The sequence below is a fragment of the Turicibacter sp. T129 genome (genome assembly GCF_025594975.1).
Taxonomy (GTDB): Bacteria; Bacillota_I; Bacilli_A; order MOL361; family Turicibacteraceae; genus Turicibacter; species Turicibacter bilis.
This window is the reverse complement of the sequence record NZ_JAMQUU010000041.1, coordinates 1-56,979: the sequence shown is the minus strand read 5'-3', so window position 1 is coordinate 56,979 and position 56,979 is coordinate 1. Positions and strand designations below refer to the sequence as shown.

Sequence of the window (56,979 nt, the reverse complement as noted above, 5' to 3'; positions counted from 1 at the left end):
TTAGAATTTAGGAGGGTTAGTTGTGGATTTTATTGAGATTTTAAAGGTAATCTTCTTAGGAATTGTTGAGGGGATTACGGAGTGGCTACCTGTAAGTAGTACAGGACATATGATTTTAGTCGATGAGTTTATTAAATTAAATATGACACCTGAGTTTATGGAAATGTTCTTCGTTGTTATTCAACTTGGAGCGATTATGGCGGTTGTTTGTTTATTTTGGGATAAGTTATTCCCATTTGAGTTTAAAGGTGGATTTAAAGTTAAAAACGATACGATGAATTTATGGTTCAAGATTGTTGTCGCTTGTTTACCAGCTGCTGTTATTGGTTTATTATTTGATGATTGGTTAGACGAGCATTTTTATAATTATCAAACAGTTGCGTTAATGTTAATTATTTATGGAATTCTATTTATTATTGTTGAAAATTATAATAAAGGGCGCCGTTCAGTGATTAATGATTTATCGCAAATTACGTATAAGTTTGCTTTAATGGTTGGAGTATTTCAGTTATTAGCGTTAATTCCGGGAACATCTCGTTCAGGAGCAACAATTATTGGAGCTATTTTAATTGGGGCATCACGTTATGTGGCTTCAGAATTTACTTTCTTCTTAGCGATCCCCGTGATGTTGGGAGCAAGTTTATTAAAAATATTAAAGTTTGGATTTGTTTTTACATCAGCAGAAGCTATCATATTAGGAACAGGAACGTTAGTAGCATTCTTCGTTTCAATCTTAGCGATTAAGTTCTTAATGGGATACATCAAGAAACATGACTTTAAAGTATTCGGTTGGTATCGCATTGTATTAGGAATTATCGTTCTTGCGTATTTCTGGTTCATGGCTGCTTAATTTCATTAAAAAAATCATAGTATGTTAGTACTATGATTTTTTTATTGCCTATTTTTTAATCGACAAATTTTAAGTCATTTATCATCTATGATAAATAGGAGATGAAACGGGGTGATTGTTTATGAATTTTATTTTGGAGTTTTTAATTGATATGTGTTTTGAGATGATTCAGTCTAATCAGATTAGTCGTCCAATTCGATGGGTGATTTTTCTTTTGGTTGCCGCACTTTATTTAATATTAATCGTTGCGCTACTCTATCTAATGATGAAAATTTCTAATCTGTGGATAAGTGTTTTTGTATTCGTTATTGTAATTTTAATAATGATTCAACTAGTTCGTCTCTTTTTAAAATTATATAAATCAAACCTAAAATCTTAAGAATTTCTTCATAACTTTTCCTACATTTTCTTAAAAATTAATTGAACTTATTATGATTAATTTCTTTACTGGAGTCATAGGATGCGGTATCTTCATTTGTTTAATTAAACTGGTATCATTAAAAAAATTATTAGTTGAAATCAATTAATACGTTTGAATATAAGAGCATCTCTAAAGGAGGTGCTTTTTATTTTGGAAGGTGAATTGATTAAAATCATTAATATGTAATAAAAACTTAATTAGTGGAAGTTATTTTTCAAATATTACTGAAATTTTTAATGTCTTAATCGATAAAGAAAAAGAAGTTCTAAAGACAATTTTAGACAGGGGACCTTGTCAGTATAAAGAATATGAGATTTACATAATCTAAACAGGAAGTATAAGTTTAGACTATTATTTTTCGTAAATATCACTAGTTAGTAGTAAAGGAGCGATACGATGAGTAAAGTATTATATATTAAAGCGAATATTAAACCAGAAGGACAATCACGTACTTTTAGGATTTCTGATGAATTTGTAGAAAGCTATAAAAAACAACATCCAAATGACGAAGTAGTCGTTTTAGACTTATATAAAGAAGGCATTGATTTTTTAAGACCAGAAGATTTAGGTGTTTTGTTTGGCCCAAAAACAGAAGAAAGTAAAAAACATCCACACTTAAAATATGCTTATCAATTTGTTGAGGCAGATAAATATATTTTTGCAGCACCAATGTGGAATTTAAGTATTCCTGCTATTTTAAAAGCTTATATTGATTATATAAGTGTGACTGGAATTACGTTTAAGTATACTGCAGAAGGCCCAGTGGGATTATGCCAAAATAAAAAAGCCATTCATATTGTGACTCGTGGTGGTGAATATAAAGACATGCCATATGAGATGGGCGATCGTTATTTAAGAACAATTTTAGGTTTCTTTGGCATTGAAGACATTCAAACATTAGCAGTAGATAATACTGATTCAAATCCTGAAGGATTAGAAGAAATATTAAGTCAAGCCATTCAACAAGCACAAGAGATTGCTGTTCAATTTTAATGATTGAAAAAAGATGAAGATTGTATTTAAAGAGTGACAATTTCAGTATTTTGGTGATGAATTCCGATTGAGTCAATATCCTTCTTCTCATAAAAACTTATTGCTAAACTAGCAGTAAAGTGTAAGAAGGAGGATAGGCTAATGGAGATTTTTGATTATTTAGTAACAGGCTCATTGTTAATGATTGTTTCAGCAATTTTTTATTTACCTGTTTATTTTATTCTGAGAAGAAAGATGATTCCCATTTTAAAACAATTAAGTTGGGCGTTGCTCGGCGGTGTTATTGGCTGTATGGCTTATGAGATTATTGTTAGATTATTCTTTACTAAACATGAATTTGAAAGTAAAGAGTTTGAAATAAAATGAAAAAATCCCTATGCCCGAAGGTCATAGGGATTTTTTCTTTATAGTGAAGCTAATTTGAGAAGAGTCCCACCTGGACTCATGTTATAGTATTTGATAGTTTTGATTTTTTATACTATTTTAATCATTAAAGAGCGCCTTCTAAGATTTTGCGACTAATTTCTAGTGTAATTTCTCCTCTTTCTCCTAATGACGTCATATGGTGTGATTCAAGTGCTGCGAGAATTGAGTCGATTTGATCCGCTCCAATTCCATAGTCACTCAATCTTGTTTTGATTCCTAAGCTTTCGAAGAATTGACGAGTTGTTTCAATGATTTGGTCAATACGATTCTCTTCGCTACCAGTCGTAATATTTAGGACACGTTCACCATATTGTAAAAGTTTTTCTCGTTTTGTCTCACGCATGATGTTCCATAAAGATGGCATAATGATTGCTAATGTTTTGGCATGATCGATGCCAAAAAGAGCTGTTAATTCATGACCAATTCGATGAGTGGCCCAGTCCTGAGGAACGCCGGCTCCAATTAAACCGTTTAATCCCATCGTTGCACACCAAACAAGATTCGCGCGTAAATCATAATCTGTTGGGTTATCGATTGTAGCACGTCCGATTTCAATTAAGGTTTTTAAAATTCCTTCAGACGTACGATCCTGGAAACGTCCTTCCGCTGGATATGTCATGTATTGTTCCATCACATGAACAAATGTATCGACGACTCCATTTGCGACTTGTGTTTCTGGTAAAGTAAATGTTAAGCTTGGGTCCACTAATGAGAATTTAGGGAAGACTAAATCATTTCCAAATCCTAATTTTCCAATCGGTGAACTAACAACTCCTCCACGATTCATCTCAGAACCTGTTGCAGCTAATGTTAAAGCTTGTTTTAAGTTAGCTGTAATGCTTCGATCACGTAATAAATCAAGTCCATCTCCCTCATAGTAACTTGCTAAGGCGATGAATTTTGTTCCATCGATAACTGATCCACCACCGACAGCTAATAAGAAATCAATCTTTTCTGCACGTACCAGATCAACTGCCTTCATTAATGTTTCGTAACGAGGGTTAGCTTCAATTCCACCGAATTCTAAAATCTCACGATTAGGTAAAGCTGCTAAAACACGATCAAGTGTTCCAAATTTTTTAACACTTCCACCGCCATATAAGACAAGGACTTTAGCATCCTTTGGCACTAAATGATTTAACTCATTAAATCGATCACGGCCAAAAATAATCTTTGTTGGATTATAAAAATTGGCTCTGTTTTAGAAAAATGTTGATATTTCACACAGAATTTGCATAACTACCTACTAAAATATCCATTATAATATTGTTAGAACATACGTTTGAGGGGTTTGATTTATGCCAAAAGCAGTTATTTTAGCACTTTTAAAGCGAGTAGCATCCATTGATTTACCAGAAATCTTAGTTGAAGTTGAAAAAGGAATTTTTAAATCCGATTTATCTAAACTTCAAACTGAGATTCAGGAAACCAGATATTCATCAGGGCAATATAAATGCCCTTTTTGTCATGACGACCATATCGTAAAGAATGGTAAAGCAAAAGGAAATCAACGGTATCTTTGTCGTAACTGCGGAAAATCATTTAGCCAACAAACTCAAACGCCAACTGCTTATTCAAAGAAAGAAACAAAAGTATGGATTGACTATATTGAATGTATGATTAAAGGATATAGCTTACGCCGTTGTGCATGGGAATGTAATATCAATCTCGCCACAGCCTTTTTTTGGCGACATAAAATTTTAGATGCTCTAAGTTCATTCATGGGAACAGGAGAAGTTGATGGATTAGTGGAAGCGGATGAATGTTATCTCCGTTATAGCTATAAAGGAAACCACTCAAAAAGTAAACGATTTACAATGCCACGTCCAGCTCGTAAACGTGGTGGAGAATCTGTTGGAAAACGTGGTTTATCGAGTGAACAAGTATGCGTCGGAACTGCTTTAGATAGAACAGGAAATATTCTCATTGGTATGATTGGAACAGGACGTGCGAAATATCATAACCTAAAACGTTTCTTTGAGGGTCATATTGCGCCCCATTCTATTCTGTGTACGGATAGTGCTCATGGATATGGTAAATTAGCTAAACAACTGGAATTAGAGCATAAAGCCATACCATCTGGAAAACACATGAAAGGTATTTATCACATCCAACATATTAATGCATTTCACAGTAATTTTAAAACTTTCTTACAAAAATTTAGAGGGGTATCGACTAAGCATCTAAATAGTTATTTAAAATGGTTCAAGTGGATTGAGCTTTTTAAGAATGAAAAAGAACTTTTAAAAATCCAGAAAGCATATATTCAATCACAAGCAACATATGCAGGTACTCTGATTGAAGAAATTCTCTCAAGAAAACCTATGTTTGTTTAGCTTAACGAGTTACCAATAGCTTGTGTTGAGTTTTTATGGTAATAAAGGTATAATACTCCTTATAAATCGAATTTTGATAGGAGAAAATTTATGAAGCTAAAAACTGTTTTTAATAAAGAATTTTCTGTAGTTTTACCGTTATTAGCATCTATACCAGCACTTATCTCTATTTTTAATCTATTATTCCCATCATTAGAAATATTAAGGTTTGAACCATCATCGCAAGAAGGGGCTTTTATCATCTTGTTCTTGCTACTACCAATTTTAGGATTGTTATATTACTTTGATTTGTATATTATTTTCCCTTGTTTAATCTATATCTTTTTTGAATCTTTAAAAAGTAAGACTCCACTATCTCGCACTTTCTGGGTAATGAATATTTTTTTGGGTATTACACTGTTAATATTTTTCGGTTTTCTGATTATTTTGGGAGATGATAGTACTCTACTTGATACAGAGAATACTTTTTACAATTTTCTTTACGGTGTACTTTTATTTTTGATGGGGATTAGTTGCTCAACAAATCTGTTTAAAAGTAAAAAACTATCTACTACTCCCATTTTGATTTTTACGTTCTCTTATTTTTTAAATGACTTGAGGTTTATGTCTTATTTTTTTTACTTTGTATTTTTTGCTGAAATATTTCTTTTTAAGCAACTTAGGGATAAACCCTATCTCAAACGTAATTCTTTAGGAAAATAAAAAGAGTTTTTCATTTTATTGAAAGACTCTTTTTTCTTAAATTTAATTATCAACACTATTTTAAAACACAGCGTAAAAATTAAACTGATTCATGAGACATCCCCCCTATTGCTTTTGAGCTTATTATAAGCACTTTAGTATGCTATAAGCAAGCTAAAGGCTTTGATTAGTTGAATTCTTACTTTAAATTTGTGTCACATGGAATGAGAAACTTAGCATCAGGTGTTAAAATCAATCCCATATGATTAAAAAAGTCGATATTTGAAAGAAAAATGACACATTAAAAAGAAGAATCTATCCAAACTAAGAGTAATTGTAATACTAGGAAGGGTTGATATGATGGCAACACATAATATGTATGTGCAAATTATTTTTGATGAAAAAACGAAGAAATTTAATTGTTATGCTGATTTAGGAGAAGTTTTAACGACATTAAATGATGGAGATGTTTTTACCATTAGTCAACAAGATACAACGAATGTCTTAGGAACGATTAAATACTCAGAAGATTGTAAGCCTTATGGATATTATTTTGTTTCGAATGATGGTCAGCTAACCATTGAATTAAATGATGGAATGTATGGATTTATTGAACGTCAACGAGAGGATGAAAATGATTGATGAAAAAAGGTCTCACCGATTGGTGAGACCTTTTAAATTTTAAAGAGGTAAATCGCGCTTAGTAAAGAGATAGGCACCAAGTGAATAAAGGAGAGTAGCGATTAGCAGTAGAATCCCAGCTTGGAAAAGACCATTCGTTTCATGGCTAGCAATCTCTTGGGCTGGGAATAAGGTTAATAAAGTGACATATTTAAGTGAGTCGAGTTTATCACTAATGTTTGAGAGCATTTGAATGAGAATAAAAAGAATTGGGATTCCAGCCCCGATTAGATAAGAGTTTTTCATTTCATTACTAATACAAGAACCAAAGAAACAGATACCACTTATCGCTAAATGAAGACAATATAATCCAATATTCATGTAAATCAGACGAGAAACATCTAAATCACCTGGGAACATCAAGTGAGAAACAATGATTTGAGCAAGCGTCATCAAGCAAATTAAAGCAGCTAAAGTTATCCACAGAACCGAAATTTGTGTCATAATAATGGTTTTTCGACTCACGGGTGTGGATAATAAGTAGGCCATTGATCCGCGATCGACGTAGCGGGCAACCAACTTATTCGCAACAATGATTTCAAAAATGAGTGGGAAGACGAGATAAATAAAGCCGTATAAATAAGATGATAAAAATTCAATAAGCGTTGAACCGGGACTCGTCATCCCAAAAGCACTCATCAGTTCAGGCATTGTTTGAGAAAATTGTTCTAGAATCGACCCAAGATTAGGGTCAAATAAACTAGTAACTACACTGGTATACATTAAAAGGACAGCAAAAATAATAATAAACACTTTATAGTTTGATTTGATTTCACGCTTAAATAACGCTAAATTCATGACTCATCCCCTCCGTAAAAATGTAAGAATAATTCTTCAAGTGTTGGTTTGGTTATATCTAAATCGATAATATCATAGCGACTTAAGGTAGCTAATAAATAGTTTAGATTATTTCGGGGTACAACTTTGATGACGTTTGATTCTACTTGTTTACATTCAAAGCCCTCATCCATAAATTGTTCCACTAGTTCTTGTGTGGCAAATGTGATTTGATAAGTTTTATGTTTAGAAGCCTTTAACGTTTGAAGTTCTTCAATTGAAATGAGACGTCCATCTTTAATCATCGCTGTTCGGTCACAGGTGCGTTCAATTTCTTCAAAAATATGAGAGGACATAAAAATCGTTTTTCCACGTTGCTTTTCTTCTAAAACTAATTCAATAAAACGATTTTGCATCAGTGGATCTAACCCGCTGCTTGGCTCATCTAAAATTAACAGTTCAGGGTCATGCATAAAGGCACAAATAATCCCGATTTTTTGCTTCATTCCTTTAGACATTTTTTTTATTTTCCCCTGTGGATTGAGCTCGAAGCGCTCCATTAATTCATACGCTTTGGTTAAATCAGTCATTCCTTTCATTTTTGCCATAAATTTAATAAATTCAAGGCCTGTTATATCATCCATGAAGGCTATTTCACCTGGAAGATAGCCAAGTGCTTGTTGAATACGGGCATGATCTCTTAAACAATCAAGTCCATTGATTTGGCAACTTCCTTGATCGGCTTGAATAAACCCCATTAAATGTCGAATCGTTGTAGATTTACCTGCTCCATTAGGGCCTAAAAATCCAAACACTTCGCCTTTCTTAACTGATAATGAGACATCAAAAATTCCGCGATTATTACCATAATCTTTCGTTAATTGTCTAATTTCGATGACATTTGTAGTCATAAAATTTCCCCCTGATAAATTCCTTATTTTTCAATATATCAGTATTATAGGAGGATTAGTCCTATCGGTCAACTATCTGCTGATAAAGAATACTAAAGATTAAAAAAGAAGGGATGTCCCTTTTTTTATGAGGTTGCAAATTTGACAATGGCTTTAGAAACTTTATCTTTTTCTTCAAAAAATGCAGCGTGTCCACTTTCAGTGAGCGAGATGAGTTTTGAATTTTGATATTGGATAGGTCATTAAATAATTGTTCATCGCGTAAAGCCATTAAAGATTTAGCAGTAGACCATCCCGCTGCTTTCAAACATAAATTAGTGAATCAGACAACTGTTTCACAGGTTGTGTATTGATAGAAGAAAAGATTACGAACTAATTGAATAAATTTAGGTCGGTTGTTCAAGCGTTGAGCAATGAATTCTTCGTATAGTCATAATTCTACTCGGTAGATTTAATCCAAGCTAGAATAGCAGCGCCTAGAAGAACAAGTTTTGAAACACTATGAGCATTATATTTTAAAACATAGTACGTCGCAATGGCTCCTCCCATAGAATGCCCCACTATCCCGCTGCCTTGATAGGTAAAACATATCAGTCTTTTTTATTTTCTACTTGAGAGGTAGAATACTTATCTGTTTATAATAGAAATTAAAAAAACAGCTTCTAATTAGAAGCTGTTTTAGAACATTATTTAAAATAAGTGATTAAGCTTGTAGACGTTCATTCACTAATTGTTGAATGATTTGTTTTAATTCATTGCTTGATTCGATATTTTCTAGTTGAGATTGAATCTCGCCTTCTTCATCATCAAAATGATTCATTTCATTATAAGTTTCAGCAATTTCTCTAACCTTATTAATATCTTCATTATGCTTAGTCGCTAACTCTTTTAATTCTTTATCTAATGACTTGATATCTTCAATACATTTGAATGATAAAACCATATCAATTGGCATAATTCCATTACTTTTAGTTCCATCTGGGTATTTCATAGTGACACTGATTTCTTCTAAATGCCCATCAACCATAAAGCTATATAAGTCTGTAAAGCTTTTGAACTTCTTATGTTTCGTTTTAATTTCCATTTGGTAAACTTCCTTTCAGTAGAGAAAATAATAAATAGCGTAAATACGTACTTTATTGTTATTATCATCCTTCATCTGATGAGATATGAGGAGATTTTTCTATCCTCTTAATTTTAAAATAAAAATACCACGTACTACGTACGTGGTACAGAGAAGACTAGAGTAGGAAAAAGTGCCCCAATCTAGCTTCGAGTTACCTGCAACTTTTTAGAATATCTAATTCGTTAGAATTTAGATATTGTTATCCTTTAGGGCAACCTTTTATTCTTCTTCTTCTGGTAATTCTACGTTGTGGTGTACTTGTTGTACATCGTCTAAGTCTTCTAAAACGTCTAATAATTTTAAGAATTTAGCTAATGCGTCACCTTCTAATTCTACTGTTGATGTTGGTAACATTGTTAATTCAGCAACTTCGAATTCAGTGATTCCCATTTCATTTAATGCTGTTTGTACGGCATGGAATTGATCTTGATCAGCGTATACTGTGATTTCTCCATCTTCTTCTTCAACGTCACGAACGTCTACGTCTGCTTCCATTAATCCTTCTAAGATTTCATCAGCAGAGTTTCCATTGAATCCGAATAATGCAGTTGCTTCGAACATGAATGCTACGGCACCACTTACACCGATTTTTCCACCATTTTTATTGAAAGCTGAACGAACTTCAGCAACTGTACGGTTTACGTTGTCTGTTAATGTATCAACGATAACGGCAGAACCATTTGGTCCATATCCTTCATAACGGATGAAATCGTAGTTCTCATCTGAACCACCTTTTGCTTTATTGATTGCGCGGTCAATGATTTCACGGTTAACCCCTGCAACTTTAGCACGGTCAATAACAGAAGCTAAGTTACGGTTTAAGGCTGGATCTGGATCACCATTTTTAGCTGCCATGTAAATTTCTTTTCCGAAACGAGCTAAAACTTTTGAACGAGCGGCATCTTTTGCAGCTTTACCGTATTTAATGTTATTCCACTTACGACCCATTGGGTATCACTCCTAATTGTAATTTTTATTAAATGACGATTGTCAGAATACTAACTATACATTTATTTATTATACTCCTCTCACTCCTATCTTTTCAAGTTTTATCCGAATTATGGACTTCTCATCCCTGAAAAATGCAATATTAGACATAAATTGACATCTTAGTGAATTAAAATATGATAATCTGAAGTTAGACTTTATAGATACGTCTATGAAAGAAAACTATTCTTTTATAAAAGTTTTTATCTAGATTAATATAAATTGTTCTGTGTATCTAAAAGAAATAATCATCATATTCAAGTTCTTTTTTTTCATATAATGTATAACTAATATTGATAATGAGTAGATTATTTTTTACTAAATGAGGTGAGGTTATGAAGATTGAAAAGTATGTTTGTCCCAAATGTGAAAATAACGGTTATGAAGTAGATGAATTTTGTGCCACAGGTAGTGGAATTTCTAAATTGTTTGATGTACAAAATCGCAGATTTACGACTATTACTTGTACGAAATGTAAGTATACAGAAATGTATAAAGGAACAACAATTGATTTAGAAAATATCTTCGATTTCTTAATTGGAGGATAATAGGAAATAAAGATATGAAGTTTATTACTTATAGGTGATATGCTTGAATAGTTTGTATTCCCTGAGCTAGTTAAAGTGAGTAATTATCTAGGCTATTTAACATTTTTTAATATGAGAAAGAGGAGGTCTAAATTTAGACCTCCTCTAATCTTATACGATTAAGCTTTTTCTGCTAATAAAGCATCAATTGTTTCTTGTAGACGTTTAACGCATCCTTTACAAGCCGTTCCTGCTTTTGTTTCTGATTGAATTTCTTGTAATGTTGTTGAACCTGATTCAATTTCTTTTTTAATATCTCCAACTGTTACATTGAAGCAGTAGCAAATTTTTTGATTTAAATCCATTATACTTCCTCCTTTTTTCTTTATGTTTCCATTTTATCTGAAGTCATGGTTTCAAACAAGCTGATTGCTTTTTAAGGTTGGATATAAAAATATAATAGAAGTTTTTTTATCTAATCAGGAGCAATGACTTAATAAGGTGATGGATTTCGTGATTTAGTTATCCACAGGTTCTATTAAAATCAAAGGAAGCTTGATTGAGAATAACTATACATTTTGAATCCTAGGGGGGATGGATTTTTATTAGACATAAGTAGGATAAATTCGTCATATACTTTAATAGATAGCGGAGGGAGGAATCAAAATGTTGATTGTGACAACAGATTCAATTCCAGGGAAAGAGATTGTTGAAGTTAAGGGACTAGTCAAAGGAAGTACGGTACGTTCTAAGCATATTGGAAAGGATATCAGTGCTTCACTTAAGACAATTGTTGGTGGAGAACTCAACGGCTATAATGAGATGCTCATCGAAGCTCGTCAAATTGCATTTGGACGAATGGCAGATGAGGCACAAAGTATTGGAGCAAATGCGATTGTAGGGGTTCGATTAATGTCATCTGCTGTCATGGCTGGAGCAGCAGAGATGGTGGCCTATGGAACAGCCGTGGTGGTGAAATAAGGTGATGACGATATGGGTAAACATGATTATTGGTGGGATATTACTTTTTTATCTGAGTGGAATTCTAGTTGTAATTGGCTTACTCATCGCAAAGGTTACAGAACGACAACGAGAACGAAAAACTGAAAAAGAAAAATTCAAAGATTATAAGGACTATTAAACGAAAACTAGAGAATCTCTCTAGTTTTTATTTTGGAGGGAAGGGAGATGAATTTGAAATTGGAATTACAACCTAAAGAAGTATTTAGTCGAATCGGATTTTCACTGGCGATTAGTTTTCTAGTAGTTAATGGGATTCAATTGGCTATAATCGCGATTTTAAAAACCATGGACTCTCCTTGGTTACAATCACAATGGCTCACTTGGATATTAATAGTGATTGGTTTTTATTTAATTGGATTTCCTTTATTTTGTTGGATGGTTAAAGATTTACCGAGTATTTCAATGGACGGTTTACAGAAACTAAAACTTTTTGATCTCATTGAATATGGATGTATAGCTTACACATTGGCATATGTCTTTAATTTATTCACCCTATTATTAATGGCAGCCATTGAATCTTTAAAAGGAAATTTTATTACAAATGTTGGAGAAAATCTCGTTGTTGGGACGTCTTCAATCGGATTATTTATTTGTGGTGTCATTTTATCCCCTATTATTGAAGAAATCCTATTTAGGAAAATTCTAATCGATAAAATCAAATTATATGGTGATAAAGTGGCTATTTTAGTTTCAGCAGTTACCTTTGGAGTGTATCACGGAAATTTATCTCAAGTTTTTTATGCCACAGCTTTAGGAGCTATTTTTGCCTATGTCACATTAAAAACTAATCGGGTTCAGTATGCTATCATTTTACATATCTTTATTAATGGGATGAGCGCCGTTATTATGCCAGCTATATTAGGTGATGGTACAGAAGTGATACGAATTGCGTTAGCCATAGGAGTCGTTTTTACGATTCTTGTTGTAGGAATTGTTGGGTTAATTAAACTGATGAAAAAAATCAATCTGAATTCAGGAACCTATTATATTCATCGCCATCGATTAGTTCAAACCATTTTTGGTAATGGAGGGATGATTGGTTACCTCGTCATTAGCTTTGTCGTAATTATTCTGACTATTATAACAACATAAAAAGGCAAAATGGAAATTCCATTTTGCCTTTTTTATAATTTAGTTATCAACCTGTTCTGACTGAGAGACTTGATCAGATAACATTAAATCTTCATTTGAATTCTCTGACTCAGACTCTTCCTCTTTTTCGGAATCAGCTGGATGATTGATTGGAGGGAGGGGGTTAAAATCTTCTGAGTCATCAATTGGTGGTTGTGGATCTTCAGATTCCTCTTTATCTTCCTCTACAGGTGGCTTAGGTTCTTCTTCAGGTTTTGATTCAGGTTGAATAGGAGTTTGAGTAGGTTCATCACTCGGTTGCTCATCTTCTGTTTGTATAGGAGGGGTTGGTTTTTGTTCCACATCGTTCGGATTATTAGGAGTTTGAGTTGGCTTTTGCTCGATTTGATTTGGTTTTGATGTATTGGATGGCTTCGGTATTTCTTGCTCATCTTAAGGAGTGACTTCTCGGATAAGTTCTTCTTCGTCAGAGTCCTCTTCTTCAACAACGGTTTCTTTGACTTGAATGGTAAAGGCATGGTCTGTATAAGTTGCATCCAATACTCGCTCGATATATTGAATAGGAACATAAATTTCATCATCAATGAGCTGAGGTGTTACCCATTTAATCGTCATTAAATTTGTTTCTTTGTCAATTTCTATGAATAAAGCCTCATTTTCGCCATTCACCTCGCTATATCCGTAGTTAAGATTTAGTTTAATTTCTTGACCTTGAATTCTGTATGTATAAGTATCTGTTTCTTCATCTAAAGTCACACTTCCTTCTAAAGTAGCCATGATGTCATCTAATGATGCAAAATCTTCATGAATATCGACAGGAATATTAATTGGCTTTAATGTTTCTTGGTTACTTGTTAAGAAAGCTGGTAAAAGCGAAAATAAAAAAATGATTGGATATTTCATAACTGAGTTCCCCCTTAACCGATTAAACGTGTTTTATAAATTAAATAATTTGGCTGCTCAGATAAATAGTAATAAGTTTCTGTATCACTAATTTCTGATTGAATCGTGGCCGAAGCTTTTTCGGTATTTTTAAAATTGTAACGAATCATTTCATCGGCTAACTCATTTAATAGTGATGTCACTTCTTCTGGTGATAATGTTTTCGGTAAGATGGCACTGAAAGTGAGTTCATTTTTAGATAGCTGTGAATCTTTAATCTCCCATTCAGTTGAGAATAATAAATCGTTAGTTAAATTCGCTGTATGGAGTGGCTCGTATTGATAAATGTAAGAACCATTTGTTTCAATGGTATAGCGATATGCTTGATCGGTGAAATCAACTGAATCTTTTGTCGTTTTTGTTGGTTTTTGTTGATAAACGTTCATGTTTAACTTGACGGCATTTGTTTGATCATATTGTTCAAGTTCTTTTAATAATTTATTGGCTAATAAAATATTATCAGCATACGAGAGCTCAGCTTGAATATCAACCTCATAGGTTTTTTCTTTTTTATGACGACGAACATCTAAGACTTCATAAGATGTGTCGATTAATTGTTCGAGTTTTAGTTCTTTATTTTTAGCTGATAAAATACCATAAATGATGGTAACCACTATTAATAGAGTCAATAAACTACCTAAAATAATAATTGGCTTCTTTGAAATATTACGCTGCATAAAACTCCTCCATTTTCATCATTTTAAAAATTCCCCAAAATAAGTGATTCAGTAATCATTTTAGATGAAAAAAAAGGAAAATACAATGAAAATAACAAAATAAGGAAACAACTTCATCACTGTTTCCCTATTTTATTGAAGTTTATTAATTCATTCAGCCGTGATGAGATGATGTTTTAAATGCTAAGTTAGTCAAATAGTACTTTATAGTAGGATAGGAAGATGAATTTAATGAAGAGACAGATTGTTAAATAAGATTAGAAATGAAGATAATTAGTAATTTAGTACCATCACATGTTCTTGACCAAAAATTTGTCCATTAAATTCGAATCCTACTTGTTTATAGAGATGGATTGCAGATTCACTTTCAATATGAACACCTAAAAAGATTTGGTGACGAGTTTTATCATTTTTGATGAGTTCAATCACTTGGTGGAGAGCTTCAGTACCAAATCCTTGATTTTGATAGTGTTGATCAATCATCAGGCGATAAATCCAATACTCATCATCGTCAGTATCAAGGCAATACATGACGAATCCTACCATCACATCCTCATGATAGATGGCTAGTGGGATACATTCAGGCTGTACCTTAGACTGGGCAATTGAAATAGCATTTGAAGTGACAAAGCTTTGTTGTTCGGGATGGACCGCTAAATCTATGCAGTCCCAGAAATTATCTTTTGAAATAGGTCTTAGTGTAATCATTTTTGCTCCCCCTTATAAACGATTATCCTTGGTATATTCATTATAATCAGGAGCGTAGGCATTTATACGGCATCGCAAAACTAGTGATAAACTTTGAGTATTTGACTCTATCTGTCATCAAAATGATGAAAAAATAAAAAACCACGTACAAAAATGTACGTGGTTAAGTATATAAAAGCTTAGAAATGAGCGTCATGCCCGAATCTAGCTTCGAGGCGCAACTGCTCTATAAAGTCTCCTACCGAACGATAGGCAATATCACCTCATCAGTGGTGGAAACCTAACTTTTAGTTAGAATGGGGGCTCCACTTTTACGCCGAGTTAAGCGCATCTCTCAGCTTTTTATGCTAAAGCTAAATATTCATCGTATGTTGTTTGTTTGTCAACGATTGAACCGTCTTCTTTGATGTCGATAATACGGTTAGCAATTGTTTGGATGAATTGGTGGTCATGTGATGCGAATAAGACGTTGCTTGTGAAGTCTTTTAATCCGTTATTAAGTGCTGTGATTGACTCAAGGTCTAAGTGGTTAGTTGGTTGATCAAGCATTAAAACGTTGGCATTTGCTAACATCATGCGTGATAACATACAACGTACTTTTTCTCCCCCTGATAAAACTGAAGCTTTTTTAAGGGCTTCTTCACCAGAGAATAACATGCGTCCTAAGAATCCACGAACGTAGCTTTCTGTTTGGTCATCAGAATATTGACGTAACCAGTCAACTAGTGATAATTCAGAACCGTTAAAGAATTCTGAGTTATCTTTTGGGAAGTAAGCAGTTTTGATTGTAACACCGAACTTGAATGTTCCACTATCTGCTTCCATTTCTCCATTTAAGATTTTGAATAAGGTTGTAACAGCAATTTCGTCTCCGATGAATGCAATTTTATCGTCTTTACGAACCATGAAGCTAACGTTATCTAACACTTTAACTCCATCCACTGTTTTTGTTAACCCTTCAACCATTAAGATATCATTTCCAACTTCACGTTCAGGTTTGAATCCAACGTATGGATAGCGACGACTTGATGGCTCTAAGTCTTCTAATTTGATTTTATCTAATAATTTTTTACGAGATGTCGCTTGTTTAGATTTAGAGGCATTAGCCGAGAAACGAGCGATGAAATCTTGTAATTCTTTAATTTGTTCTTCTTTTTTCTTGTTAGCTTCTTTAGCCATACGGTTTAATAATTGACTTGATTCGTACCAGAAGTCGTAGTTACCAACGAATAATTTGATTTTTCCAAAGTCAACATCACAGATGTGTGTACACACCTTGTTTAAGAAGTGACGGTCATGGGATACAACGATAACTGTCCCTTCAAAGTTGATTAAGAACTCTTCTAACCAGTTGATTGATTGGATATCTAAGTGGTTGGTAGGCTCATCAAGAACTAAAATATCAGGATTTCCGAATAAAGCTTGAGCTAATAAAACTTTGACCTTTTCGGCCCCTGTTAAATCTTTCATTAATTTATCGTGTAATTCAGTTGGGATTCCTAATCCTTGTAATAAAGCAGCCGCATCAGATTCAGCTTCCCATCCGTTTAATTCAGCGAATTCACCTTCAAGTTCAGCTGCACGAATTCCATCTTCCTCATTGAAGTCAGGCTTCATGTATAATGCATTTTTCTCTTCAGTGATTTGGAATAAACGTTCATTTCCGCGGATAACAGTTTCTAAAACTGGTAATTCATCATATTGATAATGATCCTGTTTTAAAACTGACATACGTAAATCTTTTGGATAACTTACGTGTCCTGTATTAGGTTCAATTTCACCTGCTAAGATTTTTAAAAAAGTAGATTTTCCAGCTCCATTTGCTCCGATAACACCGTAGCAGTTTCCAGGAGTGAATTTTAAGTTAACTTCTTCGAATAACTTTTTATCACCATATCGTAAACCGACATTAGAGACTGTAAGCATGTAACAACACCTCCGTGTAATTTATCTTGAAACATTATATCATATTTTTCATCTTTATTACATGAATGATTAGCCATGCCCATTCATTAACAGCAGTTGAGATGATCACTTGAATCTAAATGGGAAAAAATAACTCATTTTTCTTTTTTATCAATGAAAATTAAGAGATAAATTCGTTCATAATAAAGTTGATAAAAATGTTTAAATTGGGACACAGAAATAACGTAGGGGCTCGAACCAGACAATAAGAATTAATGGTTGGCTAAAAGTTAACAAATCATCCGTTAAGACGAGCAGAACTGGATGCTAATAAAGCTAATTTGGCTTGAATTAGAGCACATCCATCTATAGAATTCACATTGGGTATACATTTGTGTAGACTTAAATAGAATAGGCGTAGCGGAAGCGATAACATCATCTGACTCGTATTGCAAATGAAAAAAAATTATTGTATAATAAGTGGACACTTCGTAAAAACATACACTATCGTAAGTGATCGTTGGTTCATTTACGTTTTTTTGTGTTTAAATAGAAAGGAAGCAAAGAATGACTGAAATTACATTTAAAGATCTTGCTTTATCGCCTGCAATTTTAAAGGCAATTGAAGAAATTGGTTACGTTAAACCATCACCAATCCAAGCAGAGGCAATCCCAGTTGTATTATCTGGAAAAGATATTATCGGACAAGCACAAACAGGAACAGGAAAAACTGCTGCATTCATGTTACCAATCCTTGAGAAAATCGATCCTAAGAATCGCAACGTTCAAGCATTAGTATTATGTCCAACTCGTGAATTAGCTGTCCAAGTTCATGAAGAATCTAAAAAGTTCGCTCGCAATATGCGTGACGTTCATATTTTATCAATCTATGGAGGACAATCATACGATCCTCAAATCCGCGCGCTTAAAAAAGGTGTTCAAATCGTTGTTGGTACGCCAGGACGTGTTATGGACCACATGCGCCGTGGAACTTTAAAATTAGAAAACTTAAAAATGTTAGTTTTAGATGAAGCTGATGAAATGTTAAACATGGGATTCAAAGATGATATCGAAGAAATCTTAGAAAAAACTCCTGAATCTCGTCAAACAGTTATGTTCTCAGCGACAATGGCTCGTGAAATCATGAACATCGCTAAAACTTATCAAAAATCTCCTGAAATCGTTAAAGTTGTTTCAGAAGAATTATCAAACAAAAAAATCGACCAATACTTCGTTGAAGTAAAACGTCAAGACCGCGTTCATGCAATGATTCGTTGCATCGATATGATGGGATTAACTTCATCAATCGTGTTCACAAACACTAAACGTGAAGTTGATGAATTAGTTTCTAAATTACAAGAAGAGGGATACGTAACTGAAGGGTTACACGGAGATTTAAAACAAGCTCAACGTGACCGCGTTATGAATAGCTTCCGTCGTAAAAATGTTAATATCTTAGTAGCAACTGATATCGCGGCTCGTGGAATCGACGTAAGCAACGTTGAAGCAGTATTCAACTACGATATTCCTTTAAATGAAGAAAACTATGTACACCGTATCGGACGTACAGGTCGTGCCGGTATGACTGGATTATCAATTACATTCGTATTCGGAAAAGATATGTTCCGTATCCGTCGTATTGAAGACTATACAAAAACAAAAATGTCTAAAATGCCTATCCCAACAGTTGAGCAAATCCAAGAAAAACGTTCAAGCAACGTTATCGAAGATGTGATTGCTAACTTAGAAGGACAAGACTTTACAAAAGAAAACGAATTAATCGCTGCAATCTTAGAAAAAGGATACAGCTTAGAGCAAGTTGCTGCAGGATTATTACGTATGAACATTGGTCAAAGTACGAAAGAGTACGCACATATCGAAGAAGTGACATCAAACAATAAATCTAAAGGTATGCGTAAAAACGAAGTTCGTTTATTCGTAAACGTTGGATCTAAACAAAAAGTTAAAGCTAAAGACTTCGTTGGAATGTTAACGAAAAAATCAGATATCCCAGCTCGTGCAATCGGAGATATCGATGTTTATAAAAAATTCTCATTCATTAATGTAGATAAAGCACATGCAAATGCAATTATCCGTAAATTAAACTCTAAATTAATTAACGGTAAACCAGTTCGTGCTGAAAAAACTGCACCAGGTGCAACAGCTCCAAAAGGTAGATAATTGTAAGAATAATGTGTAAAAAAAGCCTTCATAACGTGTTATGGAGGCTTTTTCCTGTGGTATAATATTAATCGTTGTTTTAATTGCTAAATATTAGAAAATTTAATGTCTGAAGCAACTAATTCGAAAGGGAGTATGAAAGGTGTCGACAAGGTTAAAGCCTAAGTTACTATCAGTTATGAAAACTTATAATAAGGAGCAATTCGTCAAAGACGTTATTGCTGGATTGATTGTCGCAATTATTGCATTGCCACTATCAATCGCGTTGGCTATTTCTTCAGGTGTTTCCCCTGAACAGGGGCTATATACCGCTATTATTGCAGGTTTCTTTATTTCTTTACTTGGTGGAAGTCGTGTTCAAATTGGTGGACCGAGTGCAACATTTATGGTGGTTGTTTATAGTGTTGTAGCTGCTCATGGAACGGAAGGATTATTAATTACAACAATCTTAGCTGGAATTATTTTAATTTTATTTGGATTATTGAAATTAGGAAGTGTCATCAAGTATATCCCCTATCCAATTACTGTTGGATTTACGAGTGGGATTGCATTAACCATTTTTAGTTCACAAATTAAAGACTTCTTTGGGATGAATCTTGGTGCGGTCCCAACAGGATTTATTGATAAGTGGAAACTTTATTTTGCATCATTTGATCAAATACAATGGATGCCATTTATGATTGGAGCTATTGCATTAGCTATTTTAATTATTTGGCCCAAAATTAATAAGAAAATTCCCGCTTCATTAATTTCAATTATTGTGACGACGGCTCTAGTTGCTCTTTTAAAATTAGATGTTCAAACGATTGGGACCCAATACACGAATTTATCATCGTCATTCCCAATGCCGTCAATTCCACATATAACATGGAGTAAAATTGAAACTTTGTTATCACCAGCTTTCACTATCGCTTTCTTATGTTCACTTGAATCATTACTTTCAGCCGTTGTTTCAGACGGAATGATTGGAAGTAAGCATCGTTCAAATATGGAGTTAGTGGCTGAGGGTGTTGCCAATATTGCCTCTGGTTTATTTGGGGGAATGCCTGCAACAGGTGCGATTGCGCGAACAGTGGCAAATATTAAAAATGGAGGGCGTACTCCAATTGCAGGAGTTGTTCATGCCATTACATTACTATTTATTTTATTATTCTTAATGCCACTTGTAAAAATGATTCCGCTAGCGACATTAGCTGCTGTCTTAATCATGGTTTCTTATAATATGAGCGAATGGCGTATGTTTAAAAAATTATTAAGTGCACCAAAAAGTGATGTCGTTGTCTTATTATCAACGTTCTTCTTAACTGTTTTATTTGATTTAACATTAGCTATCAGTGTTGGAATGGTATTAACATCATTCTTATTTATGAAGCGTATGACGGATGTCACAGATATCCAAGGAATTGAAATGAATGATGACGATGACGATTTAGAATTATTAGATGAAGAATTAAAAGAAGCTTTATCAGATGAAATTTTAATTTATAAAATTAATGGGCCATTCTTCTTTGGAGCTGCGGATAAATTCTTAGATTCTATTCAATCGTTACAAGGACCATCAAAAGTGTTAATTATTCGCCTTCGTAACGTTCCAGTTATTGATGCGACAGCTGTTCATGCTTTAAATTTATTACATGATAACTGTCAGCGTTCAAACACGACATTAATTTTAAGTGAAGTTAATGACAGTCCTTATAAAGTCATTAAGCGTGTTGGACTGGTACGTGAAATTGGACGAGCACAAGTTTGTCGTCATTTTGATCAAGCTATTGCACGAGCAAAAGAAATTGTTAAGTTACATTAAACGATATAGTGAAAAGAGCTTCTATTCAAAAAGTGAATAGAAGCTCTTTTTTATTAAATGAAGTTTGATTAGTGATGATCATCCATAAAGAAATGACGATTTGTTGCACAGAAATCTTGAACATGCATTAATGTTTCACCAAAACGTTGGAAGTGAACAACTTCTCGTTCGCGTAAATAAGATAAAACACGAACGACTTCATCATCCGTTGCTAAATCTAGTAAATGTTCATAACCCGCACGAGCGCGTTGTTCAGCAGCCATATTTGATGTAATATCTGCTACTGGATCACCTTTCATATCAATATAAGCAGCTGTCCAAGGTGTTCCTTCAGGATCTGCTAAGAAGATACTTGTTCCACGTCCAGCATAAACACCATCTAAACCAGCTTTTTTAAGCTCATCAATACTTGCTCCATCAGTTAGTTGATAAATCATTGATGAAACAATTTCAAGATGCGCTAGTTCTTCAGTTCCGATATCCGTTAAAGTTGCAATTGATTGACCAGTTGGCATACTATAACGTTGTTGAAGATATTCCATTGAAGCAGCTAATTCACCATCAGCACCACCTAATGCATCAAAAATTGCTTTTGCCATTTTTGGATCACGTTTTTTGATATCTACTGGGAATTGCAGTCTTTTTTCATAAATCCACATAGTCTAAACTCCTCCTTATTTATTTTGCCAAGGCCAAGGTTCATCAACCCATTTGTAATGTTCAACACTTGAAGAATATCCAAAACTCACAAGGGGACCAAATTGTTGTTCATATTGCTGTTTTAGTGATTGATATTGTTTAGATACTTTTTCATAATCATTTAAAGCTTCTTTATTATCCGGATGTGTATCTAGGAAAAGATGTAAATCAACTGCAATTAAGTTAACCGCTTGAAGTTGTAATAAAAATTGTTTTTTATTCATTATCGACATCCCCCTTTTAACATAAAGATGTTAGGTTGAGCAACTTTTTGAGGAGTATAGACGTCATAAAGTTCATTAAAAGCTGTTCCTTGTTGTAAGGTTTCAGTTGGATTATTTAAGGAAGTATAAGTTTGCATACGAACATAAGCTGTAGCAAGAGGGAGATTTTCACAAGTTAATGGACTACCTTTCTTATCTGCCCTTGCTTGTGGATAAGTAGTATGAACCGTTTTTTTGTAATTAGGTTCATCATCAGAATAATATTCATTTTCCATTAAATATAAGTTATAATCTTGCATCGTTGAATTTTTTAATGGTTTTTGCTCAACATAAACAATCTCATCACTTACAGGATATGTTTTTTTCTCAACAACTTTTTTTGAAACAGTTGGCTGCATTAATGGAACCTGTGCATCCACTGGTTCTAAATAGGCTTCAACATACGTTGTTTTTTTATGTTGAGCAGTCGTTGCTTGTGTGCTAGCAATTTGTGGTTGAACCGGTTGGACTTGTTGAACGGGTTGAGGAATAACCACAGGTTGTGCCATTGGAACTCCACAAACCGGAGTAGGAACACCACAAGCTGGAACTGGTACAGCTTGAACAGCTGGGAATGCTTGTTGAACGGGTTGATAAGCAGTTGTGTTAGCTAATTGTGTTGTTGCTGAAGTTGGATAAGCAGCTGTAGGCATAACAGATTGTTGGGTTACTGGATAGCTACATTGTTGTAGCATAGAAGATTGTTGTGCTGCTGGATAACTAGTTTGTTGTAGCATACCAGGTTGCATAAGCCCTGGATTTTGAACGGTTGTATTATAAGGATTATAAATCACGTTTGCACCAAATCAAAACGACTATGTTTTGACACTGTTCACATGAGCTCGCTAGACTCATGCAGTTCATTGAAGAACATCTCATATTTTCATATGAGTGCAGACTATATCATTACCCTTTTATAAAGTAGAAGGGTATCCTCCGCTTCGGCTATCAATCGCTTATAGCCTACTCCTATTTAGGATAGTCGTTGAAGTTTCCTCTATTCGAGGCTTACCTGCTGATGATCCATTGTCCTAGCACTTAGGATTTAACCATATGCCATCTCATTCATTTTTTCTACTTTCGTCACCTTCACGCTTAAAGCTATTCGCTTTTACGTTGTGGTTGAATGAGCTTTAGGAAATTCCAGCAATTCAAAGGATGTTGAAGAGTGATCTCTTACTCCATGCTCGTTTCTGAACATGGGAGGCATTACCTCCATATAACATGTTTAAGAAACTACATAACATCCTCCAAGTAATGAAGCTTCTTAAACTAATAGGCATCATCATCTTGCCTAATTTAAAATATGTCTATTGGCTTAGAATGGTGACATTGAACGAGTATTAAAATAAAATCCCTTAATCATTAGATTAAGGGATTAGTATATCAATTATCATTTGCTATCTTTGAAAAAATATTTATCATGAGCTAAGTGCTCTTGAACATGAACTAGTGTTTCACCAAAGCGTTGGAAATGAACAATTTCACGTTCTCTTAAATAAGAAAGGACTTTTTTAACATCTTCATCTGTTGTCATATCGAGTAAGTGTTCATATCCAGCACGAGCGCGTTGTTCAGCCCCCATATTCGAGGTGATGTCAGCAACTGGATCACCTTTCATATCAATATAAGCAGCTGTCCAAGGTGTGTTTTCAGGATCAGCTAGGAATACAGAAGTACCACGTGAAGCATATATTCCATCAAAACCAGCACGTTTAATCTCTTCCATTGTTGCTCCAGCAGTTAATTGAAAAATTAAAGAAGAGACGATTTCAAGATGTGCTAGCTCTTCTGTTCCGATATCAGTTAAGGTTGCAATTGATTTCCCAGTTGGCATTGTGTAACGTTGTTGTAGATATTCCATAGAAGCTGATAATTCCCCATCGGCTCCTCCTAATTCTTCATAAATGGCTTTCGCCATTCTCAAATCACGTTGTTTAATGTCGACTGGATACTGTAATTTTTTTTCATAAATCCACATACTCTCATCTCCTCTTAACGTTGTTCCCAAGGCCATGGATCATTAACCCAACTATATTGATCAAATGAAGTCATATAACCAAAGTTAGTAAGTGGTCCATATTCATATTCATAATCTTCTCTAAGTTTTTGATATTGTTTAGTGACTTGTCTATAATCTTCTAATGCTTCTTTATTTCCTGGGTGAGTATCAAGAAAGAGTTGAAGATCAACAGCTATCAAGTTCAACGCTTGGAGTTTTCTAAGAAGTACTTCTTTACTCATCGTAACGGCCTCCTTTAGATACTTTTCGTGGTTTATATGGATCATAAAGATCGGCAAAAAAAGTCCCTTGTTTTAGCGTTTGAAATGGACTATTTAAATTTTTGTAAGATTGTGGTCGAACGTAAGCTGTTGCTAAAGGTAAGTTGGAGCATGTGAGTTTCTGCTTATCATAATAGTAATCATTTTGATAAAAATCAGTTTTATTGGTATACATTCTTTCACCGTCCAGTAGTTTATCTATAATTATGTCAATTAGATCGTTTATTTGTAAGTGACTATTTATGACAGGATAAATAGTAGCGGGATTAAATTCTCATCCGCATGCTTTAGTATATGATCGACATTTTTCAATGAAAAGGATGATTATCTCGTTAAATTAAAATTTAAGAAATAAAATTATCGATTACGTTTAAAGATTTTGGATACGCTAATAATGTTAATAGTTGATGAAGGGAGATGATTTGTTGAATACACTAGAAGCAATTGCTAAACGAAGAAGCCATCATGAATTTAAAGGCACAAAATTATCGAAAAATCAGTTGGAACTATTAATCAAATGTGGTCTTAGTGCGCCAAGTTGTAATAATGAGCAGCCTTGGTTTCTAGTTGGTATTTTAAACTGTGAGATTATTCATCAATTAAATGATGAGATTGGAATGGTTAAAGGCCATATAGGACATGATTATTTTTATGGAGCACCAGCTCTAATTTTGATTTTAGGTGATAAACTTGCAACTAATGCTATGGTTGATTGCGCAGTGTGTACTCAAAATATTTTACTTGCTGCTGAAGATTTAAATCTTGCAAGTTGTTGGATTGATGAAGTTAAAGCGTTGAATCAAAGTGAAAAGTTTTATGACTATGAAGGAAAATTAAAAATTCCAGAGGGTTATGAATTTATGGGTGGTGTTGCCTTAGGCGAACGTGTAAACACACCGGAAGAACCTGAACAACGAAGAGGAACATGGACGATTATCGATTAAAAAAAGCGACGACAATTAATTGTCGTCGCTTTTTTTATTAAGATGATGCCAAGCTCGCCAAAGAATAAGGGCTGAAATAACAAAGGCCGTAAAATCAGAAATGGGAAAAGAATACCAGACACCGTTTAATCCAAGTGAGGTATATCGAGGTAAGATGAGAATAAGTGGGATTAAAATAATGAATTGTCTAAGGATTGAAAGAAATAGTGAAGGGATTGGTTTTCCTAATGATTGATAAAAGGTTGAGGCTACCATTTGTAGTCCGATGGTCCAAAAGAAAAGAAGTTGTAATCGTAAAACAAAAGTTGCCTCGGAAATTAAACTTTTATCTTTTGTAAATAAGTTAATCACCGTACTTGGAAATAAAATTCCGACGATTGATCCAATAGCCCCGATGATCGTCGTATATATAAGTGCGAGTTTAACGACTTGTTTAATTCGATCCGGTTGTTTGGCTCCGTAGTTATAACTAGCGATCGGTTGTAATCCTTGATTGATTCCCATGATTGGTAAAAAGAAAAAGGAGATGATTCGATTAACTGTTCCAAAGGCTGTTAGCGAAACAGTTCCTCCATAACTTCTTAAGGTTGCGTTCGTGATGAGAGCAAAGAGTGAGCTTGCTCCATTTCGTGCAAAGGCCGAAAACCCCACACTAATAATTGAAGTGGAAACTTTTAAATTTGGGATGAAGTATTTTCGCTCAAACTTAACAATACTGCGATGACTAAGAATAAAGAATAAAGAAAAAGCAGTCGCTAAGGCTTGTGCAAGGACAGTAGCTAAAGCTGCACCTTTAATTCCCCAGTTTAAAACAAAAATGAATAAAAGATCGAGTGCTATATTGAATAATGATCCAATTAACACTGTGATCATTGAAATTTTAATATTTCCTTCGGAACGAAATACAGCGCTAGAAAGTAAAGCAAGAGCATTAAAAGGAATAGCCCAGATTGAAATGAGCAAATAATCACGTGCATAAGGAATTAATTCTTCATTTGATCCAAAGATATATAAGATTTGATTAATAAAAAAGAAGCTAGTAATCATTAATAAGATTGAGATAATGGTTGTCAAAATATAGGCATTAGTCATTACCTGATTAGCACGATTATTATTTTGTTCACCTAAACTTCTTGAAATTGCTGAAGCTGCTCCAATGGAGATCATTTGAGCAAATGCAGCATATAACGTTTGAATGGGAAAAACAATCCCAATCCCACCTATAGCTAAAGTTCCGATTCCTTTCGCTACAAAGATAGTATCGACTATATTATAAATCCCACTAGCAAGCATGGCGATAAAAGCGGGCATAGAAAAAGACAAAAGGAGTTTGCTAATTTTTTCAGTTCCCAAGAATTCACTACTACAATTTGCTTTCATTAATGTTTCACTCCATTACTTAAATCATTCTGTTTTAGTATGTCTAATTCTACGGGTATTAAAAAAATGTGGGTGTATTTTAAAATTAAAATAAGTCATCGTCTCATAGGACTAAATATTCAAAAAAAGTAAATATTAATAATTAGTATAAGTAGGTGATAAAACGGTTTATAAATTTGATTTTTTTCCTTAAATTATGAAAATAATCCAATAATAAACTAAAATTATCTATTTTATCCCTAATTATTACATAAATTACGTGTATTAATTACTAATCAATTATCCTATAATGAATTCTGCAAAATTTTCATAAAGGAGTGAACATCTTGGAAAATCCACATTTTCTTCCTGCAATTATCATATTTCTGATTGCTTATGGAATTATTATTTCTGAAAAATTTAATCGAACTGTGATTGCATTAATTGCAGCAGTTCTAATGGTAGTTTTTCATATCTTTAATCAAGAACAAGCTTTAGAATTTATTGATTTTAATACCGTTGGTTTATTAATTGGAATGATGATTATTGTTAACATTTTAAAGCGTACAGGAGTTTTCCAATACGTTGCAATTAAAACAGCTAAGTTATCAAAGGGAAGTCCTTGGCGAATTATGGTTTATTTCGCTATTATTACTGCTGTTTCATCTGCTTTACTCGATAATGTTACAACCATTTTATTAATTGCTCCAGTGACCTTTGTTATAACAGAAACATTAGGTTTAAATGCAATACCGTTTTTATTAACCGAAGTCTTTAGTGCAAATATTGGTGGGCTTGCGACATCAATCGGGGATCCAACCATCATTATGATTAGTGGGGCAACAGGATTATCTTTTACGGATGTTTTATTTAATTTAGGACCGATTGTGCTTGTTATTTTCACTGTTGTGTTATTGATTTTAAAACTTATATTCCATAAACAATTACACATTAGTGAAGATAATAAGAAGAAAATTGAACAGTTTGATGTGTCTAAGGCAATTACTGATTCAACCCTACTCAAAAAAAGTGGAATTATCTTATTGTTAACAATTGCTGGATTTGCTACACACCATGCAATCGGAATTGAATCAGCGACTATTGCCTTATTAGGTGCTGGTATTCTTTTATTAATTAGTAAAGTTGACGTAGAAGAAGTGTTAGAGGAAGTAGAGTGGCCAACCATCTTCTTCTTTATGGGATTATTCGTTATGGTTGGAGCACTTGAAACAGTAGGTGTCCTTGAAGTATTAGCAAGTGGATTAATTAGCCTAACAGGTGGAAGTGTGATGATTACGTCACTATTAATCTTATGGGTAGCGGCCATTGCTTCGGCTTTCTTAGATAATATCCCATTCGTCGCAACTATGATTCCGTTAATTTTAAATATCGGACAAATGACAGGAATGGATACAACGGCTTTATGGTGGTCATTAGCTTTAGGTGCATGTTTAGGTGGAAATGGTAGTATCGTTGGTGCTTCATCTAATGTTATTGTTAGTGGGATGTTGCACAAAAAAGGATATAAACTATCATTCGGTGACTTTTTGAAAATTGGGTTCCCAATCATGATAATTGCTGTTGCCATTTCCACAGTCTATATTCTGATCTTTTATGTCTAATTAGAATAAATATCCTATAAATACTATTACTTCTTTTAAAGGAGAATGAATTATGTCAAAATACTCGCGAACTTATAGACCTACTCGATCTTATACAACTTCAGGCGTTTTAACTCAAGCTAGTTATTTAGAAATGGAAGCTGAGCAACATGAAATGAAACTAAGACAAATGGGGGGAGAAGTTCTCCAATTAAGTGCAAAATGTTGTTATGTGAGATTTCATATTGGAGAATTTAAATTATCTTATGTTTATAATATCAATCGATCAAATCGTTATTTCTTAGAACGTCTTAAACCGTATCCACTTCCCTTAAAAGAATACGAAAATGAAGATGATGTAATTGAAATGATTCGCCTTGATTTAGAACATTTCCAAAATGCAGCTAAGAGTAAAAATATCACTTCGTTTATTAAAATTAATCAAGAGTTAAATCGAACAGCTAAAGCGTTTGAAGATTTATTTTTATACTATAACGTAGAAACATTCCATACAGATACAATTTTACAAAAGCTAGATGAAATTAAGGATGAAATCCGTAAAACAGTAGATGATTCAGAACGTTTATTTGATGATGGTGAGCCATGCTCATTAATTCAATTTTTAGAAACTCCAGTAAAATAACAGAAAAGGTCGTAAAGTTTAACTTTACGACCTTTTCTTATTCATAATAACTTTAACCTCTTTAGCCAAATAACAAAGGGCCATAACATTAATTGTGGCAGTTAATGCAACTCCTAAGTCGACAAGTGACCAAATCAATGAGGCTGAGCCGATGGATGAAATCAAAATCACAATTAACACAATTACTCTGACAGGATAAAGAATCTTTTCATTCTTACATAAATATTTTACATTACATTCACCATAAAAATATCCAGTTAAAATGGTACTAAAAGCGAAGAAGAAAATAGAAATCGCTAAAATAACTCCACCAATTGGGCCAAATAGTTCTGTTAAAGCATACTGAGTTAACTCGATTCCATTACTGTGAGTCGTGCCAACTTCCACGGCATTAGTCACCATAATTAAAAAAGCAGTAATCGTACAAATAAATAGTGTTGTAACATAAACTCCAAAAGATTGAATATAGCCTTGATCAGTAGGATTATCGCTATTAGTTACCGCGGCTGCATGAGCACCCGATCCCATTCCAGCTTCATTAGAAAAAACACCACGTTTAATTCCAATGATGATGGTATACATCACGGTTCCTCCAATTAAGGGAGATGGCTGAAAAGCATCTTGGAAAATAGTCATAAAAAAAGTTGGAATATAATCAAAGTGAGTAATCATAACAAAAAGACCAATTCCTATATAGAATAGAGCCATAATTGGAACAATCTTTGATGTCATTTTAGCAATTGTTGAAGCCCCACCAAAAATAATCATTGAAGTGATCAATGCTAATCCAACTCCAGTTAATAGTGGAGGAATAGATAATACATCCCTAAATGACGTTGCAATAGTATTGGCTTGAATTGCACTGAAGCCAAATGTATAGGTTAAGACGATAATAAAAGCATAAATAACTGCAAATCCTTTTTGATGCATTCCATATTCAATGTAGTAAGCAGGCCCTCCAATATAAATATCCCCATCTCTTTTTTTATACAGTTGTGCAAGTGTACTTTCAACGAATGAAGCGGCTGCTGTAATTAAGGCGCTTATCCACATCCAAAATACACTTCCAGGTCCTCCGATGTAAATTCCAAGAGCAACTCCAGCTAATGAACCAACGCCTACTCGCGCAGCTAATGCCATTGTAAATGACTGAAAGGAGGACACACTACTATTAGATGATTTTTTAGTTAAGCACTGAATCATTTTTTTAAATCTAAATTGAACGCCTTGAAAATAGAACGTAAATATTAAACTAACAAATAACAATATTGGAATTGCTAAGTATGACCAGATAATATGTTCCAAATCTTTGACTAGTTCTGACATATTTAATCCTCCATCAATGTTTCATAATTAATATCTAATGTATTTTAAGAAGTGGAGGATTATGATTAAAAACAAAAAAAGAGATATCGTTAGACGATATCTCTTTAGATTAGGCATTATCCTTGTAATTCTAAGTATTTTGCGATTGTACGAACCATAACTCCAGTTCCACCTTTTGGACCTAAATCATAAGCTGTTTTTGAATCAGCAGTTCCAGCAATATCTAAGTGAATCCATGGTGTATCTTCAACGAATTCTTTTAAGAAGGCTGCAGCCATAATCGCTCCAGGTTTTCCGATTGGAGCATTGTTTAAATCAGCTACATCACTATTACGAAGAGCTTTTTGATCACGAGGGAATAAAGGCATTTGCCACATATATTCATTTGTTAAATCAGCAGCTTTCTGAAATTCATCTAAGAAGGCTTGGTTATTAGTAAAGGCTCCTGTTGTATCAGCACCTAATGCTGCAATAATTGCTCCTGTTAAAGTAGCTAAATCAATGATTTTGCTTGCACCTAAGTGTTTAGCAAATGTGATACCATCTGCTAAGATTAAACGTCCCTCAGCATCTGTGTTTGTTACTTCGACAGTTTTCCCACTCATTGTTGTTAGGATATCACCAGGTTTGATTGCATCTCCGCTAATCATGTTATCTGTTGATGGAATAACAAGTAATAAGTTGACTGGTAAGTTTAAGCGTACCGCAACTTGGAAAGCACCGAATGCAGAAGCGGCTCCCCCCATATCACCTTTCATTGCTTCCATCCCAGAACGTGGTTTTAGACAATATCCACCTGTATCGAACGTTAAACCTTTACCAACTAAGGCAGTGATATTTTCAAAGCGTGGTGTTCCTTGATATTTCACGACAATCATTTTTGGAGGTTGGACGGATCCGCGGTTAACACCAAGGATTCCACCCATTCCTAGTTGTTCCATTTCATCTTTTTCAACGATGCGAATTTCTAATTCATGTTCATTAGCGAATTGAGCGATATGACTCGCTAAATCTGTTGCCGTTAATTTATTACCTGGCTCATTTAATAATTGACGAGCACTGTTTGTTGCCTCTCCGTAAATCACTCCACGATTTAAATCATCTGTAATTTGTGAATCGCAATGGATGAAGAAATTAACAGGTGTTGTAGCTTTCTCTTCAGTCTTATAAGTTTCCATTTTATATGTTGATAAAGTGATAGCTTCAGCACAAACTGTCGCTAATTCATTAATTGAGACAGCTTTACAATCGAATGTTTCTAATAAGATGGTTACATCCTCTTTTGCTGCTTTTGCGACTTTTCCTAAAACTTTACGACATTTTTCAACCGTAAAATCTGTTGATTTGCCTAATCCCACAATATAAACTTTTTTACTTTCAATTTGCCCTAATGGATAAATTGGCGTGATATCTTTAAAGTTAGTTGGAATTAATCCCTCTTCTAATGAAACTGATAAACGTTTATTTAATGCTTTATCTAATTGAGTAATAATGTCATGAGAGATATCTGAGAAAACGCCAACTACTAAATTTGTTTTTTCATTTTTAATCTTTAAACTCGATTTGAATTCAATCATCGTTCTCACCCTTTCTTTGTTTTAATATTATACCATAAATTACCTGTATTTATGGTATAATCTATCAATTTATATTATGGCTCTTTTATAGCATTTATTATTTCATACTTTTTAAACGTAGGATATGAAAAAGCACTCGATTTACTTGAGTGCTTTTAAATGAATTATTCAGAAACAGGAACAACCGCTCCTGCATATGTTTCAACAATGAAATCTTGGATTTCTTTAGAACGTAAAACTTCAACTAATGTTTTAATATCATCACGGTTTTCATCTCCGCTATTAACAGCGATGATATTTACATAAGGAGATTCAGATCCTTCCATAGCAATAGAATCAGTCATTGGATTTAATCCACCGTCTAATGCATAGTTTGTGTTAATTAAAACCGCATCTCCTTCATTTTGTTCATAAACAGTAACTAACATACCTGGATCAATATCGGTTTTGAATGTTAAGTTTTTAGGATTTTCAATAATATCTTCTACTGTAGCAACACTAGCATCTACATTAGAATCTAAAGTAATTAATCCTTCTGTTTGTAATAAGGATAACATACGTCCATGATCAGCAACTGAATTACTCATGATAATTGTAGCGCCTTCAGGTAATTCATCTAAAGATTTATAATTTTTAGAGTAAATACCGATTGGCTCGATGTGAATTCCACCTGCATTAACTAGATGTGTTCCATGCTCTTCATTAAATCCCTCTAAGTAAGGGATGTGCTGGAAGTAGTTCGCATCTAATTCTCCTTCATCTAAAGTTGTATTGGGTAAGACATAGTCTTGGAATGTGACAACATCTAATTCAATTCCTTTTTCCTTAAGTAATGGTTTGGCTTGTTCTAAAATCTCTGCATGAGGAACAGCTGTTGCTCCAACTTTTAATGTTGTTTTCTCTTCACCACTATTTCCACATCCAACTAAAGAAATAGCTGCCACTAAACTTAATAAACCTAATGATAATTTTTTCATTTTTAACTTCCTCCTTAAATTTTCATATTCTTTGCTCGTTTTCCCCAACGAGTGATATATAAATCTTAATCAACTGATTAAGGATTTAACTGAATAAATAGTTTTTATTAACGTTTGTCAATTTGTTTAGTGATCATATCTCCGATAAACTGAATCACAAAGACAATTACTAAAATAATGACGGTTGCTACAAAAACAACGTCAAATCGATGACGTTGGAATCCATCTAAGTAAGCTAGATTTCCAAGACCACCTGCACCGATAACACCAGCCATTGCTGTATATCCAACAAGTGAGATCGTTGTAACCGTAATTCCTGAAACTAAAGCAGGTAAGCTTTCAGGAATGAGGACTTTTCGAATAATCGTCCAAAGTGAAGCTCCCATTGCAATGGAAGCTTCTATGACACCTTTATCAATTTCGCGAAGCGCGATTTCAACAAGACGCCCATAGAAAGGAGCGGCTCCTATAATTAAAGCTGGTAGGGCTGCATTCGGCCCAAGGACCGTCCCAACTAAGAATTTTGTAAAGTTTAACAAAAGAATGATTAAAATGACAAATGGAATTGAACGAAAAATGTTAACAAATGCTGATAAAACACGATTAATCCATTTATTTTCTAAGAGTTGATTCGGTGCTGTTAAAAATAAGACTAACCCGATAATTAATCCTAAAATAAAGACGAAGATACCTGCGATAGCAGTCATATATAATGTTTCAAGCGTTGCCGAGAACATTTTATCCCATTTGACATTTGGTAGTAATAATAAAAACATTATGAAATCACCTCAACTTCTACCCCAACTTCTTTTAAATAATTAAGAGCTGGAATGATTTCTAGACCCGTAAGTTGAACATAAAGAGAACCGTAGCCACCCTCTTGAGTTTGTACGACCTTTCCTTGAATAATATTAATGTCCACTTGGTAGTTACGAATAACGTTTGTGATGAAAGGTTGTTCTGCTTTTTCTTTTAGATATTTCAGAAGAACAATTTTTCCTTTAGGGAACTTTTTAATTAGATGTTCGACCGTCTCAATTGAGTCATCTTCACTCGCTACTTGTTTAACGAAACGTTCAGTAACTGGATGCTGAGGATTAGAGAAAACCGTTAAGACATCTCCTTGTTCAACGATACGCCCACTTTCCATAATCGCCACATGATGACAAATTTTTTGAATCACATGCATTTCATGTGTGATTAGAACAATAGTTAAGTTATATTTTTTATTAATTTGAACAAGTAAATCTAAAATTTCATCTGTTGTTTGCGGATCAAGGGCTGAAGTGGCTTCATCACAAAGTAGAACTTTAGGATTGTTAGCCAATGCACGTGCAATCCCAACGCGTTGTTTTTGTCCACCACTCAATTGAGAGGGATAATTGTCTTCTTTTCCACTTAAACCAACTAATTGAATAAGTTCTAAAACTCGTGGCTTGATTTCTTCTTTTTTTACCCCTGCAATCTCAAGTGAGAAGGCGATATTTTCAAATACCGTACGTGACCAGAGTAAATTAAAGTGTTGAAAGACCATTCCAATTTGTTGTCGAGCTAATCGAAGCTCTTTAGAGGAGATTTGAGTTAAATCTTTCCCATCAATGGTAACTGTCCCTTCAGTTGGACGTTCCAGTAAGTTTAACATTCGAATTAGTGTACTTTTTCCAGCCCCACTGTAACCGATAATTCCGAATATTTCCCCTTTTCGGATAGATAAGTTAACCGAATCTACAGCAGTGACACATCCAGAATTCGTATTAAATATTTTTTTTATTTGATTAAGAACAATCATGAAATTCTCCCCTTTCGTTCTCTTAATCAGATGCTACAATTTTCTTATTTATGAAATAAAAAAACCTTTCTACTTCGATAAGCAGAAAGGTGTATTACATAATTTATATGTAGATCACACTTTCCCTTATCTTTCAGACAATGTCTGCAGGAATTGGCACCGTATCATGACTGATTGGTTGCCGGGCATCATCGGGCCTGTCCCTCCGCCTCTCGTGATAAGAGTTTGTTAAGTTGTATAAAATTGTAAATCTTAATAACTATTATAAATCCTATTTATGGAAAGTCAATTATTTTTTTCCACAAACAGGCCACAGTTATTAAGTCTTATATAGGGATAATATGAGATAGAAAAATTTTAATCATATATTTGTAATCATTTCGATAAGATGTAAAGATAAAAGGAAACTAAAGTTGGGGTGAGAATCGTTGAAAGAATATTTAGTAGTTATCATGATAATGTCAGTTGCATTAGCTATGGATGCATTTGCGGTTGCTATTACATTAGGAATGGATGGATTAGCCCATACAGTGAGAGATCGTCTTAAAGTATCCATTAGTTTTGGCTTTTTTCAAGGTCTGTTATTTGTCATTGGAATTGTTTCATTAAAGTTTGTTAGTGGAGAAATCACGACGTATAATCATTTAATCGCTGGTGTGATTTTAATTATATTAGGTGTTAGAATGTTAAAAGAAGCTTTTGAAAGCTCGAAAGAAGAATATATTGAATCTCATGAGATGGGCTTCAATAAAAAAAAAGATTTATCCTTAAAGTTACTTGCGATGTTTGGGATAGCGACAAGTATCGATGCTTTAGCAGCGGGGATTACTTACGGGTTAATTTATGAACAATTAATTCTGGCTACTATTGTCATAGCAACTATTGCATTTTTATTTTCCTATATAGGATCAACCTTTGGAAAAACATTAGGGCATATGATAGGAAATAAAGCAAACATCTTTGGGGGAGTTATGATTATTTTACTAGGAGTTAATGCCTTATTTTTTTGATTACAATCAGTAGCAGATACGCTTTATTTTATTAGGAAAGAGATATCTTTTTTTAATATCAAAATTAGGATTTTATCTTTATTTCCTATATTATATTGGTAAATTATCCATAAGATTGTAAGCGTAACTCCTTATATTAGAAAAAAATAAAAATATTTTAAAAAATTAATGTATATAAGTTGATTTTTTCCAGTGTTGGAAATATAATAATAACTGTAAAAGATATATACGTTATAACGTTTAAGGGGAGTTATTAAATGTTATGTTCGTATAGTGAAAACCCTTTACAAAGGGAGGAATCTTGTTGTAAAATTATGGTAACAATAAGATTTGAAATTTCAGAGAGCGGTTCTTAAGAGAACTATAAGGAGGAACTATCATGGAAGCTTGGCAAGGCTTTAAAGGTACAGAATGGCAAGAAAAAATTGATGTGCGTGACTTTATCAATCAAAACATCACTGTTTATGAAGGAGACGACTCTTTCTTAGCAGGACCAACTGAAGCAACAACAAAATTATGGGAACAAGTAATGGAGTTAACTAAAGCTGAGCGTGAAGCTGGCGGAGTTTTAGACTTAGATACAAAAATCGTATCTACAATTACTTCTCATGAACCAGGATATTTAAATAAAGATTTAGAACAAATCGTTGGTTTCCAAACTGACAAACCATTCAAACGTTCATTACAACCATTCGGTGGAATTCGTATGGCTGAAAAAGCTGCTGAATCTTATGGATTCCATGTAGATCCAGAAGTATCTCATATCTTCACTGAATACCGTAAAACACATAACCAAGGTGTATTCGATGCTTACACTCCAGAAATTCGTGCAGCTCGTAAATCAGGTGTTATCACAGGATTACCAGATGCTTACGGACGTGGACGTATTATCGGAGACTACCGTCGTGTTGCTTTATACGGGGTAGATCGTTTAATGGCTGAAAAATTAAAAGACCATAACAACACTTCACGTGTCATGGATGAAGAAAACATTCGTTTACGCGAAGAAATCTCTGAACAATACCGTGCTTTAAATGAATTAAAACAAATGGCAGCAAAACATGGTTTCGATATCTCTAAACCAGCAACAACTGCTAAAGAAGCAGTTCAATGGTTATACTTCGGATACTTAGCTGCAATTAAAGAGCAAAATGGTGCTGCGATGTCTTTAGGACGTACTTCTACATTCTTAGATATCTACATTGAGCGTGACTTACAAAACGGTGTAATCACTGAAGAAGAAGCACAAGAGATTATGGACCACTTCGTAATGAAATTACGTTTAGTTAAATTCTCTCGTACTCCAGATTACAATGAATTATTCTCAGGAGATCCAACTTGGGTAACTGAATCAATTGCTGGTATGTCAACTGATGGATTCCCATTAGTAACTAAAAACTCATTCCGTGTATTACACACATTAGATAACTTAGGACCAGCTCCAGAACCAAACTTAACAGTATTATGGTCAACTAAATTACCTCAAGGATTCAAAGAATACTGTGCAAAAATGTCAATCAAAACTTCAGCTATCCAATATGAAAATGATGACATCATGCGCCCAATCTACGGTGATGACTATGCAATCGCATGTTGTGTATCACCAATGAAAGTTGGTAAACAATTACAATTCTTCGGTGCGCGTGCTAACTTAGCAAAAGCATTATTATATGCAATCAACGGTGGTAAAGATGAAAAGTCTAAAGTACAAGTTGGACCACACTGGGCACCAATTACTGATGAAGTATTAGATTACAACAAAGTAATGGAACGTTACGATGAAGTAATGGAATGGTTAGCAGATTTATATGTTAATACATTAAATATCATCCACTATATGCATGACAAATATAGCTATGAGCGTATTGAAATGGCATTACACGATACAGATGCAGAACGCGTTTCAGCAACAGGTATCGCTGGATTATCAGTAGTAGCTGACTCATTATCAGCTATCAAATATGCAAAAGTTAAACCAATCCGTGATGAATTCGGTATTGCAGTTGACTTCGAAGTTGAAGGAGACTTCCCTAAATACGGAAATAATGATGATCGCGTAGACCAAATCGCAGTAGACGTTATGTCATCATTCATGACAAAAATCCGTAAACATAAACCATATCGTGCAAAATTACAAACTCAATCTATCTTAACTATCACATCAAACGTTGTATACGGTAAGAAAACAGGAACAACTCCATGTGGGCGTAAAGAAGGTGAACCATTTGCACCAGGTGCAAACCCAATGCACGGACGTGACTCTCACGGAGCAATCGCTTCAATGTCATCAGTAGCGAAGTTACCATTTGAATCTGCACAAGATGGTATCTCAAATACATTCTCATTAGTACCTAAATCATTAGGACGTACAGATGAAGAACGTAACAAAAACTTAGTAGCAATCATGGATGCTTATGTTGCTAAAAAAGGTCACCACTTAAATATCAACGTATTTAACCGTGATACTTTATTAGATGCAATGGAACACCCAGAGAAATACCCACAATTAACAATTCGTGTATCAGGATACGCTGTAAACTTCATTAAGTTAACACGTGCTCAACAATTAGACGTCATCAATCGTACAATGCACGAAAAAATGTAATTTGTGAATAAGAGAAGATAAGGTGATTAGTATGAATGGATATGTACACTCAGTAGAATCTTTCGGAACAGTTGATGGCCCAGGACTTAGATTTATTGTCTTTGTCCAAGGGTGCGGACTCCGATGCGCATATTGCCACAATCCTGATTCATGGAAAATGAAAGAAGGAAAAGTAACGGAAGTTTCTGAAATTGTGTCAGAATTAGTGAAGTATAAAGAGTTTTTCGATGCCTCAGGTGGAGGGATCACGGTAAGTGGTGGAGAACCTTTATTACAGATGGAATTCGTGACTGAATTATTTAAAGAGTGTAAAAAACATGGCATTCATACTAACATTGATACTTCAGGTGATTTAAAGTTCAATACTGAGGAACGTAAACAACAATTAAAAGAGTTATTAGCTGTTACTGACATGCTAATGCTTGATATTAAAATGTTTGATGCACAAAAGCATAAACAATTAACAGGAAAAGACAACGCACACATATTAGAATTTGGTCATCTAGTCTCTGATGTAGGCATTCCAATGTGGATCCGCCGAGTTCTTGTACCAGGATTAACAGATGACGAAGATGATTTACAAAAAACTGCCGAATACATCAAAACTCTGAAAACCGTTAAAAAAATTGAAGTTTTACCATATCACAGTATGGGTGAATACAAGTGGAAACAACTCGGATATGATTATCCGTTAGATGGACAACTCCCACCAAGTGACGAACTTGTTAAACATGCAGAAGAGATTCTTGGTAAAGCTATCTAATCTTTTAAAACTAGCTTCCCTTTTTGGAGGCTAGTTTTTTTTGTAGGCAACAACAGTATGAATAGAGAAGAAGCAGTAAAATTTTTATGACATTAAAAAACTTTACCATTTCTATTGATAACCTATATTCGAGTTTAATATAGATCCGATTATAAAAAAGAGTGAGTTGTGGATAACTTCATTTGGAGTTATCCACACTTTTATTTTCCCATAATAAAAAGAGCCTTTCGGCTCTTTAAGAGATTAGTAGTTTTCTGAACGGATTTCGAAGTGTGCTTGATCGTATGAGCAAACTGGACATACTTTCGGCGCCTTTTTCCCGAAATGAATGTGTCCACATTCTTGACATACCCAAGCAACTTCTTCTTCACGTTCGAATACTTGACCTTCTTCAATATTTTTTAATAATTGTAAATAACGCTCTTCATGGTGTTTTTCAATTTTTCCCACCATATCGAATAAAGCAGCTACACGGTTGAATCCTTCTTCGCGAGCAGTTTGAGCGAATGTTGCATACATATCTGTCCACTCATCATTTTCACCAGCAGCAGCATCTTTTAAGTTTGTCATTGTATCTGCAATTTCACCTTCATGTAATAATTCGAACCATAATTTTGCATGTTCCATTTCATTACGAGCTGTTTCTAAGAAGATGTTTGCGATTTGTTCATATCCTTCTTCCTTAGCTTTAGCTGCATAATAAGTATATTTGTTACGAGCCATTGACTCACCAGCGAATGCATGCATTAAGTTTTGTTCTGTTTTAGTACCTTTTAAGTTACTCATAAGATTCCCTCCATATATTTCATATAGGAGTAAATTATAGCATTGGTTTATGACCGTTTTAAGTTCGAATCATAGAGACCATATAAAAAGCTATCTCCATAGTGGAGATAGCTTAAGACGATTCATTAATAGTTCTCTGAGTTTAACTCAAAATAAGCTTTTGGGTGAGCGCATACCGGACATGCTTTAGGAGCTTTTTTTCCATAATGGATATGTCCACAATTTAAGCAAATCCAAGCAACTTCTTCTTCGCGTTCAAATACTTGACCTTCTTCAATATTTTGCACTAATTGTAAATAACGTTCTTCATGGTGTTTTTCAATTTTTCCAACCATATCGAATAACACAGCGATATGATTGAAACCTTCTTCTCGAGCAACTTGAGCAAAACGAGCATACATATCTGTCCACTCATCGTGTTCACCAGCGGCAGCATCTTTTAAATTTGTGATTGTATCAGCGACTTGTCCATCATGAAGTAATTTGTACCACAATTTTGCGTGTTCTTTTTCATTGTTAGCTGTTTCTAAAAAGATATTAGCGATTTGCTCGTATCCTTCTTTTTTAGCTTGAGAGGCATAGAACGTATATTTATTACGCGCCATTGATTCTCCTGCGAAAGCAGTTAATAAATTCTCTTCCGTTTTTGATCCTTTTAAGTTGTTCATGAAATTCCCCCCTAAACAATAATTACACGGTTATTTTAGCATCTTTCAATTATTTCTCAAGGTGAGAAAAAGAAGAGGTTTTGGCATAAAAAAGAGATTCATTTTTTGATAATTAAGTAGGAAGAAAATAACTAAAAAAGATAATCTTCGGATTATCTTTTTTAGTTATTAAAAATAAATTTTTCGATTACTTGAGCAATTCCATCTTCATCATTTGTAGCAGTAACATAGTTAGCAGCGGCTTTAACTTCATCGACTGCATTTCCCATTGCGACTCCAAGACCTGCAAATTCAATCATTGGTAAATCGTTGTATCCATCACCACAAGCGATTAATTGAGATTTATCTAATCCAACATGCTCTAATAATTTTTGTAATGAATAAGCTTTATTGATATTTTGAGGCATGAACTCTAAGAAGAATGGAAGAGAACGAGTAATACTTAAACGATCTCCTAAACGTTCTTTCATTTTAATTTCAACTTGAGCTAAATACTCAGGTTCTGCTGTGCATAAACATTTGACTGAATTGAAAGTGACTGAGTCTTTAAAGTTTTCAACGCGATTAATTGGCATTCCGTTGATATGGGCTTCTTTTTGGATATATTGATCATCATCTGCTGTTATAATAGCCTCGTCTTCGTAAGCCATGATATTAACGTTCATTTCACGAGATAAATCATATAATTCATGACAAATCTCAGGTGTTAAGGAATCATCATAAATCATTTCATTTGTTTGAACTGAAATGATGCGTCCACCATTATAAGATAAGATATAACCTGGATATTCATCTAATCGTAATTCTTTAGCAGCCTTCACCATTCCATAAGTTGGACGACCAGATGCTAATACAATCATAACACCTTGTTCTTGGGCTTTAAATAACGCCTCTTTTGTTTTGGGTAAGATTTCATTTTTAGATGACATTAATGTTCCATCTAAATCTAAAACGATCATTTTATAACTCATATAACTCTCCCTTTCGGTTAATTAAATAGTAGTTCAATTAAATGCGACATCTTAGGTTTCAAATTCGGAAGTTTATTCATAATTGCCAATGTGTTATTAATATAAGATTGGCAAACGTCCTCTGATTGTTGAATATAATGTCCGGAATTAATTCGTTTGCAAAGTGAATCAAAGGTAGATGATTCTTTGTTCAAGTGTAATGACATCAACTCTTCTTTGATTAAATCATCCTCGAGAGCAAAAATCGTTGGAAGTGTAATAATGCCTTGTCTTAAATCATTACCAACGGGTTTCCCAAGACTTGAAGAGAGGCTTGTAAAATCTGAAATATCATCTTTTAATTGATAAGCAATTCCAATTGAATGACCAAGTGTTGATAGTTCATCAAGTTCATCATTTGATAAATGAGCAATTAGTCCCCCAATGACAAGACTCACAGAAATTAAAGTCCCTGTCTTTTGATGACTTTTTTCAATATAATCTTCGAGTTGAAGATTAAAGTTAAAAAGGTCCTCTTTTTGTTTGAGCTCTCCTAAACATAGTTGCTTCATGGTATGTGCTAATTGTAAATGAAGCCTTGGATCATCAAAGTGAGAAAAAAGTTCAAGACTTTTATTTAACGTATAATTTCCTAGTTTAAGTGCTATTTTAGCTCCATAGCGTTCATGAAGGGTAAGTACATTATGTCTCATTGGAGAATGATCAATAATATCATCATGAATCAGTGAAGAAAGATGAAGTAACTCAATCGCAACGGCTGCTAAATAGCAGTCTTCTTTCTTAGGATAACTTCCTAAATCAGTTGCCATTAATAAAAAGAGAGGGCGAATTCTTTTTCCACCCTGACTAACTAATTCGCAAAGCGCCTTTTTTAATGCGTCATCCTGTTTTAATAAGGCATCATTCTCGATATTTTGAAGGAGAATTTTATTAAAATAGACCTCATCATATCCAAACTTAGATAAGTAACCCATCATTCAACCCCTCCTGTTTCATGATTTTAATCCATGTGTTTAATAAATAAACCGATGAATTTTGATGATGAATAGATTGAATTTCAATTGATTCGAGAACGCGAGCCATATTATGTTTAATCAGTGAAAAGGTATGTTTAATCGAGTATTCATAATAAAGACTATAAAATAAATCACCGTATAAAATAATATTTCTACATTGTTCTTCATTTGATGAATCTAATAATTGATTATGGGTATCTAAATGGAGTAGTAAAAGCCCATATGAGACAAAATAAGGGAAGTAATCTTCAGGATGCATGGATTGATCAATCATTCCATCATAAAGTTTTTGTAATTGATATTCGTTAATTTGACAATCGATGATATTTGCACATTGAAGTTGTTGTTTGATTTCACTTATGACTTGTTTAATCATCACCTAATCCCCCGTTTCTAATGAGAATATCATTAGTATTCCAAGGATTAGAATAAATATACAAATGTTAGAATTCTTATAAGTTTGTTAAGATTTCTTCTTTTAATGCCGCTAATGTCTCTGGTGTATAATTAGACATGTTATTTGTATATTTGACATCAAATGAATCTTCAAACGTATAGCGAGGAATTAAGTGAACGTGATAATGGAAGACCGTTTGTCCCGCTACAGGTTTATTGTTGTTGACAATGTTCATTCCATCCGCATTAAAGGTTGTTTTTAATGCATTTGCAATCTTTGGAACAACTGAGAAAACATGTGCCATATCTTCTTCAGTCATTGAAAAAACATCTTCCACATGTTTTTTAGGGATAACTAATGTATGACCTTTTGTTGTTTGAGAGATATCTAAGAAGGCTAAGACATGCTCATTTTCAAATAAAATATGTCCTGGAATTTCTTTATTAATAATTTTACAGAAGATACATTGTTTCATTAGAGTTCCTCCTATCAGTTATTGAAATCGTTCTTAACTCTTGAATGACATAATTTTATCAAATATTAACAGAGTTTTAAAGTGCTAACATTCTGTCGAGAAAAGGTGTTTTTTGATTTGCTCCTCATGATATAATAGATTTTAATGTTAGGTGGGAGGTTTTAGACGTTGAATCAAAAAAAAAATCGTGAAAACTTAGAAAAAATGATGTTAGTTATTTTGATTGGGGCATTAGCCATTGTATTAGGAATTATTGAATCGATGATCCCTATTAAATTACCGATTCCAGGAATGAAACTAGGATTAGCTAATATTATGATTGTGATTGGGTTGTATTATTTAGATGTTAAAGATATGTTTTTTGTTATTATGTTAAAAACATTTTTAACAACGTTATTGCTTGGAACATTTTCTATGTTTGCTTATGGTTTTGTAGGTGCTTTATTGAGTTATATTTGCATGGTATCAGCCTTTAAAGTATTAAAAGAGAAGATTAGTTTAATTGGGATTAGTATGATTGGTGGGGTCATGCATAATATTGGTCAAATTATAGTAGCTATGATTTTAATTAAAACTAAGGCCATTGCATATTACATGATGTTTTTACTTCCAATAGGACTTTTAACGGGAGTTGTTATTGGATTAGTTGCAAAATTAGTTATGTCTCGTTTAAATGAATTTCAATTATTTCGAAATCACTATAAATTAAATAACTAATGAGGAGAATTGTATGAAAAAGTTATGGCTTGGAAGATATATTAGTGTTCCATCATTTTATCATTCACTTGATTCACGTGCTAAATTATTAATGATGGTTCTTAATATCATCATGATGATTTGTATTTCAAGATGGATACAACTTTTACTTGCCGCTTGTTTAATATTCATGTTCTTATATTTAAGTAAAATTCCATTTTCTTTTTATTTGAAGCAAGCAATGTTTCTTAAATATATGTATTTATTTTTTATCGTGTTCTTCACCTTAACAGAAGGCACAAAGACATTATTTCAAATTGGATTTCTTCAGGTCACATTAGACGGATTGATGTTAGGAATATTCTACACCGCAAAAATGATGTTATTCGTATTCATGGGTGCGCTACTAACTTTTACAACCGCTCCAAGTGAACTTGTCGCAGGAGCAAAATCCTTGATTAAAGGCCAGTCTATGGAACAGTTTGCTTTTATGACAAGTTTAGCGATTCGTTTAATTCCGATGATTTTAGATGAGGTGAAGCTCATTTATAGTGCTCAACAATCTCGAGGATTAGATTTTAGTGAGATCTCATTACAAGAAAAATTATCAAAACTAATGGCTATTATTATTCCGGCGATCTCAAATACAATTAAACGATTAACCATGATGATGGATGCGATGGAATGTCGAGGATATATTGTCGGTCAACGTCGTACTTCGATTTATCATTTAACATGGAAAATGAAAGATACTGTTATTTTAGCAAGTGGAATTATTACGTTAGTCGGTATTATTTTGCTGTAAGTCGCAGAACCTGTTAACAGGTTCTTTTCTTTTAAAATAAATGAAAGGGTGATTATAAGATGTTTATTCATAATGATTGGGATTTAATTTTAAAACAAGAATTTGAACAGCCGTATATGAAGGAGCTTTTTAATCAATTACATCAACAATACGAGACGGAAGTCGTTTATCCTCCAAAAAATGAAGTGTTTCATGCCTTCCAGTTAACCCCGTATTCAGAAGTCAAGGTCGTGATTTTAGGACAAGATCCTTATCATGGTCCAAATCAAGCGAATGGTCTAAGCTTTTCAGTTGAAGCAGGAACAAAGCTGCCACCTTCTTTGCGTAATATTTTTAATGAGTTAGTGGAGGATATCAAATGTGAGTATCCAAGTAGCGGAGATTTAAGTAAGTGGGCGAAACAAGGCGTTTTATTACTGAATACGACGTTAACAGTCAAAGAAGGTCAACCGATGTCACATGTTGGAATGGGATGGGAGACCTTTACGGATGCGGTTCTACGCTATTTAAATGAAAAACCAACACCGATTGTCTTTATTTTATGGGGGAAACACGCCCAAAGTAAGAAAAAGCTGATTGATTTAAATAAGCATTTTGTGATTGAATCAGCCCATCCTTCGCCATTATCTGCTCGTCGTGGATTTTTTGGAAGTGCTCCTTTTTCAAAGACTAATGAATTCTTAGCTTCAAAAGGATTGAATCCGATTGACTGGTCATTAAATTAAAAAAAGCATCTCTTTTTTGTAGAGATGCTTTTTTGCTTAAAATTGTTCTGAATTACCATAAGGTGGTTGAGGCATATAGTTATTTGATTGTTGAATTTGTTGGTGAGTAAAGCTTTCAGGAAGTTGGTTATAGTATGGATACTTTTGCTTATAAAGTTCGTCTTGTTGTTTTTGATAGTTATAAAGTGCCCCTAAAGAAGGGAATTTTTCAAATAAGTCAGGATCCACCATATTAAGTGTATTATCGAGTGGATAGTAGTAGTTGATTTCTTCTGGGAATTCAACATAATCTAAATAAACAGTTAATAAAATGAAACGATGACCTGTGTTTGGATCACTTAAAACGATATGGTCGCGTCCTGCCGATTCAATAATTCCGACAAAAGTACGTCGAGCAGTTGCTGCATCATTACCACTGAATGTCATATAAACGGTAGCTAACTTCCCACGATTAAGTCTTAGAATATTACTTACGTAACTGTTACCTTGTGCCATTGAGATCACATTTCCTACTGGAACTTCAAATCCTCCAAATGTTACACCACTTACTGATGGTCCAGTCATTCCTTGTCCAGGTTCAGTTGGCGTTTGTGGTGTAATTGGGGCCCCTGCTGGAAATGGTGGTTCCACTGTATTTGGGTTTACATTAGAGTAACTTCCTCCCATTGGATTTGCTTGTTGATATCTCCAGTATGGATCGCTTGGATTTGGAACAGGTCCTCCATAAGGATACGAGTAATAATAATTCATAATGTCTCTCCTTTCAAATTACAATTAATCATAACAGTGTTCGGATTCAAGTGGGATATAGAAGCAATGATCTCCATATCGACCTGAATTCCATTGTCCCCAAAACTGAGGCGGACAGGTTGGTTGGAAAGGATCGTAGAACCATAATGCCGTTGTCGCTGGTTCAAATTGCTCTCCATTAATGACTCTTCGTGCTAGGTTAATTTCATTGTCCCTCGCGCGTTGATAGAAGTAATCGAATTGTACGGCTTCAAATCCCCCAGGAGATTGAAAGACCATTTGCTGAATGGTATTAATGTTTTTAAAATCGTGACAATTAGCTAAGACACGATTGACACCAACATTACCGACAAGTAACATTCCCATATTTCCATCGCTTTCGGCTTCAGCACGCATGAGTCGGGCAAGTAACTCAATATCTTTTTGGGTTGCTTGAACAACTCCCATGATAATCACCTCTCGTTTCATCATATGGTCGACATTGACGAAACATGAATAAATTATTTAAAAAAATAAAAGGTATTAACCTTTTATTTTTATGGAAAAAAGAGTACAATAAAAGTAACAAAAACATTAAAGGTGGTAAATTCAATGGATATCATGACAAGTTTAAAAAACCAAATCATTGGAAAAAATATTCGCATCGTTTTCCCAGAAGGTAACGAACCACGCGTTGTTCAAGCCGCTAGTTTGTTAGCACGCGAAAACATGTTAAAACCAATTTTAATTGGATCAATTGAGGAAGTACAAGCTGCTGCTGGAACCTATTCACTAGAAGGATGCGAAATTATTGATCCAAAACATTATGACAAATTAGATGAAATGGTTACTGAATTAGTTGCTGTTCGTAAAGGAAAAGTAACTGAAGAGCAAGCACGTGAATTAGTATTAAACGTGAACTACTTCGGAACGATGTTAGTACACATGGGATTAGCCGCAGGTTTAGTTTCAGGTGCTATTCACTCAACTGGAGACACGGTACGTCCAGCCTTACAAATTATTAAAACAAAACCGGGAATCTCTAAAACATTCGGATACTTTGCTATGTTACGTGGAGATGAGCGTTATATCTTTGCTGACTGCGCGATCAATCCAAACCCATCAAGCAGTGATTTAGCAGAATTCGCCATTGAATCAGCACGTGTTGCACGTATGTTTGATATTGAACCAAAAGTTGCCTTATTAAGCTTCTCAACAAAAGGTTCAGCTAAAACTGAAGAAACTAAAAAAGTAACAGAAGCAATGGAAATCTTAAACGGAATGGAATTAGATTTCGATTATGATGGAGAGTTACAATTTGATGCTGCCTTTGTTCCAGCAGTAGCAAAAACAAAAGTTAAAGATTCTAAAGTAGCAGGACAAGCCAATGTATTCGTATTCCCTGATTTAAACTCAGGAAACATCGGATATAAAATTGCTCAACGTTTAGGTGGATTTGAAGCAGTAGGACCAATCTTAGCTGGATTAAATAAACCAGTTAATGATTTATCACGTGGATGTTCTCCAGAAGATGTTTACGGAACAGCAATCATCACGGCTAACCAAACATTATTATAGAAATAAAGTTATTTTTTAAATAAATGAGAGAGAGATGAGCTTTGTGTTTTCATTGACAGAAAGCTCATTTTTTTATAAACTTTTATAGAGATACACTTCAAAAATTTTAGAAAAGGGAAGGTGTAATCGATGTTTAATTTAGATGATTTATTTGCAGAACCAAATGAGTTCCGCGTTTGTGATAAATGTAAAGCAACAAATTTAAATACATTATTACCACGCTTAAAAGCGATTGACCCAAAAGCGAAAATTTATCAAGGATGCCAGTCATATTGTGGACCAGGTCGTGATCGTTCTTTTGTTTTCGTTAATAATAAGCCAATTTTAGCGGAAAATGAAGATGAGTTAATCCAAAAAGTAAAAGAATTCTTAGGAAAATAAAGAATAAGAAAAGGACAAGGAGTCAAAATAATCGACTTTCTTGTCCTTTTTTGTGTTAAGTGCATAAAAGTAGTAAAAGATAAAAATATGATCAATTAATTATGATTCACCAAGATAATAGTATTCATTTCCAAAGTGATGGATTTTAAATGTTTTATTAGCTAGTAAATTAGCCATATAGGAAACTATATCGAGTTCATTTTTAAATAAGATTAGCGCCTGTGGTTCGTTTTTTATCACAAGTCGAATGCGAGCTTTTAGAAAAGGGGTTAATTGTTGAAAAATTTGCTCAATGCTTAAAGGTTCAGGTTGATGAAGGGTGAGAAGGTCATAGATTTCACAAATCATCATGGAAAAAAGTTGATGATGCTTTAAGAAAGACTCTTGATCATTAATGAAGTAATCTCTTGTTTTCAAACACATAGAACCACGCCCTTTAAAAACGTTATCATATTGGTATTATAACATATTTATATGATATTATTTCAAAAAGGTATAGATTATTTTTAATATTTAGGAAACGTTTTGTCGTGTTAGTTCAAGTCTGTCAAGAATGTGGTATACTTATAATGTAAGAAATCAAGATTTTTGCATTATTTTTAAAAATAATGATGGTATATAGATGGTGATGCGAATGACAAAGTTAGAAGAAAAAGTATTTAGAGATCCGGTATATGGATATGTTCATGTTTATGATCAATTAATTTGGGATTTAATTCAAACAAAAGAGGTGCAACGATTACGCCGTATTAAACAGTTGGGTGGAACGTATATGGTTTTCCATACGGCAGAACATAGCCGTTTTTCACATTCATTAGGTGTGTATGAAATGGCACGAAAAATTATTCGAGCATTAATGCATCGTGGAACGATATTAAGTGAAGATGAACGTTTACTAGTTTTATCAGCTGCGTTACTTCATGATTTAGGTCATGGTCCTTTTTCACATTCATTTGAATCTGTTTTTAGTGTACGCCATGAGCTATTTACAGAACGCATTATTATGGAAAACACGGAAGTGAATCGAGTATTAGAAGCCTATCAAAAAGGATTTGCTACGAAAGTTCGAGATGTGATTAATAAAACATATCCGAATCCATTAATTATTAGTATTATCTCAAGTCAATTAGATGCTGATCGCTTAGATTATTTACTTCGTGATGCTTATTTTACGGGGGCTCCGTATGGAGAAATTGATGTTGAGCGAATTCTAAGAACGATGCGTGTTGTTAATAATAAAATTGTGTACAAAGTGTCAGGAATGCATGCGATTGAAGATTATTTAATGAGTCGTTATCAGATGTACTGGCAGGTCTATTTACACTCAACCGGTCGAAGTTTTGACTTAGTTATTCAAAATATGCTTCGTCGTGTTCGTGAATTGATTTTTTCTGGCTATGAATTTAAACGTCCACTGGAGGCACTAAAAGATTTATTTTTAGAGGAAGAGCCTTCAGTTGAAACATATTTAAAATTTGATGATTCAACAATTAGTTATTATGCCTCTTTATTTACCGATGAGGAAGATGAGATTTTACGTGATTTCGCCGATCGTTTTATTAATCGTCGATTATTAAAAGAGGTACACTATACACCAAATGATGAAACCAATGAAAAGCTAAAGCAAGTCAAAGAATATATGATTGAATTAGGCATTAATCCAGACTATTATTTATTAACTGATCATAGCGTCAAAACACCATACGATTACTATGGACATAAAACCAATTGTTTACCAGACTGTATTGAATTATTGATGCGTGATGGCTCAATTCAAGAAATCTCTGAAGTATCAACCATCATTAAAGGAATTATTGCAGTGAAACCCAAACAAGAACATAAAGTTTATTTCCCACTAGATTTAATCCGATTAAGTCAAGATGGGGAAGCGAAACAAAGAATTCTAGAATTATTACATGAGAATGTTCAATAAAATTTTATAAAAGAAATTGAGGAAAAAATATGTTTAAAGAAGTTATTGTCGTAGAAGGTCGCGACGATACCCGACGTCTAAAAGAAGTCTATCCTGAAATTGAGACGTTAGAAACGAATGGCTCAGCCATTAATGAGAAAATATTAGAGCAAATTACAACACTTCAAATGAGTCGTGGGATTATTGTTTTTACTGATCCTGATTTTCCGGGAAATAAAATTCGCCAGACCGTTATGCAGGCTGTTCCAAATTGTAAACATGCCTATTTACAAAAAGTTGATGCCATTGCTAAAAATGGAAGTGGGGTTGGTGTTGAACATGCGAGTGATGAAGCGATTAAAGCGGCATTAGGTAATTTAGTGACGCCAAAAGAAGCGGTCATTGAGGAAATTGAAACACAGTTCTTATTTGATTTTGGACTCATCGGTCATCCAAATAGTGCAAAGATTCGTGAGAAGCTGAGTGAAGCCTTAGGAATTGGCTATGTGAATGGTAAACAACTTCAAAAACGTCTAATGATGTTTGGGATTACGAAACAACAAGTTGTAGATGTCTTAACTGACTCAAACTAGAATTGTTTAAAATAAAGGAGCTATTTAATATATGAGAGATATTGCAACAAAGTCGAACACAAAAGAAATCATTGAAAGACATGGATTTACTTTTAAAAAGAGTTTCGGACAAAACTTTTTAACGGATACTAACATTTTAAATAAAATCGTGAATGCGGCTGATTTAACAGATGAAGTTGGAGTCATCGAAATCGGTCCTGGTATTGGAGCGTTAACAGAATTCATTGCTCGTAAAGCGAAAAAAGTTGTCGCTTATGAGATTGATCCTCGCTTAATTCCAATCCTAGCTGAAACATTAGCCCCTTATGATAATGTAAAGGTGATTCATCAAGATATTTTAAAAGCTGATGTGGCTTCTATGATTGAAGAGGAATTCAAAGATGTAAAAGAAATTGCAGTTGTTGCAAATTTACCATATTATATTACAACACCAATTTTAATGGGATTAATTGAGAAGAAATTACCAATCGATCGTTATGTGACGATGATGCAAAAAGAAGTAGCGGAACGCTTATCTGCAAAACCAGGATCAAAAGACTATAATGCATTGTCAATTGCGGTTCAATACTATACAGAAGCAAAAATAGCTTTAACAGTTCCAAAAACAGTCTTTATTCCAGCACCAAATGTCGACAGTGCAGTTGTTCGTTTAACAAGACGTGAGCAACCAGCGGTTGAAGTGATTAACGAAGACTTCTTTATGGAAGTGGTTCACGGAGCTTTTAAACAACGCCGTAAAACATTACAAAACAACTTAAATCAACACTTCGCAGATTTAACGAAGGAAGAGGTCACAGCTGTTTTAGAAGAAGCTGGGATATTACCAAATCGTCGTGGAGAATCATTATCAATCGAAGAATTTGCGAAATTATCAAATGCATTTTATCAACATTTAAATAAGTAATAAAAAGAAGGTCTTCTATCATAAGAAGGCCCTCTTTTTTTATGTACCGATTTTTTAGGGATTGCATATAATAACGTGAGGTGATGAGGATGAGTCAGGAAGTCAAAGTAGGAGATATTGTTGGACGACGTTCGTATAACTCTGATACAATGTTCCGAATTGAAGAAATAGTAGGTGATACAGCTTATTTGAAAGGGATCTTTTTTAGACTGACCGCTGATGCTCCGATTAGTGATTTAGAAATCATTTCACGTGAAGAATATCAACGGGCTGAACAAGTCGAATTTGATCAATATCGGACAATCTTACCACCTGTTATGAATCAAATGCGTAGTTATGATAATGGTGATTTTTATATTAGTGGACGAATCTTACATATTGATGGAGATGAAGAGTATCTCCAGAAGAGTATAAAGTTATATAAATATGCAAAAGTTTATGCCCAAGCTTTTGCCGTTCCAGAAAAAGAGATGAAGACTAAAGTCCCGGAATTGGTCAAGAGATTAAGACCGAATATCGTGGTGATTACTGGTCATGATGCGTTAGAAGATAAAGAACACGAAGACGATTTAAATTCTTATCGAAGTTCTAAATATTTTGTTGAAACGGTTAATGCTTTACGTGAGATAGAGCCTTCCTTGGACTATTTAATTGTCATTGCGGGCGCTTGCCAATCACATTTTGAAGCATTGATTGGTTCAGGTGCAAATTTCGCGTCATCTCCTAAACGAATTAATATTCATGCACTGGATCCGGCGATTATTGCTGCAACAATCGCGTTAACTCCGTATGAAGAACAAGTTGATTTACGAGAAGCGATTGAGAAAACTATTGCGAAAATTGCTGGTATTGGAGGGCTTCAAACGAAGGGAACCCTTCGTTATGGTATCAGAAAATTGTAAAAATATTTAATTTTATCATTGTTAATGCATAATTTCAAGTGTTTAGCACATAATAATATTGAAAATTTTTTCTTTTTGTGGTATGCTTTATAATAGAAAGGGCGTGATGTTTTGGCTAATAATATTGTTAATATTCGTCAAGAGTTAAGTGAACAAGTAGGTAAGGAAGTAAAGCTTACTGCCTATGAAAGTCGTAACCGTGTGGTTGAGCATACAGGTGTTTTATCTAATACGTATCCTTCTATTTTTGTAATTGATTTAGATAGCGAACGCGATTCAGTTGATCGTGTTTCTTATAGCTATATTGATGTTTTAACTGGATCAGTTGAATTAAAGTTTAATTAATATTAAAAAAAGTAGTCAACATTGTTTACTACTTTTTTTGTATAATTAAATAAAGTCATATGATAAAATAAAGTCATACTGATTGGAGGAATGGCTATGATAACAATTAAAGCTCCAGCAAAAATAAATTTAGCACTCGATACGCTCCATAAACGTAAAGATAATTATCATGAAGTTGAAATGATTATGACAACTGTCGACTTAGCAGACTATATTACGGTCACTCCCCTTGAAAAGAATGAAATTGTAATTAAATCAAATGAGTTCACAATGCCACTTAATGAAAAAAACTTGGCGTATCAAGCCGCCCAACTTTTTAAGCAACATTTTAATATTGATAAAGGTGTTGAAATCTATATTAAAAAGCGAATTCCAGTTGCAGCAGGATTAGCAGGTGGAAGTAGTAACGCTGCCGCAACACTAAAAGCATTAAAAGAGCTTTGGAAAGTAGATTGTACAATAGACGAATTGGCTGAACTAGGGGCACAGCTAGGGTCAGATGTACCGTTTTGTGTTTATGGAGGAACAGCGCTAGCAACAGGTCGTGGGGAAATCATTCAACCAATTCCATCTCCCCCAAAATGTTGGGTCATTTTAATCAAGCCACGAATTGGCGTATCAACCAAAGAAATTTATGAAGCGTTAGACGCTAACCAAGTTGAGCATTTAGATATTGAGGGAATGTTAAAGTGCATTGACAATAAAGACTATCAAGGAATTTGTGATCGCTTAGGAAATTCACTTGAAGAAGTCACATTAGAACGTTATCCAGTGGTTGCTGAGATTAAAAATAAACTTGTCCAGTTTGGAGCAGATGCTGTATTAATGAGCGGTAGCGGACCGACAGTTTTTGCGCTAGTACGTAAAGAGTATAAATTACGACGAATTATAAACAGTATTAATGGATGTTTTAGAGAGCATGAAGTTCATGCAGTTCGATTAATTGGGTGACCATTAAAAGTATCTTAATCCTAGAGTTGATTAAGGTGCTTTTTTATTTATCTAAAAGTAGTAAATTAGAGTAAACAACATAAATGTCTTGAATTCTAACAAAAAAATGTATATAATTGTAAAAAATGACAGAGAACACAAAAATGACATAAAAGTGCTTACAAAAAATGGTATATTAAATGTGAGATCAGGACAACTTAGGAGGATGAGAAAGAATGAATATTACAGATGTAAGAATTCGTAAAGTAGAGACAGACAACAGAATGAAAGCTATCGCATCTATTACTTTAGATGATTGTTTTGTCATTCATGACTTACGTGTCATTCAAGGGGATGAACACTTATTTGTAGCAATGCCAAGTCGTAAGACATCAACAGGGGAGTTTAAAGACATTGCACATCCAATCAATCATGATACACGTAAAGAGTTAGAGCAATTTGTCATTAAAGCTTACGAAGAAGCAGAATAGTCATTTTTAAAATTAGGGGAGTTTAATTAATCTAGATTAAACACGATTAAATAATCGATTTATGATAAATATAATAAACTTCACGAAAAGGCATCAAGTAAGAAGCTGCCATCCTTTAGGGTGTCAGCTTCTTTTATTTGTATCTTGAAGAGAAAAATTGAAATGTCAGTCTTGCTCAAGGATATCTCATAAAAATTAAATTTGATGAAAGGTTGAAGTATGCTATACTAAAAGAAATAAGACAAAATAACGGAGGATTGTTATGAACAAGTATGCGGTTGTATTAGCGGCAGGAAAAGGAACTCGTATGAAGTCGAGTTTACATAAGGTACTACATCAAGTATTAGGGAAATCGATGGTTGATCATGCAGTTACAAATTTAGAAAAAATTGGGGTAGATAAAATTGTAACTGTTATTGGTTATGAAGCTGAATCAGTTCGTGCTGAATTACAAGATCGTGTTGAATATGCGATGCAAACTGAACAATTAGGAACTGGTCATGCGGTCATGATGACGAAAGAATTATTAGAAGGATTAGATGGAGTAACGATTGTTACCTATGGAGATGTTCCACTTTTAACAGAACAAACAATCTCTAATTTATTTGACTATCATCAATCACAAAAAGCAGCTATTACTATTTTAACGGCGTGCACTGATAATCCGACAGGATATGGACGTATCATTCGTGATGAAGAAGGAAATGTGTTACGTATTGTTGAACAAAAAGACGCAAATACGGAAGAATTGCTTGTAAAAGAAATTAATACAGGTGTTTGCTGCTATGATAATAAAGTATTATTTGAAGCTTTAACAAAAATCACAAATAATAACTCACAAGGGGAATACTATTTAACAGACTTAGTTGGAATCATTCGTGATATGGGATTAAAAGTAGTCGCGTATGTGAATGAAGATTTTGAAGAAACATTAGGGGTTAATGATCGTGTCCAATTAGCTTATGCTGAAAAAGTATTACGTAAACGCATCAATGAATTCCATATGCGCAATGGAGTGACAATCATTGATCCTGAAGCGACATATATCGGAACAGACGTACAAATTGGACAAGATGTTATTATCTATCCAGGAACGATGATTACAGGTCCATCCATTATTGCGAAAAATGTAGTTATTGGAGCGAATTCTCAAATTATTAATTCAACAATTGGAGAGCATACGACAATTAACGCGTCAGTTATCTCTGATTCAATAATTGGAGCTTCGACAACAGTAGGACCATTCGCACATATTCGCATGCATGCTGAAATCGGAAATAAAGCTCGTATTGGAAATTTCGTAGAAATTAAAAAATCTGTGTTTAAAGATGGAGCAAAATCAGCACACTTAAGTTATATTGGAGATGCTGAACTTGGTGAAAATGTCAATATGGGTTGTGGATCAATTACTGTTAATTACGATGGAAAGAACAAACATAAAACAGTCATTGGTGCAAATACCATGGTTGGATGTAATGTCAACTTAGTAGCGCCAGTTACAGTGGAACCGAATGCTTATTTAGCAGCGGGATCAACAATTACTAAAAATGTACCAGAAGATGCTTTAGCTATTGCTCGTTCAAAACAGGAAAATAAAGAAGGATATGCAAAAGTTATTCGTCAAAAATAGTAAAAAAATTTAAAAATTGGTAATATGTCTTAAACATTTACTGAAATAATTGAAAAAAAATAAGAAATTGTGTAAAATACTGTCTGAAGTGTGTTTATTCTAGGAGGTTAAATCATCATGGCAGAAATTAATCGTAAGAAGTTTAAAATTTTTAGTTTAAATGCTAATCGACCATTAGCGCAAGAAATTGCAGATCGTATCGGAGTACCATTATCTGATTTAACAGTTAACCGATTTGCCGATGGAGAAGTACAAGTTAACATTAACGAAACTGTTCGTGGACACCATGTATTCGTTGTTCAGCCAACACATAATCCAGTTAATGAAAATTTAATGGAACTTTTAGTAATGATCGATGCACTTAAACGTGCATCAGCGAAAACAATTAACGTGATCATGCCTTATTATGGTTATTCACGTCAAGATCGTAAAGCAAAAGCTCGTCAGCCAATTACAGCTAAGTTAGTAGCTAACTTAATTGAGGCAGCGGGAGCAACACGCGTGATGACGATGGATTTACACGCAACACAAATTCAAGGATTCTTCGATATTCCAATCGATGATTTTCGTGCAATGCCAATTATTGCAAAATATTTCATTGATAAAAACTTAGAAGATATCGTTGTTGTTTCACCAGATCATGGAGGAGCAACTCGTGCTCGTGTATTAGCTGAGTACTTAAATGCACCTATTGCTATTATCGATAAACGTCGTCCAAAACCAAACGTTGCAGAGGTTATGGGATTAATCGGTGAAGTTGAAGGTAAACATGCCATCATCATTGATGATATGATTGATACAGCAGGAACAATTCAAATTGCAGCAAATGCATTAAAAGAGCGTGGAGCATTATCTGTTTATGCAGCATGTACGCATCCAATTCTTTCAGGACCTGCGGTTGAGCGTATCGAAAACTCAGCAATCAAAGAATTAGTCACAACAAATACAATTAATCTGCCAGAAGAAAAACGAAGCCCTAAAATTACACAATTATCAGTTGGTGAATTATTAGCGGAAGGTATTTTACATATCTTAAATGACGAACCAGTTTCGGATTTATTCGTTTACAATCGTGATTTATACAATTTCTAATTATTTTAAAATCAAAAAAGCGAAGCTTAACATTTAGCTTCGCTTTTTTTGTGCGCCCGGCATGGG

The 56,979-nt window shown here is 34.0% G+C and carries 65 protein-coding genes and 1 riboswitch; of the genes, 32 read left to right on the top strand and 33 right to left on the bottom strand.

Annotation, left to right across the window (positions count from 1 at the left end; translation table 11 throughout):
• The first annotated feature begins 22 nt into the window (after positions 1 to 22).
• From NEH75_RS08280 to NEH75_RS08270, 3 genes are all read left to right on the top strand, one after another.
• A complete protein-coding gene (locus tag NEH75_RS08280) occupies positions 23 to 850 on the top strand; it encodes an undecaprenyl-diphosphate phosphatase (RefSeq protein WP_055304508.1) in 828 nt (275 codons plus the stop codon).
• Between the two features lie 817 nt (positions 851 to 1,667).
• On the top strand, positions 1,668 to 2,264 hold the full coding sequence (locus NEH75_RS08275) for an NAD(P)H-dependent oxidoreductase (RefSeq protein ID WP_055244600.1): 597 nt from the start codon (positions 1,668 to 1,670) through the stop codon (positions 2,262 to 2,264).
• A gap of 141 nt (positions 2,265 to 2,405) precedes the next feature.
• Positions 2,406 to 2,630: a hypothetical protein gene (locus tag NEH75_RS08270; RefSeq protein ID WP_055304503.1), complete on the top strand. Its 225-nt coding sequence runs from the start codon at positions 2,406 to 2,408 to the stop codon at positions 2,628 to 2,630.
• 124 nt (positions 2,631 to 2,754) lie between these two features.
• Here the strand turns inward: NEH75_RS08270 and NEH75_RS08265 are convergent, their stop codons facing one another.
• Positions 2,755 to 3,858 (bottom strand): iron-containing alcohol dehydrogenase, encoded by a 1,104-nt coding sequence (locus NEH75_RS08265; protein ID WP_262948788.1) that lies wholly within the window; start codon positions 3,856 to 3,858, stop codon positions 2,755 to 2,757.
• A gap of 130 nt (positions 3,859 to 3,988) precedes the next feature.
• Between NEH75_RS08265 and NEH75_RS08260 the strand changes: the two genes are divergently transcribed.
• The 3 genes from NEH75_RS08260 to NEH75_RS08250 all read left to right on the top strand — a co-directional run bounded on the left by NEH75_RS08260 (position 3,989) and on the right by NEH75_RS08250 (position 6,349).
• On the top strand, positions 3,989 to 5,026 hold the full coding sequence (locus tag NEH75_RS08260) for an IS1595 family transposase (protein WP_262948773.1): 1,038 nt from the start codon (positions 3,989 to 3,991) through the stop codon (positions 5,024 to 5,026).
• Positions 5,027 to 5,116: 90 nt separating this feature from the next.
• Entirely contained in the window at positions 5,117 to 5,728 is a 612-nt protein-coding gene (locus NEH75_RS08255) for a hypothetical protein (protein ID WP_055304497.1), read from the top strand.
• Between the two features lie 336 nt (positions 5,729 to 6,064).
• The gene (locus tag NEH75_RS08250) at positions 6,065 to 6,349 is read left to right on the top strand and encodes a hypothetical protein (RefSeq protein WP_237252747.1); all 285 of its coding nucleotides are present in this window, start codon (positions 6,065 to 6,067) and stop codon (positions 6,347 to 6,349) included.
• A gap of 39 nt (positions 6,350 to 6,388) precedes the next feature.
• On the opposite strand, the gene NEH75_RS08245 is transcribed toward NEH75_RS08250, so the two are convergent.
• The 5 genes from NEH75_RS08245 to NEH75_RS08225 form a co-directional block, all read right to left on the bottom strand.
• Positions 6,389 to 7,186, bottom strand: coding sequence for an ABC transporter permease (locus NEH75_RS08245; RefSeq protein WP_055244593.1), 798 nt, complete (start codon positions 7,184 to 7,186; stop codon positions 6,389 to 6,391).
• Positions 7,183 to 8,076: an ABC transporter ATP-binding protein gene (locus NEH75_RS08240; RefSeq protein WP_055244591.1), complete on the bottom strand. Its 894-nt coding sequence runs from the start codon at positions 8,074 to 8,076 to the stop codon at positions 7,183 to 7,185. Before NEH75_RS08240 ends, NEH75_RS08245 begins: the two co-directional genes overlap by 4 nt.
• Positions 8,077 to 8,514: 438 nt before the next feature.
• Positions 8,515 to 8,637, bottom strand: a complete 123-nt coding sequence (locus NEH75_RS08235) for a lysophospholipase (protein WP_262948770.1) — start codon at positions 8,635 to 8,637, stop codon at positions 8,515 to 8,517.
• A 142-nt stretch (positions 8,638 to 8,779) separates the two neighbouring features.
• Entirely contained in the window at positions 8,780 to 9,160 is a 381-nt protein-coding gene (locus NEH75_RS08230; RefSeq protein WP_055277608.1) for a hypothetical protein, read from the bottom strand.
• A gap of 261 nt (positions 9,161 to 9,421) precedes the next feature.
• Positions 9,422 to 10,150 (bottom strand): YebC/PmpR family DNA-binding transcriptional regulator, encoded by a 729-nt coding sequence (locus tag NEH75_RS08225; protein WP_055244587.1) that lies wholly within the window; start codon positions 10,148 to 10,150, stop codon positions 9,422 to 9,424.
• Positions 10,151 to 10,524: 374 nt separating this feature from the next.
• Between NEH75_RS08225 and NEH75_RS08220 the strand changes: the two genes are divergently transcribed.
• The gene (locus NEH75_RS08220; protein WP_262948768.1) at positions 10,525 to 10,737 is read left to right on the top strand and encodes a zinc ribbon domain-containing protein; all 213 of its coding nucleotides are present in this window, start codon (positions 10,525 to 10,527) and stop codon (positions 10,735 to 10,737) included.
• A gap of 158 nt (positions 10,738 to 10,895) precedes the next feature.
• Here the strand turns inward: NEH75_RS08220 and NEH75_RS08215 are convergent, their stop codons facing one another.
• Positions 10,896 to 11,081, bottom strand: a complete 186-nt coding sequence (locus NEH75_RS08215) for a (2Fe-2S)-binding protein (protein ID WP_055244583.1) — start codon at positions 11,079 to 11,081, stop codon at positions 10,896 to 10,898.
• Positions 11,082 to 11,382: 301 nt separating this feature from the next.
• Here NEH75_RS08215 and NEH75_RS08210 point away from each other — a divergent pair, with 301 nt between their 5' ends.
• The 3 genes from NEH75_RS08210 to NEH75_RS08200 are packed head-to-tail and all read left to right on the top strand — an operon-like array spanning position 11,383 to position 12,831.
• Positions 11,383 to 11,697: a YbjQ family protein gene (locus tag NEH75_RS08210; RefSeq protein WP_055244581.1), complete on the top strand. Its 315-nt coding sequence runs from the start codon at positions 11,383 to 11,385 to the stop codon at positions 11,695 to 11,697.
• Between the two features lies 1 nt (position 11,698).
• On the top strand, positions 11,699 to 11,857 hold the full coding sequence (locus NEH75_RS08205; RefSeq protein ID WP_156343957.1) for a hypothetical protein: 159 nt from the start codon (positions 11,699 to 11,701) through the stop codon (positions 11,855 to 11,857).
• Between the two features lie 47 nt (positions 11,858 to 11,904).
• On the top strand, positions 11,905 to 12,831 hold the full coding sequence (locus tag NEH75_RS08200) for a CPBP family intramembrane glutamic endopeptidase (protein WP_262948767.1): 927 nt from the start codon (positions 11,905 to 11,907) through the stop codon (positions 12,829 to 12,831).
• 39 nt (positions 12,832 to 12,870) lie between these two features.
• Here NEH75_RS08200 and NEH75_RS08195 read toward each other — a convergent pair whose 3' ends face one another.
• The 5 genes from NEH75_RS08195 to NEH75_RS08175 form a co-directional block, all read right to left on the bottom strand.
• Positions 12,871 to 13,173, bottom strand: coding sequence for a hypothetical protein (locus NEH75_RS08195; protein ID WP_262948765.1), 303 nt, complete (start codon positions 13,171 to 13,173; stop codon positions 12,871 to 12,873).
• A gap of 90 nt (positions 13,174 to 13,263) precedes the next feature.
• Complete coding sequence (locus NEH75_RS08190) at positions 13,264 to 13,734, bottom strand: copper amine oxidase N-terminal domain-containing protein (protein ID WP_262948763.1); 471 nt, start codon at positions 13,732 to 13,734, stop codon at positions 13,264 to 13,266.
• Positions 13,735 to 13,748: 14 nt separating this feature from the next.
• Positions 13,749 to 14,450 carry a hypothetical protein gene (locus NEH75_RS08185; RefSeq protein ID WP_262948761.1) on the bottom strand — a complete coding sequence of 234 codons (702 nt, stop codon included), beginning with the start codon at positions 14,448 to 14,450 and terminating at the stop codon, positions 13,749 to 13,751.
• Positions 14,451 to 14,723: 273 nt separating this feature from the next.
• Entirely contained in the window at positions 14,724 to 15,158 is a 435-nt protein-coding gene (locus NEH75_RS08180; protein ID WP_212723711.1) for a GNAT family N-acetyltransferase, read from the bottom strand.
• 342 nt (positions 15,159 to 15,500) lie between these two features.
• On the bottom strand, positions 15,501 to 17,084 hold the full coding sequence (locus NEH75_RS08175; RefSeq protein ID WP_055244572.1) for an ABC-F family ATP-binding cassette domain-containing protein: 1,584 nt from the start codon (positions 17,082 to 17,084) through the stop codon (positions 15,501 to 15,503).
• Positions 17,085 to 17,630: 546 nt separating this feature from the next.
• On the opposite strand from NEH75_RS08175, the gene NEH75_RS08170 reads away from it, so the two are divergent.
• A complete protein-coding gene (locus NEH75_RS08170; RefSeq protein ID WP_055244570.1) occupies positions 17,631 to 19,244 on the top strand; it encodes a DEAD/DEAH box helicase in 1,614 nt (537 codons plus the stop codon).
• Positions 19,245 to 19,386: 142 nt separating this feature from the next.
• Positions 19,387 to 21,048 carry a SulP family inorganic anion transporter gene (locus NEH75_RS08165; protein ID WP_262948758.1) on the top strand — a complete coding sequence of 554 codons (1,662 nt, stop codon included), beginning with the start codon at positions 19,387 to 19,389 and terminating at the stop codon, positions 21,046 to 21,048.
• Positions 21,049 to 21,116: 68 nt separating this feature from the next.
• On the opposite strand, the gene NEH75_RS08160 is transcribed toward NEH75_RS08165, so the two are convergent.
• From NEH75_RS08160 to NEH75_RS08135, 6 genes are all read right to left on the bottom strand, one after another.
• The gene (locus tag NEH75_RS08160; RefSeq protein ID WP_055245293.1) at positions 21,117 to 21,707 is read right to left on the bottom strand and encodes a manganese catalase family protein; all 591 of its coding nucleotides are present in this window, start codon (positions 21,705 to 21,707) and stop codon (positions 21,117 to 21,119) included.
• Between the two features lie 15 nt (positions 21,708 to 21,722).
• Complete coding sequence (locus tag NEH75_RS08155; RefSeq protein ID WP_055245291.1) at positions 21,723 to 21,971, bottom strand: spore coat protein CotJB; 249 nt, start codon at positions 21,969 to 21,971, stop codon at positions 21,723 to 21,725.
• A complete protein-coding gene (locus NEH75_RS08150) occupies positions 21,971 to 22,804 on the bottom strand; it encodes a spore coat associated protein CotJA (RefSeq protein ID WP_262948756.1) in 834 nt (277 codons plus the stop codon). The genes NEH75_RS08155 and NEH75_RS08150 overlap by 1 nt, the downstream gene beginning before the upstream one ends.
• Before the next feature lie 599 nt (positions 22,805 to 23,403).
• Entirely contained in the window at positions 23,404 to 23,991 is a 588-nt protein-coding gene (locus tag NEH75_RS08145; RefSeq protein ID WP_055304481.1) for a manganese catalase family protein, read from the bottom strand.
• 14 nt (positions 23,992 to 24,005) lie between these two features.
• Positions 24,006 to 24,254 carry a spore coat protein CotJB gene (locus tag NEH75_RS08140; protein WP_055304479.1) on the bottom strand — a complete coding sequence of 83 codons (249 nt, stop codon included), beginning with the start codon at positions 24,252 to 24,254 and terminating at the stop codon, positions 24,006 to 24,008.
• Complete coding sequence (locus NEH75_RS08135; protein ID WP_055304477.1) at positions 24,247 to 24,468, bottom strand: spore coat associated protein CotJA; 222 nt, start codon at positions 24,466 to 24,468, stop codon at positions 24,247 to 24,249. The genes NEH75_RS08140 and NEH75_RS08135 overlap by 8 nt, the downstream gene beginning before the upstream one ends.
• Positions 24,469 to 24,718: 250 nt before the next feature.
• Between NEH75_RS08135 and NEH75_RS08130 the strand changes: the two genes are divergently transcribed.
• Positions 24,719 to 25,237: a nitroreductase family protein gene (locus NEH75_RS08130; protein ID WP_237252748.1), complete on the top strand. Its 519-nt coding sequence runs from the start codon at positions 24,719 to 24,721 to the stop codon at positions 25,235 to 25,237.
• A 15-nt stretch (positions 25,238 to 25,252) separates the two neighbouring features.
• Here the strand turns inward: NEH75_RS08130 and NEH75_RS08125 are convergent, their stop codons facing one another.
• Complete coding sequence (locus NEH75_RS08125; protein WP_055276652.1) at positions 25,253 to 26,617, bottom strand: MATE family efflux transporter; 1,365 nt, start codon at positions 26,615 to 26,617, stop codon at positions 25,253 to 25,255.
• Between the two features lie 326 nt (positions 26,618 to 26,943).
• On the opposite strand from NEH75_RS08125, the gene NEH75_RS08120 reads away from it, so the two are divergent.
• A complete protein-coding gene (locus NEH75_RS08120; RefSeq protein WP_262948755.1) occupies positions 26,944 to 28,218 on the top strand; it encodes an ArsB/NhaD family transporter in 1,275 nt (424 codons plus the stop codon).
• Between the two features lie 52 nt (positions 28,219 to 28,270).
• The gene (locus tag NEH75_RS08115; RefSeq protein WP_055242888.1) at positions 28,271 to 28,840 is read left to right on the top strand and encodes a hypothetical protein; all 570 of its coding nucleotides are present in this window, start codon (positions 28,271 to 28,273) and stop codon (positions 28,838 to 28,840) included.
• A 24-nt stretch (positions 28,841 to 28,864) separates the two neighbouring features.
• Here NEH75_RS08115 and NEH75_RS08110 read toward each other — a convergent pair whose 3' ends face one another.
• From NEH75_RS08110 to NEH75_RS08090, 5 genes are all read right to left on the bottom strand, one after another.
• Positions 28,865 to 30,166: an alanine/glycine:cation symporter family protein gene (locus tag NEH75_RS08110; RefSeq protein WP_055276656.1), complete on the bottom strand. Its 1,302-nt coding sequence runs from the start codon at positions 30,164 to 30,166 to the stop codon at positions 28,865 to 28,867.
• A 116-nt stretch (positions 30,167 to 30,282) separates the two neighbouring features.
• Positions 30,283 to 31,743, bottom strand: coding sequence for a leucyl aminopeptidase (locus NEH75_RS08105; RefSeq protein WP_055276657.1), 1,461 nt, complete (start codon positions 31,741 to 31,743; stop codon positions 30,283 to 30,285).
• 164 nt (positions 31,744 to 31,907) lie between these two features.
• Positions 31,908 to 32,720: a MetQ/NlpA family ABC transporter substrate-binding protein gene (locus tag NEH75_RS08100; protein ID WP_055242894.1), complete on the bottom strand. Its 813-nt coding sequence runs from the start codon at positions 32,718 to 32,720 to the stop codon at positions 31,908 to 31,910.
• A gap of 107 nt (positions 32,721 to 32,827) precedes the next feature.
• On the bottom strand, positions 32,828 to 33,496 hold the full coding sequence (locus tag NEH75_RS08095) for a methionine ABC transporter permease (protein WP_055242896.1): 669 nt from the start codon (positions 33,494 to 33,496) through the stop codon (positions 32,828 to 32,830).
• Complete coding sequence (locus tag NEH75_RS08090; RefSeq protein WP_055304475.1) at positions 33,496 to 34,509, bottom strand: methionine ABC transporter ATP-binding protein; 1,014 nt, start codon at positions 34,507 to 34,509, stop codon at positions 33,496 to 33,498. The genes NEH75_RS08095 and NEH75_RS08090 overlap by 1 nt, the downstream gene beginning before the upstream one ends.
• Positions 34,510 to 34,632: 123 nt before the next feature.
• A riboswitch (SAM riboswitch) is annotated at positions 34,633 to 34,733 on the bottom strand.
• 204 nt (positions 34,734 to 34,937) lie between these two features.
• Between NEH75_RS08090 and NEH75_RS08085 the strand changes: the two genes are divergently transcribed.
• The 3 genes from NEH75_RS08085 (at position 34,938) to pflA (ending at position 38,887) form a co-directional block, all read left to right on the top strand.
• Entirely contained in the window at positions 34,938 to 35,519 is a 582-nt protein-coding gene (locus NEH75_RS08085; protein ID WP_238581153.1) for a manganese efflux pump MntP family protein, read from the top strand.
• Between the two features lie 379 nt (positions 35,520 to 35,898).
• A complete protein-coding gene (gene pflB, locus NEH75_RS08080) occupies positions 35,899 to 38,124 on the top strand; it encodes a formate C-acetyltransferase (protein WP_055242899.1) in 2,226 nt (741 codons plus the stop codon).
• 31 nt (positions 38,125 to 38,155) lie between these two features.
• A complete protein-coding gene (gene pflA / locus NEH75_RS08075) occupies positions 38,156 to 38,887 on the top strand; it encodes a pyruvate formate-lyase-activating protein (protein WP_262948753.1) in 732 nt (243 codons plus the stop codon).
• Between the two features lie 243 nt (positions 38,888 to 39,130).
• Here pflA and rbr (NEH75_RS08070) read toward each other — a convergent pair whose 3' ends face one another.
• The 6 genes from rbr (NEH75_RS08070) to NEH75_RS08045 form a co-directional block, all read right to left on the bottom strand.
• On the bottom strand, positions 39,131 to 39,673 hold the full coding sequence (rbr, locus tag NEH75_RS08070; RefSeq protein WP_055305925.1) for a rubrerythrin: 543 nt from the start codon (positions 39,671 to 39,673) through the stop codon (positions 39,131 to 39,133).
• A gap of 125 nt (positions 39,674 to 39,798) precedes the next feature.
• The gene (gene rbr / locus NEH75_RS08065; RefSeq protein WP_262948752.1) at positions 39,799 to 40,341 is read right to left on the bottom strand and encodes a rubrerythrin; all 543 of its coding nucleotides are present in this window, start codon (positions 40,339 to 40,341) and stop codon (positions 39,799 to 39,801) included.
• A gap of 161 nt (positions 40,342 to 40,502) precedes the next feature.
• Positions 40,503 to 41,312: a Cof-type HAD-IIB family hydrolase gene (locus NEH75_RS08060; protein WP_055305924.1), complete on the bottom strand. Its 810-nt coding sequence runs from the start codon at positions 41,310 to 41,312 to the stop codon at positions 40,503 to 40,505.
• 17 nt (positions 41,313 to 41,329) lie between these two features.
• The gene (locus NEH75_RS08055; protein WP_238581309.1) at positions 41,330 to 42,289 is read right to left on the bottom strand and encodes a polyprenyl synthetase family protein; all 960 of its coding nucleotides are present in this window, start codon (positions 42,287 to 42,289) and stop codon (positions 41,330 to 41,332) included.
• A complete protein-coding gene (locus NEH75_RS08050) occupies positions 42,270 to 42,704 on the bottom strand; it encodes a hypothetical protein (RefSeq protein ID WP_055276672.1) in 435 nt (144 codons plus the stop codon). Before NEH75_RS08050 ends, NEH75_RS08055 begins: the two co-directional genes overlap by 20 nt.
• A gap of 76 nt (positions 42,705 to 42,780) precedes the next feature.
• Complete coding sequence (locus NEH75_RS08045; RefSeq protein ID WP_262948750.1) at positions 42,781 to 43,200, bottom strand: HIT family protein; 420 nt, start codon at positions 43,198 to 43,200, stop codon at positions 42,781 to 42,783.
• 168 nt (positions 43,201 to 43,368) lie between these two features.
• Here NEH75_RS08045 and NEH75_RS08040 point away from each other — a divergent pair, with 168 nt between their 5' ends.
• Genes NEH75_RS08040 through NEH75_RS08030 form a run of 3 tightly spaced genes read left to right on the top strand, consistent with a single transcriptional unit; the run spans position 43,369 to position 45,426 of the window.
• Positions 43,369 to 43,917 (top strand): Gx transporter family protein, encoded by a 549-nt coding sequence (locus tag NEH75_RS08040; RefSeq protein ID WP_055242915.1) that lies wholly within the window; start codon positions 43,369 to 43,371, stop codon positions 43,915 to 43,917.
• Between the two features lie 13 nt (positions 43,918 to 43,930).
• Positions 43,931 to 44,701: an energy-coupling factor transporter transmembrane component T family protein gene (locus NEH75_RS08035; RefSeq protein ID WP_055305923.1), complete on the top strand. Its 771-nt coding sequence runs from the start codon at positions 43,931 to 43,933 to the stop codon at positions 44,699 to 44,701.
• Between the two features lie 59 nt (positions 44,702 to 44,760).
• Positions 44,761 to 45,426: a uracil-DNA glycosylase gene (locus NEH75_RS08030; RefSeq protein WP_055305922.1), complete on the top strand. Its 666-nt coding sequence runs from the start codon at positions 44,761 to 44,763 to the stop codon at positions 45,424 to 45,426.
• Between the two features lie 36 nt (positions 45,427 to 45,462).
• Here NEH75_RS08030 and gerQ read toward each other — a convergent pair whose 3' ends face one another.
• Complete coding sequence (gene gerQ / locus NEH75_RS08025; RefSeq protein WP_055305921.1) at positions 45,463 to 46,176, bottom strand: spore coat protein GerQ; 714 nt, start codon at positions 46,174 to 46,176, stop codon at positions 45,463 to 45,465.
• 24 nt (positions 46,177 to 46,200) lie between these two features.
• On the bottom strand, positions 46,201 to 46,623 hold the full coding sequence (locus tag NEH75_RS08020) for a cell wall hydrolase (RefSeq protein WP_055305920.1): 423 nt from the start codon (positions 46,621 to 46,623) through the stop codon (positions 46,201 to 46,203).
• A 144-nt stretch (positions 46,624 to 46,767) separates the two neighbouring features.
• On the opposite strand from NEH75_RS08020, the gene pta reads away from it, so the two are divergent.
• Positions 46,768 to 47,733 carry a phosphate acetyltransferase gene (gene pta, locus NEH75_RS08015; RefSeq protein ID WP_055242926.1) on the top strand — a complete coding sequence of 322 codons (966 nt, stop codon included), beginning with the start codon at positions 46,768 to 46,770 and terminating at the stop codon, positions 47,731 to 47,733.
• A 129-nt stretch (positions 47,734 to 47,862) separates the two neighbouring features.
• Complete coding sequence (locus NEH75_RS08010; protein WP_055242928.1) at positions 47,863 to 48,114, top strand: DUF1450 domain-containing protein; 252 nt, start codon at positions 47,863 to 47,865, stop codon at positions 48,112 to 48,114.
• A 99-nt stretch (positions 48,115 to 48,213) separates the two neighbouring features.
• Here NEH75_RS08010 and NEH75_RS08005 read toward each other — a convergent pair whose 3' ends face one another.
• A complete protein-coding gene (locus NEH75_RS08005) occupies positions 48,214 to 48,537 on the bottom strand; it encodes a hypothetical protein (protein WP_055305919.1) in 324 nt (107 codons plus the stop codon).
• 211 nt (positions 48,538 to 48,748) lie between these two features.
• On the opposite strand from NEH75_RS08005, the gene NEH75_RS08000 reads away from it, so the two are divergent.
• From NEH75_RS08000 to NEH75_RS07960, 9 genes are all read left to right on the top strand, one after another.
• Positions 48,749 to 50,047, top strand: coding sequence for an HD domain-containing protein (locus tag NEH75_RS08000; RefSeq protein ID WP_082427848.1), 1,299 nt, complete (start codon positions 48,749 to 48,751; stop codon positions 50,045 to 50,047).
• A 29-nt stretch (positions 50,048 to 50,076) separates the two neighbouring features.
• The gene (gene rnmV / locus NEH75_RS07995) at positions 50,077 to 50,619 is read left to right on the top strand and encodes a ribonuclease M5 (protein WP_055276683.1); all 543 of its coding nucleotides are present in this window, start codon (positions 50,077 to 50,079) and stop codon (positions 50,617 to 50,619) included.
• A gap of 31 nt (positions 50,620 to 50,650) precedes the next feature.
• A complete protein-coding gene (gene rsmA / locus NEH75_RS07990; RefSeq protein ID WP_055305917.1) occupies positions 50,651 to 51,523 on the top strand; it encodes a 16S rRNA (adenine(1518)-N(6)/adenine(1519)-N(6))-dimethyltransferase RsmA in 873 nt (290 codons plus the stop codon).
• A gap of 89 nt (positions 51,524 to 51,612) precedes the next feature.
• A complete protein-coding gene (gene yabG / locus NEH75_RS07985; protein ID WP_055242936.1) occupies positions 51,613 to 52,425 on the top strand; it encodes a sporulation peptidase YabG in 813 nt (270 codons plus the stop codon).
• Positions 52,426 to 52,536: 111 nt separating this feature from the next.
• Positions 52,537 to 52,770 (top strand): Veg family protein, encoded by a 234-nt coding sequence (locus NEH75_RS07980; RefSeq protein WP_055242938.1) that lies wholly within the window; start codon positions 52,537 to 52,539, stop codon positions 52,768 to 52,770.
• 96 nt (positions 52,771 to 52,866) lie between these two features.
• Entirely contained in the window at positions 52,867 to 53,721 is an 855-nt protein-coding gene (ispE, locus tag NEH75_RS07975; protein ID WP_055305916.1) for a 4-(cytidine 5'-diphospho)-2-C-methyl-D-erythritol kinase, read from the top strand.
• 215 nt (positions 53,722 to 53,936) lie between these two features.
• On the top strand, positions 53,937 to 54,191 hold the full coding sequence (spoVG, locus tag NEH75_RS07970) for a septation regulator SpoVG (protein WP_055242941.1): 255 nt from the start codon (positions 53,937 to 53,939) through the stop codon (positions 54,189 to 54,191).
• Between the two features lie 262 nt (positions 54,192 to 54,453).
• Positions 54,454 to 55,821, top strand: coding sequence for a bifunctional UDP-N-acetylglucosamine diphosphorylase/glucosamine-1-phosphate N-acetyltransferase GlmU (gene glmU / locus NEH75_RS07965; RefSeq protein ID WP_055305915.1), 1,368 nt, complete (start codon positions 54,454 to 54,456; stop codon positions 55,819 to 55,821).
• A gap of 117 nt (positions 55,822 to 55,938) precedes the next feature.
• Positions 55,939 to 56,913: a ribose-phosphate diphosphokinase gene (locus tag NEH75_RS07960; RefSeq protein ID WP_055242944.1), complete on the top strand. Its 975-nt coding sequence runs from the start codon at positions 55,939 to 55,941 to the stop codon at positions 56,911 to 56,913.
• Positions 56,914 to 56,979: the final 66 nt, after the last annotated feature.

Bases quoted from the DNA above. Each gene is read 5' to 3' on its own strand.
- rbr (WP_262948752.1), bottom strand. From the start codon at position 40,341: ATGAACAACTTAAAAGGATCAAAAACGGAAGAGAATTTATTAACTGCT.
- NEH75_RS08005 (WP_055305919.1), bottom strand. From the start codon at position 48,537: ATGTGTTTGAAAACAAGAGATTACTTCATTAATGATCAAGAGTCTTTC.
- NEH75_RS08275 (WP_055244600.1), top strand. From the start codon at position 1,668: ATGAGTAAAGTATTATATATTAAAGCGAATATTAAACCAGAAGGACAA.
- NEH75_RS08090 (WP_055304475.1), bottom strand. From the start codon at position 34,509: ATGATTGTTCTTAATCAAATAAAAAAAATATTTAATACGAATTCTGGA.
- NEH75_RS08030 (WP_055305922.1), top strand. From the start codon at position 44,761: ATGTTTATTCATAATGATTGGGATTTAATTTTAAAACAAGAATTTGAA.
- NEH75_RS08245 (WP_055244593.1), bottom strand. From the start codon at position 7,186: ATGAATTTAGCGTTATTTAAGCGTGAAATCAAATCAAACTATAAAGTG.
- NEH75_RS08240 (WP_055244591.1), bottom strand. From the start codon at position 8,076: ATGACTACAAATGTCATCGAAATTAGACAATTAACGAAAGATTATGGT.
- NEH75_RS08140 (WP_055304479.1), bottom strand. From the start codon at position 24,254: ATGAGTAAAGAAGTACTTCTTAGAAAACTCCAAGCGTTGAACTTGATA.
- pta (WP_055242926.1), top strand. From the start codon at position 46,768: ATGGATATCATGACAAGTTTAAAAAACCAAATCATTGGAAAAAATATT.
- NEH75_RS08185 (WP_262948761.1), bottom strand. From the start codon at position 14,450: ATGCAGCGTAATATTTCAAAGAAGCCAATTATTATTTTAGGTAGTTTA.
- NEH75_RS08200 (WP_262948767.1), top strand. From the start codon at position 11,905: ATGAATTTGAAATTGGAATTACAACCTAAAGAAGTATTTAGTCGAATC.
- yabG (WP_055242936.1), top strand. From the start codon at position 51,613: ATGAGTCAGGAAGTCAAAGTAGGAGATATTGTTGGACGACGTTCGTAT.
- NEH75_RS08250 (WP_237252747.1), top strand. From the start codon at position 6,065: ATGATGGCAACACATAATATGTATGTGCAAATTATTTTTGATGAAAAA.
- NEH75_RS08000 (WP_082427848.1), top strand. From the start codon at position 48,749: ATGACAAAGTTAGAAGAAAAAGTATTTAGAGATCCGGTATATGGATAT.
- rsmA (WP_055305917.1), top strand. From the start codon at position 50,651: ATGAGAGATATTGCAACAAAGTCGAACACAAAAGAAATCATTGAAAGA.
- NEH75_RS08155 (WP_055245291.1), bottom strand. From the start codon at position 21,971: ATGAATAAAAAACAATTTTTATTACAACTTCAAGCGGTTAACTTAATT.
- NEH75_RS08215 (WP_055244583.1), bottom strand. From the start codon at position 11,081: ATGGATTTAAATCAAAAAATTTGCTACTGCTTCAATGTAACAGTTGGA.
- spoVG (WP_055242941.1), top strand. From the start codon at position 53,937: ATGAATATTACAGATGTAAGAATTCGTAAAGTAGAGACAGACAACAGA.
- NEH75_RS08170 (WP_055244570.1), top strand. From the start codon at position 17,631: ATGACTGAAATTACATTTAAAGATCTTGCTTTATCGCCTGCAATTTTA.
- NEH75_RS08045 (WP_262948750.1), bottom strand. From the start codon at position 43,200: ATGAAACAATGTATCTTCTGTAAAATTATTAATAAAGAAATTCCAGGA.
- NEH75_RS08225 (WP_055244587.1), bottom strand. From the start codon at position 10,150: ATGGGTCGTAAGTGGAATAACATTAAATACGGTAAAGCTGCAAAAGAT.
- NEH75_RS07960 (WP_055242944.1), top strand. From the start codon at position 55,939: ATGGCAGAAATTAATCGTAAGAAGTTTAAAATTTTTAGTTTAAATGCT.
- NEH75_RS08060 (WP_055305924.1), bottom strand. From the start codon at position 41,312: ATGAGTTATAAAATGATCGTTTTAGATTTAGATGGAACATTAATGTCA.
- NEH75_RS08160 (WP_055245293.1), bottom strand. From the start codon at position 21,707: ATGTGGATTTATGAAAAAAGACTGCAATTCCCAGTAGATATCAAAAAA.
- NEH75_RS08145 (WP_055304481.1), bottom strand. From the start codon at position 23,991: ATGTGGATTTATGAAAAAAAATTACAGTATCCAGTCGACATTAAACAA.
- rbr (WP_055305925.1), bottom strand. From the start codon at position 39,673: ATGAGTAACTTAAAAGGTACTAAAACAGAACAAAACTTAATGCATGCA.
- NEH75_RS08270 (WP_055304503.1), top strand. From the start codon at position 2,406: ATGGAGATTTTTGATTATTTAGTAACAGGCTCATTGTTAATGATTGTT.
- NEH75_RS08010 (WP_055242928.1), top strand. From the start codon at position 47,863: ATGTTTAATTTAGATGATTTATTTGCAGAACCAAATGAGTTCCGCGTT.
- NEH75_RS08210 (WP_055244581.1), top strand. From the start codon at position 11,383: ATGTTGATTGTGACAACAGATTCAATTCCAGGGAAAGAGATTGTTGAA.
- NEH75_RS08020 (WP_055305920.1), bottom strand. From the start codon at position 46,623: ATGGGAGTTGTTCAAGCAACCCAAAAAGATATTGAGTTACTTGCCCGA.
- NEH75_RS08255 (WP_055304497.1), top strand. From the start codon at position 5,117: ATGAAGCTAAAAACTGTTTTTAATAAAGAATTTTCTGTAGTTTTACCG.
- NEH75_RS08100 (WP_055242894.1), bottom strand. From the start codon at position 32,720: ATGAAAAAATTATCATTAGGTTTATTAAGTTTAGTGGCAGCTATTTCT.
- pflB (WP_055242899.1), top strand. From the start codon at position 35,899: ATGGAAGCTTGGCAAGGCTTTAAAGGTACAGAATGGCAAGAAAAAATT.
- NEH75_RS08055 (WP_238581309.1), bottom strand. From the start codon at position 42,289: ATGATGGGTTACTTATCTAAGTTTGGATATGATGAGGTCTATTTTAAT.
- NEH75_RS08175 (WP_055244572.1), bottom strand. From the start codon at position 17,084: ATGCTTACAGTCTCTAATGTCGGTTTACGATATGGTGATAAAAAGTTA.
- NEH75_RS08095 (WP_055242896.1), bottom strand. From the start codon at position 33,496: ATGTTTTTATTATTACTACCAAATGTCAAATGGGATAAAATGTTCTCG.
- NEH75_RS08035 (WP_055305923.1), top strand. From the start codon at position 43,931: ATGAAAAAGTTATGGCTTGGAAGATATATTAGTGTTCCATCATTTTAT.
- NEH75_RS08125 (WP_055276652.1), bottom strand. From the start codon at position 26,617: ATGAAAGCAAATTGTAGTAGTGAATTCTTGGGAACTGAAAAAATTAGC.
- rnmV (WP_055276683.1), top strand. From the start codon at position 50,077: ATGTTTAAAGAAGTTATTGTCGTAGAAGGTCGCGACGATACCCGACGT.
- gerQ (WP_055305921.1), bottom strand. From the start codon at position 46,176: ATGAATTATTATTACTCGTATCCTTATGGAGGACCTGTTCCAAATCCA.
- glmU (WP_055305915.1), top strand. From the start codon at position 54,454: ATGAACAAGTATGCGGTTGTATTAGCGGCAGGAAAAGGAACTCGTATG.
- NEH75_RS08230 (WP_055277608.1), bottom strand. From the start codon at position 9,160: ATGGAAATTAAAACGAAACATAAGAAGTTCAAAAGCTTTACAGACTTA.
- ispE (WP_055305916.1), top strand. From the start codon at position 52,867: ATGATAACAATTAAAGCTCCAGCAAAAATAAATTTAGCACTCGATACG.
- NEH75_RS08220 (WP_262948768.1), top strand. From the start codon at position 10,525: ATGAAGATTGAAAAGTATGTTTGTCCCAAATGTGAAAATAACGGTTAT.
- NEH75_RS08180 (WP_212723711.1), bottom strand. From the start codon at position 15,158: ATGATTACACTAAGACCTATTTCAAAAGATAATTTCTGGGACTGCATA.
- pflA (WP_262948753.1), top strand. From the start codon at position 38,156: ATGAATGGATATGTACACTCAGTAGAATCTTTCGGAACAGTTGATGGC.
- NEH75_RS08115 (WP_055242888.1), top strand. From the start codon at position 28,271: ATGTCAAAATACTCGCGAACTTATAGACCTACTCGATCTTATACAACT.
- NEH75_RS08050 (WP_055276672.1), bottom strand. From the start codon at position 42,704: ATGATTAAACAAGTCATAAGTGAAATCAAACAACAACTTCAATGTGCA.
- NEH75_RS08260 (WP_262948773.1), top strand. From the start codon at position 3,989: ATGCCAAAAGCAGTTATTTTAGCACTTTTAAAGCGAGTAGCATCCATT.
- NEH75_RS08135 (WP_055304477.1), bottom strand. From the start codon at position 24,468: ATGTATACCAATAAAACTGATTTTTATCAAAATGATTACTATTATGAT.
- NEH75_RS08110 (WP_055276656.1), bottom strand. From the start codon at position 30,166: ATGTCAGAACTAGTCAAAGATTTGGAACATATTATCTGGTCATACTTA.
- NEH75_RS08190 (WP_262948763.1), bottom strand. From the start codon at position 13,734: ATGAAATATCCAATCATTTTTTTATTTTCGCTTTTACCAGCTTTCTTA.
- NEH75_RS08105 (WP_055276657.1), bottom strand. From the start codon at position 31,743: ATGATTGAATTCAAATCGAGTTTAAAGATTAAAAATGAAAAAACAAAT.